The sequence below is a fragment of the Mesorhizobium abyssinicae genome (assembly GCF_049887195.1).
GTDB lineage: Bacteria > Pseudomonadota > Alphaproteobacteria > Rhizobiales > Rhizobiaceae > Mesorhizobium > Mesorhizobium abyssinicae.
In genome coordinates this window covers 1-50,084 of the sequence record NZ_JARAKC010000032.1, presented here as the reverse complement: position 1 = coordinate 50,084, position 50,084 = coordinate 1, and the positions used below count along the sequence as shown (strand labels likewise).

The 50,084-nt window shown below is 59.3% G+C and carries 31 protein-coding genes, 16 pseudogenes and 1 riboswitch; of the genes and pseudogenes, 22 read left to right on the top strand and 25 right to left on the bottom strand.

The window, feature by feature from the left end; translation table 11 throughout:
* Nucleotides 1-1,425: 1,425 nt before the first annotated feature.
* From PU724_RS31480 to PU724_RS31465, 4 genes and pseudogenes are all read right to left on the bottom strand, one after another.
* A complete protein-coding gene (locus tag PU724_RS31480) occupies nt 1,426-1,728 on the bottom strand; it encodes a DUF982 domain-containing protein (RefSeq protein WP_354425931.1) in 303 nt (100 codons plus the stop codon).
* Between the two features lie 178 nt (nt 1,729-1,906).
* Nucleotides 1,907-2,113 (bottom strand): hypothetical protein, encoded by a 207-nt coding sequence (locus tag PU724_RS31475; RefSeq protein WP_354425929.1) that lies wholly within the window; start codon nt 2,111-2,113, stop codon nt 1,907-1,909.
* Between the two features lie 467 nt (nt 2,114-2,580).
* A pseudogene (locus PU724_RS31470) lies at nt 2,581-2,948 on the bottom strand (Mu transposase domain-containing protein); the annotation flags it as partial.
* 314 nt (nt 2,949-3,262) lie between these two features.
* Nucleotides 3,263-3,496, bottom strand: a pseudogene (locus tag PU724_RS31465) (IS630 family transposase); the annotation flags it as partial.
* Nucleotides 3,497-3,799: 303 nt separating this feature from the next.
* Nucleotides 3,800-3,999: riboswitch (cobalamin riboswitch) on the top strand.
* A 97-nt stretch (nt 4,000-4,096) separates the two neighbouring features.
* Here PU724_RS31465 and metE point away from each other — a divergent pair.
* Entirely contained in the window at nt 4,097-6,442 is a 2,346-nt protein-coding gene (gene metE, locus PU724_RS31460; protein WP_354425927.1) for a 5-methyltetrahydropteroyltriglutamate--homocysteine S-methyltransferase, read from the top strand.
* Between the two features lie 237 nt (nt 6,443-6,679).
* Here the strand turns inward: metE and PU724_RS31455 are convergent, their stop codons facing one another.
* From PU724_RS31455 to PU724_RS31440, 4 genes and pseudogenes are all read right to left on the bottom strand, one after another.
* Nucleotides 6,680-7,735 carry a cytochrome-c peroxidase gene (locus PU724_RS31455; RefSeq protein ID WP_354425925.1) on the bottom strand — a complete coding sequence of 352 codons (1,056 nt, stop codon included), beginning with the start codon at nt 7,733-7,735 and terminating at the stop codon, nt 6,680-6,682.
* A 189-nt stretch (nt 7,736-7,924) separates the two neighbouring features.
* On the bottom strand, nt 7,925-8,359 hold the full coding sequence (locus PU724_RS31450; RefSeq protein ID WP_354425923.1) for a hypothetical protein: 435 nt from the start codon (nt 8,357-8,359) through the stop codon (nt 7,925-7,927).
* Nucleotides 8,360-8,440: 81 nt separating this feature from the next.
* Nucleotides 8,441-10,144, bottom strand: a complete 1,704-nt coding sequence (ggt, locus tag PU724_RS31445) for a gamma-glutamyltransferase (RefSeq protein WP_354425921.1) — start codon at nt 10,142-10,144, stop codon at nt 8,441-8,443.
* Between the two features lie 982 nt (nt 10,145-11,126).
* Nucleotides 11,127-11,413: pseudogene (locus tag PU724_RS31440) on the bottom strand (IS21 family transposase); the annotation flags it as partial.
* Nucleotides 11,414-11,552: 139 nt separating this feature from the next.
* Here PU724_RS31440 and PU724_RS31435 point away from each other — a divergent pair.
* Nucleotides 11,553-11,723, top strand: a complete 171-nt coding sequence (locus PU724_RS31435; RefSeq protein ID WP_354425919.1) for a DUF5372 family protein — start codon at nt 11,553-11,555, stop codon at nt 11,721-11,723.
* A 703-nt stretch (nt 11,724-12,426) separates the two neighbouring features.
* On the opposite strand, the gene PU724_RS31430 is transcribed toward PU724_RS31435, so the two are convergent.
* A complete protein-coding gene (locus tag PU724_RS31430) occupies nt 12,427-12,918 on the bottom strand; it encodes a Mov34/MPN/PAD-1 family protein (protein ID WP_354426097.1) in 492 nt (163 codons plus the stop codon).
* Nucleotides 12,906-14,306, bottom strand: a complete 1,401-nt coding sequence (locus PU724_RS31425; protein ID WP_426213757.1) for a ThiF family adenylyltransferase — start codon at nt 14,304-14,306, stop codon at nt 12,906-12,908. Before PU724_RS31425 ends, PU724_RS31430 begins: the two co-directional genes overlap by 13 nt.
* Nucleotides 14,307-14,503: 197 nt before the next feature.
* Here PU724_RS31425 and PU724_RS31420 point away from each other — a divergent pair.
* Nucleotides 14,504-15,842: pseudogene (locus PU724_RS31420) on the top strand (ISNCY family transposase).
* Between the two features lie 491 nt (nt 15,843-16,333).
* Here the strand turns inward: PU724_RS31420 and PU724_RS31415 are convergent.
* The 9 genes and pseudogenes from PU724_RS31415 to PU724_RS31375 form a co-directional block, all read right to left on the bottom strand.
* Nucleotides 16,334-16,512: pseudogene (locus PU724_RS31415) on the bottom strand (transposase); the annotation flags it as partial.
* A gap of 237 nt (nt 16,513-16,749) precedes the next feature.
* Nucleotides 16,750-16,985 (bottom strand): annotated as a pseudogene (locus tag PU724_RS31410) (ABC transporter permease); the annotation flags it as partial.
* A 47-nt stretch (nt 16,986-17,032) separates the two neighbouring features.
* Nucleotides 17,033-18,625, bottom strand: coding sequence for an ABC transporter substrate-binding protein (locus tag PU724_RS31405; protein WP_354425764.1), 1,593 nt, complete (start codon nt 18,623-18,625; stop codon nt 17,033-17,035).
* Nucleotides 18,626-18,769: 144 nt separating this feature from the next.
* Nucleotides 18,770-20,773: a S9 family peptidase gene (locus PU724_RS31400; protein ID WP_354425766.1), complete on the bottom strand. Its 2,004-nt coding sequence runs from the start codon at nt 20,771-20,773 to the stop codon at nt 18,770-18,772.
* 528 nt (nt 20,774-21,301) lie between these two features.
* Complete coding sequence (locus tag PU724_RS31395; RefSeq protein WP_354425775.1) at nt 21,302-21,838, bottom strand: transposase; 537 nt, start codon at nt 21,836-21,838, stop codon at nt 21,302-21,304.
* A gap of 120 nt (nt 21,839-21,958) precedes the next feature.
* On the bottom strand, nt 21,959-22,198 hold the full coding sequence (locus PU724_RS31390; protein WP_426213756.1) for a hypothetical protein: 240 nt from the start codon (nt 22,196-22,198) through the stop codon (nt 21,959-21,961).
* A 460-nt stretch (nt 22,199-22,658) separates the two neighbouring features.
* A complete protein-coding gene (locus PU724_RS31385; protein WP_354425770.1) occupies nt 22,659-23,666 on the bottom strand; it encodes a D-alanine--D-alanine ligase family protein in 1,008 nt (335 codons plus the stop codon).
* A 412-nt stretch (nt 23,667-24,078) separates the two neighbouring features.
* Nucleotides 24,079-24,272: pseudogene (locus PU724_RS31380) on the bottom strand (DUF2840 domain-containing protein); the annotation flags it as partial.
* A 449-nt stretch (nt 24,273-24,721) separates the two neighbouring features.
* Nucleotides 24,722-26,077: a reverse transcriptase domain-containing protein gene (locus tag PU724_RS31375; protein ID WP_354425771.1), complete on the bottom strand. Its 1,356-nt coding sequence runs from the start codon at nt 26,075-26,077 to the stop codon at nt 24,722-24,724.
* Nucleotides 26,078-26,529: 452 nt separating this feature from the next.
* Between PU724_RS31375 and PU724_RS31370 the strand changes: the two are divergent.
* From PU724_RS31370 to PU724_RS31345, 6 genes and pseudogenes are all read left to right on the top strand, one after another.
* Nucleotides 26,530-27,174: pseudogene (locus tag PU724_RS31370) on the top strand (IS256 family transposase); the annotation flags it as partial.
* A 53-nt stretch (nt 27,175-27,227) separates the two neighbouring features.
* Nucleotides 27,228-27,761 (top strand): transposase, encoded by a 534-nt coding sequence (locus PU724_RS34190; protein ID WP_483238254.1) that lies wholly within the window; start codon nt 27,228-27,230, stop codon nt 27,759-27,761.
* A 637-nt stretch (nt 27,762-28,398) separates the two neighbouring features.
* Nucleotides 28,399-29,616 carry an arginine deiminase gene (locus PU724_RS31360; protein ID WP_354425773.1) on the top strand — a complete coding sequence of 406 codons (1,218 nt, stop codon included), beginning with the start codon at nt 28,399-28,401 and terminating at the stop codon, nt 29,614-29,616.
* Nucleotides 29,617-29,774: 158 nt separating this feature from the next.
* Nucleotides 29,775-29,984 (top strand): annotated as a pseudogene (locus PU724_RS31355) (Lrp/AsnC family transcriptional regulator); the annotation flags it as partial.
* A 281-nt stretch (nt 29,985-30,265) separates the two neighbouring features.
* Nucleotides 30,266-31,396 carry an alanine racemase gene (gene alr / locus PU724_RS31350; protein ID WP_354425777.1) on the top strand — a complete coding sequence of 377 codons (1,131 nt, stop codon included), beginning with the start codon at nt 30,266-30,268 and terminating at the stop codon, nt 31,394-31,396.
* 665 nt (nt 31,397-32,061) lie between these two features.
* Nucleotides 32,062-33,048, top strand: a complete 987-nt coding sequence (locus PU724_RS31345; protein ID WP_426213755.1) for a M20/M25/M40 family metallo-hydrolase — start codon at nt 32,062-32,064, stop codon at nt 33,046-33,048.
* Nucleotides 33,049-33,638: 590 nt separating this feature from the next.
* Here PU724_RS31345 and PU724_RS31340 read toward each other — a convergent pair.
* The 3 genes and pseudogenes from PU724_RS31340 to PU724_RS31330 all read right to left on the bottom strand — a co-directional run.
* Nucleotides 33,639-34,130: a Mov34/MPN/PAD-1 family protein gene (locus tag PU724_RS31340; protein WP_354426097.1), complete on the bottom strand. Its 492-nt coding sequence runs from the start codon at nt 34,128-34,130 to the stop codon at nt 33,639-33,641.
* Nucleotides 34,118-35,866, bottom strand: a complete 1,749-nt coding sequence (locus tag PU724_RS31335; protein ID WP_426213754.1) for a ThiF family adenylyltransferase — start codon at nt 35,864-35,866, stop codon at nt 34,118-34,120. Before PU724_RS31335 ends, PU724_RS31340 begins: the two co-directional genes overlap by 13 nt.
* A 603-nt stretch (nt 35,867-36,469) precedes the next feature.
* Nucleotides 36,470-36,735, bottom strand: a pseudogene (locus PU724_RS31330) (transposase); the annotation flags it as partial.
* Between the two features lie 196 nt (nt 36,736-36,931).
* Here PU724_RS31330 and PU724_RS31325 point away from each other — a divergent pair.
* Nucleotides 36,932-37,855, top strand: a pseudogene (locus PU724_RS31325) (pyridoxal-phosphate dependent enzyme).
* A gap of 588 nt (nt 37,856-38,443) precedes the next feature.
* Here PU724_RS31325 and PU724_RS31320 read toward each other — a convergent pair.
* The 3 genes from PU724_RS31320 to PU724_RS31310 form a co-directional block, all read right to left on the bottom strand.
* Nucleotides 38,444-41,128 (bottom strand): lyase family protein, encoded by a 2,685-nt coding sequence (locus PU724_RS31320; protein ID WP_354425855.1) that lies wholly within the window; start codon nt 41,126-41,128, stop codon nt 38,444-38,446.
* A gap of 1 nt (nt 41,129) precedes the next feature.
* Entirely contained in the window at nt 41,130-42,074 is a 945-nt protein-coding gene (locus PU724_RS31315) for a cysteine synthase family protein (protein WP_354425857.1), read from the bottom strand.
* Nucleotides 42,075-42,199: 125 nt separating this feature from the next.
* On the bottom strand, nt 42,200-43,249 hold the full coding sequence (locus PU724_RS31310; protein ID WP_354425859.1) for a GHMP family kinase ATP-binding protein: 1,050 nt from the start codon (nt 43,247-43,249) through the stop codon (nt 42,200-42,202).
* Nucleotides 43,250-43,590: 341 nt separating this feature from the next.
* On the opposite strand from PU724_RS31310, the pseudogene PU724_RS31305 reads away from it, so the two are divergent.
* From PU724_RS31305 to PU724_RS31250, 12 genes and pseudogenes are all read left to right on the top strand, one after another.
* A pseudogene (locus PU724_RS31305) lies at nt 43,591-43,719 on the top strand (helix-turn-helix domain-containing protein); the annotation flags it as partial.
* A gap of 371 nt (nt 43,720-44,090) precedes the next feature.
* Nucleotides 44,091-44,507, top strand: a pseudogene (locus PU724_RS31300) (transposase); the annotation flags it as partial.
* Between the two features lie 521 nt (nt 44,508-45,028).
* Nucleotides 45,029-45,226 (top strand): annotated as a pseudogene (locus PU724_RS31295) (IS110 family transposase); the annotation flags it as partial.
* A gap of 297 nt (nt 45,227-45,523) precedes the next feature.
* The gene (locus PU724_RS31290) at nt 45,524-45,868 is read left to right on the top strand and encodes a GNAT family N-acetyltransferase (RefSeq protein WP_426213753.1); all 345 of its coding nucleotides are present in this window, start codon (nt 45,524-45,526) and stop codon (nt 45,866-45,868) included.
* Complete coding sequence (locus PU724_RS31285; RefSeq protein ID WP_354425863.1) at nt 45,793-45,999, top strand: GNAT family N-acetyltransferase; 207 nt, start codon at nt 45,793-45,795, stop codon at nt 45,997-45,999. The genes PU724_RS31290 and PU724_RS31285 overlap by 76 nt, the downstream gene beginning before the upstream one ends.
* Before the next feature lie 116 nt (nt 46,000-46,115).
* Nucleotides 46,116-46,595 (top strand): hypothetical protein, encoded by a 480-nt coding sequence (locus PU724_RS31280; protein ID WP_426213752.1) that lies wholly within the window; start codon nt 46,116-46,118, stop codon nt 46,593-46,595.
* A 103-nt stretch (nt 46,596-46,698) separates the two neighbouring features.
* Nucleotides 46,699-47,085, top strand: a complete 387-nt coding sequence (locus PU724_RS31275) for a hypothetical protein (protein ID WP_354425867.1) — start codon at nt 46,699-46,701, stop codon at nt 47,083-47,085.
* Nucleotides 47,082-47,378 carry a hypothetical protein gene (locus PU724_RS31270; RefSeq protein ID WP_354425869.1) on the top strand — a complete coding sequence of 99 codons (297 nt, stop codon included), beginning with the start codon at nt 47,082-47,084 and terminating at the stop codon, nt 47,376-47,378. The genes PU724_RS31275 and PU724_RS31270 overlap by 4 nt, the downstream gene beginning before the upstream one ends.
* A gap of 18 nt (nt 47,379-47,396) precedes the next feature.
* Nucleotides 47,397-47,564 (top strand): annotated as a pseudogene (locus PU724_RS31265) (tyrosine-type recombinase/integrase); the annotation flags it as partial.
* A 363-nt stretch (nt 47,565-47,927) separates the two neighbouring features.
* A complete protein-coding gene (locus tag PU724_RS31260) occupies nt 47,928-48,860 on the top strand; it encodes a tyrosine-type recombinase/integrase (RefSeq protein ID WP_354425871.1) in 933 nt (310 codons plus the stop codon).
* Nucleotides 48,857-49,090 (top strand): annotated as a pseudogene (locus PU724_RS31255) (tyrosine-type recombinase/integrase); the annotation flags it as partial. The gene PU724_RS31260 and the pseudogene PU724_RS31255, both read left to right, overlap by 4 nt.
* A 232-nt stretch (nt 49,091-49,322) precedes the next feature.
* Nucleotides 49,323-49,769, top strand: coding sequence for a tyrosine-type recombinase/integrase (locus tag PU724_RS31250; RefSeq protein ID WP_354425873.1), 447 nt, complete (start codon nt 49,323-49,325; stop codon nt 49,767-49,769).
* The last annotated feature ends 315 nt before the right edge of the window (nt 49,770-50,084 follow it).

Sequence of the window (50,084 nt, the reverse complement as noted above, 5' to 3'; positions counted from 1 at the left end):
AGTATCCCGGCGACTACCCGGACAAACTGCTTCGAACACTTCAGCGACGGCTGAAGGTCTGGCGCAGCGAACAGGCGGACGCGTTGCTGTTTGGCCCCTTGAACAAGGAGCCGCCGCTCCTGGAGATCGCAAGGCCACACTGAGGCGCCGTGGCGCTCGCGAAGGAGGCCGGGCGCTGCGAAACCCCGGCCATCTCCGCGCCCGGCCTCCTTCGCCCCAAGCCGGGAGCAAAATGGATGAGGCAACGCTTGAATCTCGGGGAGCATCGTTACGTGAGGCAATACGCTCTCTCACGTTGATCGCCGCGCCGCACACCGGTCAATCTTGGGATCCAGCGCACCCAAGGCAATCGAGCTGCCTGTGGCGAAACGCCTCGACACCTTGGCGTGGCTGAGGCCCTTGTTATGGCGCGTCGAAGTCAGCTGTTCCACGAGGCCGGCTTTGGCGGGCGATCGAAGGGACTTAGGTATTTAAATGAGCCGGGCCAGATACGAGACGGCTCTCCGCCAGCCAGTTTCGGATTATTCCGTAGTGGGATAATCCAGTATCATTATGATCTCCCCATCTTGATCGCCGAAACCCGCTCCCGATGGTCGGAAGAAGCATCAGCGATCACGCGCCGCCGGTTCGCGGAGCGCGTTCCAGGAGACCGGATGGGGAAAGGTTCAAACGGCACTTCTGGAGGCGGCATCGACCTCTGCCATCTGCAGCGGACCAACTCCCGCTCGGGCTCCGTCCTCCAATCGCCATCGCCACGAAGGCGAAGCCGAGCGGGCCGCAGCTGGGCCCGCGGACCCCATGGTGGAATATCCGGCGCCGGATCAGGATGCCATCGCGGAAGAGCCGGGTTGGCTTGCTCCCGGCGGATGCCGGCAGGGGTGTTCGGACCGCGCCAAGTAGCTATGCGCAGATGGCCGAGATTCAATGAGCGGCGTCCTAAATCTCAACGCTGCGTAGAATGCGCGCTTCGAGCGCGGCTGCGACGAAAGCTATCTAGCGGCTGGTGGATGGGTCTTACCGCATAACACCTGCAGGCAGGTACCCATCGTTATTCTGCGTTTATCGGTCTCATGATGCAGATCTCGGAGCAAAATAGCGGCTGCGTCATTGACGTCAACGCGATTCGCTCCAAGCTGCGGCGGCTAACCTGAACAACGCCTGGCCTCTCAGCCGATCAAGCCGGTCATCTCTCCCCTCCTCCACGGCAAACAAGCCCGGTCGCGTTTATTTACTACCCGAATGCGACCGCTGCATCTACGCCGCCGAACCTAGCCAGCAAGCGATCGCCATGAGGGTTGCGTGCGATCTGCGGTTTTGCAGTCGGTGGTGAGTACCTGCTTCTCGTTCGTGTGGTCTAGCTGTGAAATCTGGACACACTGCACTCTTTGACGCGCCTTGCGCCAGTCTCAACCCCGTCGTCGAAGTCTACACCGGCACTTTTCCACTGCCAGATCTGCAGGCGGCGATCCACTGCATCGCGGAGGTTGGATCTTCCAATATGGCGACCCGCTTCGCAAAGCCAAAAAAGGCATTTTGCGCCGTGCTTACCGGCTTGCGCCCGTCGTATGCATCGTAGCATGCTCTCAGGGCGGCTTCGTGGATCAGGTCTCTGCGATCTGCCGGCCATTCATTGAGAAAATCGATTGCATCCGCAAGGCCGGCAATCTCTTGGATGATGTGCGTAGCCCGCTTCACGAAAAGGGGGCTGCTGAAAACCTCAGCGTTCATTCGTTCCTCCAACCTTCCAAATAAGCCAATTTGCGTGAAGAGGCGCCGCATCGACGCGGCGACCATGGCACAATGTGTTGTCAGGGCGATGACGGTTCACGAGAAAGATCCGCGATTGCGGCCGGGTAGCGATCCGCAACATCATGCATGGCTTGCTTGCTATGAAACGCGGCCGTCATTATTGAGCTATAAAGTGATTCATCACCGCCGTTCTAAAGTGCGCAAGAGCGCGCGCCGGCACTGCCAAGCGTGCCCGCAACAAAGCCGCAGCCTGACCGGACTTTTCAGGCTCGACTAAGCGGATCCGGCACGATTTCGCACTTGCGATAAAAAATTTGTGCATTGCAATATCAGTTGCTATCGGTATGGTCATGTTGTCGGCCATCTACTCCTCTCGGCCATCTACTCCTCCCAGATGAGGTGCCGACGTTGAGTGGGGCGCACCTCCTCCCGCGTCTCATTCGAAATAGAGCCCGCTGCCACCTCCTCCCGGCAGCGGGCTTTTTCTTTGTCTGAGGCGCGATTTCGGTTGGGCCAACGCATTTGGCTAAGCGAGGCGAATATTCCGAACTTCCAGGCCTTTCTTGCCCTGCCCGCATTGGACAAACACCTTCTGCCCCTCCATGCGTCCGGCGAAGCCTTGATAAGCGTGCGCTGGAGCAGCGTGTCCTCTGCTTTGGGGTCCTTGACGCAGTCTGCGACCAGCTTGAACTTGGCGTTCAGCAGGTAATAGGGCCACACGCGCGCGCCGGATGCTCAGTCCTGAGCGGGTCTGCGCGGTGGCATGAACGAAGACGTCCTTCTCACCGTTTCAGGAGCAATGAAGCCGAAACCCTTTTCGCAATTGTACCACTGCCCCTGGCACAGGGCATGATCGCTACCATCTGGCCGCATGACGGATGATCACACAGCCAGCCAACACCACGACCTGGACGCTCTCGCCGATCAGGCGCCAGGGCACTGAGTAGCTGTTAGTATCCAGATCGATCGCACAGTCGGCCTGGACCTTGCGGATCAGGTCCTGCAGGTGCCCAACGGCGAGCTGCCGGAAAGCGCGCGGAGCGCTCGAGCTTCAGCGGCAAAACGTTCCACGGGTGCAACGCCGGTTGTTCTCCCTGGTCGGCAACCTCGCGCGTCCACCGATCCAGATGCGCCTCGAACGCCGCCCAGCTCTCGAACCGCCGGCCGGCGTTCGCGTTCTTCTTGACGTAGCCGACCCGCGTTCGTCTTTCCCCTCTGCTTCGTCTGGGGCAGCTTTGTTGCGCCCTTGAACGCGCCAATCCTGACTCCGCCTGGGATGGCGTGAAGCAGAACTGCAGGCCGAGCACCTCGCGTCTGGAGCGAGCCGCCCGGCGCGGCCATGAAGCGTTAAAAGTAAATCCTCACCGAGCTTGAACAGAGATGCCAGTTTGCGTGCTTCTACCCCTTTTATTGCGTTAGGTTGCCCGAAATGAACTGCATCTGGAATCGGATATAAGCCGAGTACGAGCGCGCGGCTGGCCCCACCTTGGCACTTCTTTTCGAGCAGTAGTCGCTATCCATAGTAGTGGATTGAATCCAACCCTTGGTGCCCAGGTTTGACGGCGGCGATGATTTTGTCCGGGTCGGCGGTCCAAGTGAAGCGTTTGGGTTGTCGGATTATGCTCGGCGAGGAAGCGGTTGATGGCCCCTACAGGAGGACGACAGGTTGAAAGCCGCCTCGCTTGAGGCGTCGCTTCGACAGCGCGGTGAAGAAGCCCTCGACGGCGTCGAGCCAGACACACTGCGTTCGCGCCCCAATCGGTCCGACCAAAGGCGCGGCTAACGACCCTTGCGCGGCCGGGCCGAACCGCCGTCTGTCACAGTTCTGCACAGCGCGCCCATTTGTCGATTTGGCTCGGTCCCTGCAGCAGCCAAGGTCTGCTTCATGTAGCCAATCTGCCTTCTCGCGTGCCGCATTAAACATATTCACGATCCGAACGCCCCTTGTTCGACCCTCACGCGACTTGGAAATCACTGCGATAATACAAATGCGTTCACATAATGACATAAAGATTTCTTTATGCGCGGTTGACAAGAGAGCGCACTGCTGTGATTGTGTCCAAGCCATGGTTCTCCGTACGGCGCAGCCGCAGCGGAGCTAAGAGGGAAGCCGGTGCGATGCCGGCGCTGCCCCCGCAACTGTTAGAGGCGAGCCGACCCCACTTATGTCACTGAGGCGAACAGCCTCGGCAAGACGGGTAGAGGCTATGACCCCCGAGCTAGGAGACCTGCCACGGCGAACTATTGTCCACGGGCGGGGTGTCTCGGTGGCCGCTGGCAGCCCGGCGTTCGTACCGGCCTAATGGCGCCTTCGTTGTCCCCCACGCCCCAACCATCGGGGTATCGCATGACTCTCTCTCAGCAAATTCCTGTAGCAACGCTTGGTGTGCCGCGTATCGGTCGCAGGCGGGAATTGAAATTCTCAGTTGAAAGCTATTGGTCCGGAAAATCTTGCGCTGCCGAGCTTCTCGCGACGGCAAAGGCGCTCCGTGCCGCGAGCTGGGAGGAGCAGCGCGATCGCGGTGTGTCGAAAATCCCGTCGAACGACTTTTCGCTCTACGACCATGTACTCGACACCGCCGCCATGGTCGGCGCTGTGCCGTCCCGCTACGCATGGAATAGCGGCGAGGTCCCACTCGACATCTATTTCGCCATGGCCCGTGGCAACCAAGGTCAGACGGGGAATTGCGACTCTGGTCGGGAGGATGCGGCTTGCCCTGCCCTAACCGCGATGGAAATGACCAAATGGTTCGACACCAACTATCATTACATTGTGCCGGAACTTGACGACGATCAGGCGTTCACACTCTCGTCGACCAAACCGGTTGATTACTTCCTCGAGGCTAAAGCCCTGGGCATTCATACACGCCCGGTCATCCTTGGACCGGTCACTTTTCTCAAGCTGGCGAAGTCACCTGCCCAAGGTTTCAATCCCCTCACGCTGCTGCCGCGGCTTCTGCCCGTCTACGAGCAACTCCTGCGGAGGTTGAAACTTTCGGGAGCCGACTGGGTGCAGATCGATGAGCCAGCGCTTGTGCTCGATCTAAACCCGAACGAACGAGCCGCACTTGAATTTGCCTATGGGCAGCTGTCGAAGGCCGCGCCCGAGCTGAAGATCATGCTGGCTACTTATTTCGGGCCGCTGGGGGACAATCTCGAGACGGCGATATCGCTGCCTTTGGCCGGCCTGCATCTTGATCTCTCGCGTGCTCCTGAACAGTTGGAGACGGCTGGTCGGCTCGCGCCTAAGGATCTGGTGTTATCGCTTGGCTTGATCAATGGCCGCAACGTCTGGCGCGCGAACCTCACTGCCATTCTCGACCGCATCAAGCCGATCGTCGCGGGCTGGCCGTTGGACCGAGTCGAGATCGCGCCTTCGTGCTCGATGCTGCATGTGCCGATCGACTTGCGTATGGAGACGGTACTGGATGCGAACATCAGGTCGTGGCTCGCCTTCGCGGCCCAGAAGACCGACGAGCTGGTCATCGTGGCTCGGGCTTTGTCCCAAGGTAGAGATGCCGTGGCTGGCGAGTTGAAAGCTTCTGACGAGGCTGCCTCGACTCGCGCAACATCCACGAAGGTCCATGACCCGCTCGTTGAAGGGCGGATCGCCGACATCAACGGCGCTATGAAGCAACGAAAGAGCGCATTTGCCGACCGTTCCAAGGTCCAGGCCAGCACGCTCGGCCTGCCGCCGTTCCCTACGACGACCATTGGATCCTTTCCGCAGACGCCTCAGGTGCGCAAGGCGCGGTCCGCTCACGGGAAGGGCCATCTCAGCTATGTCGATTACGAAACCTTTCTGAAGAAGGAGACCGAGGCTGCTATTCGCTGGCAGGAGGAGATCGGGCTGGACGTGCTGGTGCATGGCGAGTTCGAACGAAACGACATGGTACAGCATTTCGGCGAGCAACTTTCCGGCTTCGCCTTCACCGAACATGCCTGGGTGCAGAGCTATGGGTCGCGCTGCGTGCGTCCCCCCATCATCTTCGGCGACGTATCGCGCCCCAATCCGATGACGGTGCGCTGGTGGCAATTCGCCCAGTCGCTTACGCAAAAGCCTGTGAAGGGAATGCTTACAGGCCCGGTGACCATTCTCAATTGGTCTTTTGTTCGCGATGACGTACCCCGCTCCGAGGTCTGCCGCCAGATCGCGCTCGCTATTCGCGATGAAGTGACGGACCTCGAAAGATTCGGCGCAAGGATGATCCAGATCGACGAGGCCGCGTTTCGCGAAGGCTTGCCACTGCGCAAGTGCGACTGGAAGGTCTATCTCGACTGGTCGGTCGAATGCTTCCGGATCGCTTCAACAGGTGTAAAGGACTCGACTCAGATCCATACCCACATGTGCTATTCGGAGTTCAACGAGATCATCGACGCGATCGCTGAGCTGGACGCTGATGTAATTTCGATTGAGACATCGCGCTCGGCAATGGAACTGCTGGACGCCTTTACGAGCTCTAAATATCCGAACGAAATCGGTCCCGGAGTCTATGACATCCACTCACCGCGCGTTCCGGAAGTCGCCGAGATTTCGGCCCTCCTCATGCTTGCCCGCGAGCGCTTGTCTGATGGTCACCTTTGGGTAAACCCCGACTGTGGCCTCAAAACACGCAATTGGGAGGAGGTCCGCCCTGCCCTCCTGAACATGGTCGCTGCAGCACGCGCGCTCCGGGAGAGAGTGGAGGTCTGAGGCTTTGCCGAATTCTCGTCATGTGGCGAGTCAACGGCTAACGCTGCCTCGAATCCCGCGAAAACGCCTCGGCTCGCAGAACGTCCTGGCAACATGATGCCATCGCGACGAGCAGGCGACGGAAGCGCCGTCTGCGCGTTTAGATTAGATCAGGGGACTTGGTGGAAGCCGAGTGGCCTCCCTCTCAGTGATGGTTCGCTATTACCGTTTTTTGCGACTTTCCGAAGCTCAGGCCATTTATTTTCCTGAAATCCGCGACACAGGTCGAGGCGTTGTCGCGGTTTCGGCCGGTAAAATGGGATAGACGACGTTGGGCACCCTTCCGGTCAACGCGTTAAGGAAGGCAACGAGCCGGTCGACTTCTTCTGTCGTCAATTCTTCGCCGAGTTGAGTCTTTCCCATGATGGCCACGGCCTGTTTCAGATCCCATACCTTGCCCGAATGAAAATACGGCGCGGTGAGCGTTACATTGCGCAGCGGCGCCACGCGGAAGACATAAGAATCTTCGGCTTTATTGGTGACCGCCAATCGGCCCTTGTCATTTTCCGGCAGGATGTCAGCGCTGGGCCTTTCAACAAGGCCGAATGGGTAGTAGCCGTCCCCGCCAACGTTGACACCGGCATGGCAGGACGAGCAGCCTTTGTCCATGAAAAGTGCCAGACCCTGTTTTTGTTCGGTTGTCATGGCGGCGTCATCACCATTGAGGAAATCATCGAAAGGGGCTGGCGTGACCAGTGTCGCCTCGAAGGCTTCGATTGCCTTGGTGAAGTTTTCGAAGGTGACGCGATCGGCTTCATCCGGGAAAGCTGCGTTGAACCACTCGACATATTGCGGCATCGACTTGAGCGTGGCGACGAGTTGATCCGGTGTGTTGGCCATTTCGACAGCGGCTTGCACTGGTCCCTTGGCTTGGGCCTTGAGGTCTTCGGCGCGACCATCCCAGAACTGCGCGATGTTGAAGACAGCGTTCAAAACCGTGGGCGCGTTGCGCGGCCCTTTTTGCCAACCATGGCCGATCGAAGTCTCACGGTTGTCGTCGCCCCCAGTTGCCAAGTTGTGGCACGAATTGCATGAGAAGACGCCTGATGCCGAGACGCGTGGATCGAAGAAGATTGCCTTGCCGAGAGCGATCTTCGCTGGGGTAATCGGGTTGTTGGTGACTGCCGGTGTGATAGATGCTAAAGGCTTGAAAGTGGCCAGAGCGGTTTCTCTGAGGTGTTCGGGGATCGCTTGATCAGCAAAAGCGGCGGCTGCGGGCACGGCGATAGCCATCGTAGTCAACAGGACTTTCATAGACGATCTCTCTGCGTGGTGTACGCATCCACTTTGGGGTATGCGGTTCGTGAACGCCCTGCGCTAGATCAGCGGCGGGAGGAGAATCGGGTCGTCTGACACCGTTATTCCGCGACAGCGGCGCAAACGGCAGGGAAGGGAACCGCCTTTTTCGATTGGATCTCAAAGAGATGCTTGAGGCACCTATCGTCAGCTCTCGTTACGAAGCAGCATCTGCTCGACCTCAAGGGTGCTGCTGAATGCTCTAAAGTTCATTCGTTCCCCGGTCCATTGAACCTTCATTGTGGAACCTCCGCTTACAGACTTCGCCAAAATGGCAGTATCTATTCTTGCATACAACTCATGCGCGTCAAATTCAAAACAACTCATGGGAGAAAGACCTATGATCCGCACGCTCGCAATGGCAGCCTTCCTTCTTATAACCTGCGTCTCGTCTTTCACGGCCACTCCAAGCGAATTCCGAGATGAAGCAAGGATTTCGACTTCGCGCGACTGGAAAGCTTCTGCGGGGTCCGGGATAATCGTTAAAAGTAAATCCTCACCGAGCTTGACAGAGACGATCAGTTTGTGTGCTTCTACCCCTTTTATTGCTTTAGGTATCCCTAAATGAACTGCATCTGGCAATCCCTAAGGCAGATCGAGGAACCGTTCACCCACGTCGTCAAACGAGATGGTCTTCAACCGGCTGCCACCCCGCCAGTGTGGTCATGTACCGGGCGCTTCTGATCCGGGTTTGAAAAATGCGCCGGGCCGCGCCAATCCGCCGCCGAGCCCGATTGGCATACCGTCGGCGCGCCAGCATGCGGCACCAGTCATTGTGCCGTCCGCATCAAACTGAATCGCGCTCATCCCGCCGCCAACGCTGTTGATCGCCGCCACATTGTGACCGCGGTCGCGTAATGCCGCTAGAGCGCCTTCGGGGAACGAAGCCTCAACCTTTACCCTATAGCCTCGCGTCCAAACGCGCGGCGCCTCTACCGCCTGCTGCACGCCCATGCCATGATCGATCAGGTTCGACAGCGCCTGCACTATGGAGGGGAAGATTGCCGGTCCGCCAGGCAGCCCGATCGCGTAGCGTAGCCTGCCGCCGCGCAGCACCATCACCGGTGATATTGACGAGGTGACGCGTTTGCCGGGCGCGACCGAGTTGGCGCGGCCTGGACGCGGATCGAACGCTACCATGTAATTGTTGGGGATCATGCCGGTTCCAGGTACGATGTACCGGGCACCGAACGAATATTTGATCGTCTGCGTGCTGGAGACGACGTTGCCGAACCCATCCGCCACAGTCAGATGAGTGGTGTGCGCGTCCTCACTAGCCGCTCCCCCTGCGCCCCATGAATGAGCACGGTCCATCAAGATGCGCGCCCGGCGCTCTGCTGCATAGTCCTTGGATAGCAGCTTGCCGATTGACTCCTGGAAAATCGCCGCGTCGGCGAACGCCGCTGACCGGTCCGCGAACGCGATCTTCATCACTTCGGTAAGCAGGTGCAGCGTGTCTGGCGTTGCGAACCCAAGCGCGCCGATCTCGTAGCCCTCCAGGATATTCAACATCTGAATGATGTGCAAAAGCCCAAACGATGGCGGCGGCGGCCCGAGAATTTCATAGCCTCGATAGAGTCCCCGCAGCGGCTCGCGATCAACGGTGCAATAACCGGCCAGGTCCTCAATTCTCAGAAAGCCGTTTTCCTGAGCCATGTGCTCTGCACAATGACGTCCCAGTTCACCGCCATATAGAATGTCAGGCCCGTTGCGGCCGATTGCTCGCAGCGTCTCCGCATAATCGCCGTTCACCAGCCGAGTCCCGGCTTGGATAGGCATACCGCCGGGCAGATACAACTTTGCAATTTCGGCATCACGGGCGAGATCGGCGGCCGCCCCGGAGACACATTCTTGTAGAAAAGGCGTCACTCGAAAGCCGTGCGAGGCGTAGCGGATCGCGGGCTCAGTGACGTCGGCCAAAGATAAGGTACCGAACCGCCGCAGCGCCTCGCACCAGCTCAACAGCGCGCCGGGAACCGCAACGGACGTGGGGCCGACGGCGTTACGGCGGCCAATGGTCTCCGTCGATTCGGGTGCGGCGTCCGGATCGGGCGTATAGATGGTGGGGGTGCTCGCGAGTGGTGCGGTGCACATGCCATCAAGCACGTAATGCGTCCCGTTTCCGAGGCGGATGTGCGATATGCCTCCACCCAGCACCCCGACCATCATTGCCTTTACCACCGAAAGGGTGAATAAGGCTGCGATCGTAGCGTCAATCGCGTTGCCGCCGCTGGCCAGCATTTCCGCCCCCGCCGCAGAAGCGAGCGGATGATTGGTCACCACCATGCCTCGCGAACCGATCGCCGGTTGTTTTTCACAAGTGAAAATGGAATCGGCAATGGAGCGCCAGTTAACATTTTGCATCATTCAACCTCCAACTTAGGAATTGCAGCAACGACACGGTTACGTTGTCAGAGTTACGACAGTTCGCAAATGTGACAGCAGTGTTAGCGAAACGTCCAGCGGACCACCCGGCGAAAGAATAAGCGGCAGCGGTTGGTGTGCGCAGATTCAGCACGTCGGTACAGAAGATCCCGAACAGGGAGTCCTCGGCGATGCCTGAAGGCAACCAGAGTGTTGACGGTCAGTAGATCGACAATTCTCGACGCCTCTTCCGCTCGCTCAGCAGCATTCTTGCGCAATTCCCGTTTGCTCCGAGTTGTAACAACCGCATAGCTGGCAAGGCATAGCCAGTTAGCCCTGTCCCGGCCGGCTCTGGCGGCGCGCTTCGCTTCATATCGGCGCCTTCCTCACACTTTCAGTTGAGATAGCATATCCAGCAATTTTGAACTGTAAGGATTCTGTGAAGTTATTTGCAGGATCTGTTTGACTTTGATTTTGCGCCGGCGTGGAGCATCTCGGTCGAAATCCTACTGTGCGAGTTTAGGACGCCTCGCGCCGCCTCTCCCGCACCGCGCGCACCATCACGTACCCACGGCCGTTCGACCGGATTAAACTCGTCAGAGACATAGAGACCGGGGAGACCGAGCGACTCGAAATGGTAGTTGCGTAGGGCCCGCCGGGTGTCTTGACATGGCCAATCCGGTCGGTAACGGCGGCAACCGCGGGCCGGAGCTTTGGTACGCCATCAGGGCGCAGTTCCTTGTAGCGGTTTTTGCCCGTGAATCCGCACCATGTGGCCCATGAAATGGAGAAGAAGCGCCGGAGCAGCATCCTGGAGAAACGGAATCTTCAAAGTAATGGAAAAGGTGACGACCGGCCTACCCACCGTATCGATCATATGCGCTAAATTAAGATAGCTCTCGCATGGACTGAAATTTGCGTTTTCGTGTAGCTCGCGCCAAGGATGTCGCATGGAGATTTTGGCGCAGGGTTGCCAGGGGCGTAAAGGCACGCTGGAGAAATTGCCGCAGACGCTGACCATGCCCTCCCGGCTGATGCGTCGCTCGAGCTTCAGAACCGATTGGAAAGGAGCCAAAGGCAGCGGCCGCATCACTGCCCGCTCATCGGCGAAAGCTTCGTTGACGACACGCCTTGTGGTGGCGTGAACTCTCGGGTTTTCTACTGTGCCCAGCCGGTGGCGCAACTGGGCGTTCAGGTCTTCGAGACTCCGAAAGCACCGGGCCAGGAAGAAGTCTCGCGAATGTAGCGGAACGGTCGCTCGACCTTGCCTTTCTTTCAAGTCCAGGACTGCAGTTCGTGCTGACACTCGAGCGCGTATAGAGTTCGAGATCACGCTCCAGTTCCATCCGTGGACGAGCCAGCGCTTCGTGCTGTCGACCCGCAAGCAGAACTGGGGCGAGGACCGCGGGTCATGTTCTACGACGCGGAGGGGCGGCTTCGCTCGCTGCTTGCGTCATGGACGGACGTCGGTGAACCCGACGTTTTCATTCAGGTCGCGGCCGGTCGGTCGTTCGTGCGTCCAGATGATCTGGCAACCCTGGCGGCATTGATCGACCAAATCGAGCGCAGCCATGGCGGCTGAATGCGTGTCAGGCAATTTACTGCGCGTATGTCAACCTAATTATGCCGCTGCATGCCAGTGCCGCCGTCATTCCAGTCTCTGTATTGCGCGACTTTTCGGCAATGCATCAGTATGGCGGCTAGCTCGATTAGATTGACACGTCTTCATGCAAGGCGCAATTTAATTTACAAACGAGCAAGGGGATATAGCGTGCCCATCGAGACCAAACGCGATCGACTGCGCCAGCTCGGAGCGCTCGACACGCGCCCCGTTAGGTGAGCATCGTGGCGTTAGTCAGCATATTGGCGTCTCTGCAGATCAGTATCATATTGCTCGGAAGGAAAGAGTAATCTTAGGATAAGCGTCGGTTAAATCACCGTTCGGCACGTTAATCGGCTGACACAAAAGTTAATGGCGTTGTCGCAAGTTCTCCGCCCTGCAGACCGCAACAGACGGCCCTTGTAAACTGCAACATGCCGCGCAAGGCGCTCCGATGGGGTCGGCTAAATGAAGAAGACCTTGCCCGACCTCGTTAAGGACGGGCTAGCCGCGGCCAGCCTGACCGGATCGATCGATCCGGAGCATCGTGCGTTGAAAGGTGGCAAGAAGGGGCATTGCTAGGGCCTCATCGGCTCAGACATGGCAGCATCGGCCCCGGCAGCCCCAGCACCGGGGGAGATGACAATCTTGGAGCCCGCACTCTGTCCTCGCGCCAATTGTCGTTTCAGCCATATATCGCGACTTCGGCCTTCCGCTCGCATAGGCCTTCGATCAAGAAGAAGCGTGGCTCCATTCCGCAAACCCAGGCGTGCAGCATCCAACAGGCTGATTTGCCGCACATCAGCATCATAATAGGGGTAGAAGCCCGCGCAGATGGCGTTCCGATGACATTCCTGAGACAGACTCGATCTGTTCCGCTCAATCTGTTGGAAACCGTGTCCGGATGGGTATGCCAGTCGCCGAGGTAGGTGTCGAGCCTACCTGATCGGTGATAGTGCTTAGCGATTTCGGCCTGTTGCCAGTCCTGATCCGGGAGAAAGCTGCAGCGTGCGCGCTTCGCATTGGGGCCGGCCGGGATCATTCTCGTGACCACGGCCACACGGGTTTCGGCCCAGTAGCCCATGAAGGTTCCACCCGTTTCCCTGTCATACCATTGGTCGGCCTCAGACTTCATGACGTCGACCACGGAGCGGGGAAGCCAGACTACGTGAGGCATCCGCACCCCGGACTGGGCCGCAATTCGTCCACCTTCCAAGCTGGCGGTATCCGCTTCAAACCATTGTGCAAGGTGAGGGTATGGACCAGCGACACCTCGAAGTCCTGCGGGCCGGAAAGAACGCCGACAGCCATCCGAACGGCTTCGAGCGTCAGTTCCTGGAGATCGAACGATGCACCTGTGAAGGTGGCCTCGGAGCAGCCGGGCGGCTGGATCAGCCCCTGAGGGTCGCCGATGCCGGGAGGTCTATCAATTGTGCCGGCGGCGTAGGCAATCTCTTTGCAGACCGGGCAGCCGGATTCCGGGTGATGGTATGCGACAACCCCTCCCTTCAGCGTCGTCGAGGCATAAACGCAGATCATTGGAACATGGCGCGCTCGGCAGCAGTCGGCCAGGAAAAAGGAAACTCCGGTCGAGGCAGCAGCATCGATCACCAGATCGGCTTCGTCCATCAAGCCGGTAAGCAGCTGGTGGTCTCCTACTCCATCCGCCCAAGCGCTGCCGATCCTGTGAGATATCGGTTGCACGGTGGTCCAGGGGTATTCAAGCTCGATATGTTCCTTGATGAACTCTGTTTTTTGCCTGCCCCAAGCTGAAGCACCTGCAGCCCAGCGGATGGAGTTCCCCGGCTCGACACAATCACAATCCAACACGATCAATTTTCGACAGCCGTTCTTGGCCAACTCGGCAGCCAGCGGCGAGCCCAAAGCTCCGAGTCCCACGATGGCTACCGTCTTGTCGCGCAGGGCTCCGACAGAGGGGACTCGGCTGCCAATGTCTCCGATCCCGGCCCTGTAGGTAGGGACAACGAAACCAACTCCTTTGGTCTTCTGCGCACCGTTCCTGGTGATGCGAAGAATTTTCCTGCTGTAGTGCAAAACGAAAACCCATGCGTCACCGTATGTCTGGAATTGCAATTCCGATCTCTTGAGCGTGGCGGAGATCCGAATATCGCCACCAGAGGTTTTCGCATAGCGCGAGCCGTGACCGAGTCGCTTTAGCAGACTCGGCAGCTCCTGGTGCACCGGCATGGGAAGATGATCGTCCCGCTTCCACGGAAATACCGCCGTATCGCGTCTTCGCCCAAGGGTGATTGGGAGCGGAAAGCTGCGCTCGGCGAGCAGATCTCCGGTATCGCTCCACACCTTTGAGACGGCGGCCTGGATCGCTGGACGATCTTTCCCCCAGTCCACCACGAATTCGATCTCAACTTTACCCTGGTCGAACCCCGAAAGATCCCAGGAACTGTCGACCAGCACATAGTTGCCGCTGCTGCGATCGGCGGTTTCATTCCACCAGACCTCCGCCGGCTCACCCTGTGGGTCCTCATCCTTCGAAGCGTCGAGCGCCTTGGCCAGATTGGAATAAAGGATGTCTGCCAAAGTCATCCTGCTCTGCCACAAGCCGCTGTCCCGGCCGAGCAGACATAGACTGCCGTCTGGGGCGCAGTGACGCGATGGGTATCCCTCCGGTTCGCACCGGAGCATCACATGAGGGCGGAGCCGCGGGAACGAGTCGGTTTCAGATATACTTTGGTCTCACGCCACTGATTCCAAAGCACAATCTGCAACCGCCGGAGCCGACAATGCGCCAAGAACGCACCGTCCAAGCCAGCATATTCGATCTTTTCGCCACGCACGAGATCGGCCACGAACGAGGCGATGTCGCGGTGGCTGGACGAGCACCGCGATCTGCTCGGCTTGGTGGCGCGAGACTTGGTTCGGTGCGGCGTCAAGGCCACCGGACGGCAAGGCCTACCTGCCGAAGCGGTCTTACGTTGCGCGCTTCTCAAGCAATACCGGCAGTTGACCTACCAGGAGTTAGCCTTCCATCTTGAGGATTCAGCGTCATTTCGAGCCTTTGCGCGGCTGCCGTGGTCCTGGAGCCCGCAGAAGTCGGTGCTGCAAAAGACCATCAGCGCGATCCGGCCCGAGACCTGGGAGCAGATCAATCAGGTGCTGCTGTCGAATGCCCGGCAGGCAAAACTGGAAGATGGCGGTGTCGTGCGGCTGGACAGCACTGTAACCTCGGCACTCATGCACGAGCCGAGCGACAGCAGCCTGCTGTGGGATGCTGTGCGGGTCATGGTGCGCCTTCTGAAGCGGGCCGACACCTTGGCCGGCGGCGCCGGCTTGGAATGGCACGATCACTGCCGCGCGGCCAAGAAGCGCGCCCGCAAGATCCAATTCACGCGCGGTCGACCAAACCGGGTCCAACTCTACCGCGAGCTGATCGCAATCACCCGCGCGACCTTGGCCTATCTGAAGCAGGCGACCGAGCGATTGGCCGTGGCAAGCACTCCGCTCATCGCAGTGTGGCAGCTCCAGGTTCGTCACTATCGGCCGCTGATCGAACGCATCATCACACAGAGTGAGCGGCGGGTGTTGGCCGGCGAGTTGGTGCCGGCCAGCGACAAGCTGGTCAGCCTGTTCGAACCCCATGCCGATATTATCGTCAAAGGCAGCCGCGACACCGAGTACGGCCACAAGCTCAACCTGACCACCGGCAGGAGCGGCATGATCCTCGATCTGGTGATCGAGGCGGGCAATCCGCGCGACAGCGACCGCTTGCTGCCGATGCTGGAACGCCACATCGCCTTCTATGGTCACGCGCCGCGGCAGGCGGCGGCCGACGGCGGCTTTGCCAGTCGCGGCAATCTGGCTACAGCGAAAGCGTGGGGCGTTTCCGACATGGCCTTCCACAAGAAAGCCGGCCTGAGGATCGAGGACATGGTCAGAAGCAAGTGGGTCTATCGCAAGCTGCGCAACTTCCGCGCCGGCATCGAGGCCGGCATTTCATGCCTCAAGCGTGCTTACGGTTTGGCGCGTTGCACCTGGCGCGGCCTCGATCACTTCAAGACCTACGTCTGGTCCTCGGTCGCGGCTTACAATCTTGTCGTCTTCACGCGCCTCAAGCCGGCCTGATGCCGGCTGGTATTGGAATTGCGTCGCACCGGCCAGAGCCGGCCTCGTGGCGCGCGCGTGATCGCGACCACAACGCCTTTCTGCTCGATAGCCAACCCCTCGATCCTGTCCATGAGCCTCAAATGCGCTCAAGTTAAGGACAAGTGATTGTAAACAAAACAGAATACGTCCGTTTGTGGACGGAAACTAGCTAGATTGGCCAGCCGATCCCGATCAGATCCCATCAGGCAGCGGCCAAAAGTGCCGACTGCGGACAGAAGCAAGACCCCGGCGGCGGACTGAGTTACGAGGGATTGACAAGTCGAGGCCCGTTACAGAAGCCGCCTAATGCACGGCGATAGGCTTTTGACGGACTGAAGCGACGTTGTGGTTGCCATTGTGGTGCTTTTCCACGCGCCTCCTCAGGCGCGGGGATTGCTCTGTTGTGATGGCAGGCGGGGGTTTGCAGGTTGCGGTCGACGGGTTCGTTTCGGGGCGTCTGCGCTCCATCGTTATGTCGCGAGTTGGGGGATGTGATCGAGGACGATGCGCAGGATGCGCTGGTCGGGGCACGATGTCGGCAGGTGCAGGCGGATTTGCGATTTCATCTCGACCACCCGAGCAGCGATTTTGATGAGGCGCAACGCGGCGTGTCGAATTGGGCGACGGCAAAGCTCGGGCGCCTCGGCATGTGCTCGCTCCGCAGATACGCCTGACCGTCTCGTCCTTGAGCCGGCGCACAGGTCCGCGGCCGCTTGCGACGCAATTCGCTTGCTCGTTGTCCGAACCCTTACGAATTGCGTCGCAGCAAACATCGGGTCGGGTAGCGAGAATGCAACATCGGCTTTTGGGTTGGCATAGCTCGTGCTTTTAAACGTCGACGTTCACCCAAACACGGAGCGTTGAGTTTCGGCACATATCCCTGTGAGAGGCGGTCGACGAGCCCGCCATTTTGCCCCGCGGCAAGAATGCCGAAGGAAACTCCGTCAGTTCGAGAACGGTCGTCCGGCAAAGATCGAGGTGCCGAAATCACCGCTCAGCATGTCGCGCAACCCGGATGCCGGCGATCATCTCCGCCGTGGCCGACTTGCCGACGATGATCGCAGCCGGATCGCCCGGTGCCAGCCTCAGCAACAGGAAGACGAAGATTCCGACCATCGCCATTACGGCGATGGTCGAACCCAATCTGCGAAGGACGTAGGCGCCCGTCCTCAGCCCTTCTTCATGTTCCACATCGCTACGAGCGACGGCATCTCGATAAGGCCGGTGAGAGTCTTTCGGCGCGCACTCGGCGCGACATATTGACCTGCCAGAACCTGGGGCACGTAGTCCCACCATATTTGCTGCATCTCGCGGGCCAGAGCCTTACGCTCTTCGAGCGTTTCGACATCTGCCCATTTGGCCCGCAGCGCCTCATATTGGTCGTTTTGTGGCCAGCCGTACCAAGCTTGTTCGCCATTCATCGGCAAGGTGACCGCACTAACAACCTGGCCGGTGGTTGCTTCAGCGTCACTGGTGATGAATAGGCTCCAGCCACCGTCGACAATGGAGCGCTTGTTCTTGCGGCGCGCGACAAGCCCGCTCCAGTCGCTTGGCGCAAGCTCGGCATTGACTCCGATCTTCCGTAATGTGGCTGCCAGAAACTCCGAAGCATTGGAGAACAAAGAATTGTCCGTGGCCTGAAGAATGATGACCTTCTCGCCAGCATATCCTGCCTCCTTGAAAAGCTCCTTGGCCTTTTCGGGATCTCCGCCCTTTTTGAACCATCCCGTATTTTCGTCGTTGGACACCGGCGTTTCGTTCCCAAACATCGAAGTAACGGTATGGACGTATTTCGATTCGCCAAATGCGGCGTGCAACATAGCCTCCTGATCCACCAGGTGAAGCAGCGCCTGACGCGCCTTCACATTGTCGAACGGCTTCTGCAGGCAGTTTATGCGTACGAACATGTCCTCGCCCGTCTTGTCCAGAACTTGCAGCGCAAGGTTGGGATCGCTCTCGATCACTGCAAAAAGATCGGCCGGCGCCGTCCAGACGAAGTCAATCTCGCCCGCTTGCAAGGCAGCCAAGGCAGTCTGCTGATCCGCGATATTGTCCCAGATGACACGATCGACATTGACGATCTTCCCGCCGGCAAATCCGTCGGCCGGCTCGCTGCGTGGTACATATTTTTCGTTGCGGTCATAGGTGAAGCTCGCGCCCGGGTTGGCAAGATCCTGGTTAAACTTGAACGGCCCCGATCCGATGTTCGCCGTCACCTGCTCGGTTGCAGGCCTACTCGCGTCTTTCTCGCGCATGATGAATGGGCCTTGGAAAGCCAGGAGGTCGAGCAGACCACCGAGCGGCTCTTTGAGTGCGATTGCGAAGGTCTTGTCGTCCTTCTTCGAGATGTCGCTGGCGCGCGCCATGAGCAGCTGTCCGCCGGGGGCCACCTGTGCCCAGCGACGGATCGAGGCTACACAGTCCGCCGCCGTAACGGAGGTACCATCGTGCCAGCCAAGACCATCCCGCAGCTGGAACGTATAAGTCTTCTTGTCATCGGAAACGCCCCACTTCCCCACCATTTGCGGCTGCGGCACAAAGTTAGAATCGACAGCGAACAGCGTATCGTATATCGCCAAGGCATGGCTGCCGGTATCGGTGGACGTGGTAAGAACCGGATCGAAGATTTGGAAGCCACCCATATTCATGCGCACAGTCCGCGCGTCGGCTGGTGCCGTCTGCGCCCCCAGGACGGAAGGGATCGATAAAGCCGCTCCGGCGGCCATGCCCGCTTTAAACAGATTGCGTCGAGAAATCGTCATCTTTCAGTTCCCCTTTTTTAGACACTGGTGGTTGGTCCGCGCTTGCCTCTTGTTGATAGCAAGATTGACTGATTTGACAGGTCGGGTCTCAGCACACCCCCGCTCAAACTCGGCCGATCGGTGGATCGAGGCTAAGGCGACCGCCTACCGCGCCTCACCCAGGTGAGTGCGGAACCAGTTCGTCACCCGGGTCAGGTAGTCGACACGGTAGGCAGGCGGCGCCGTCCTCCGGAACCCGTGGGCGCATGCCGGATACCGCACGAACTCGGTTTCGCAACCAGCCCTGGTCAGAGCTACGAACATCTCCTCGCTCTGCCCGATCGGGCACCTCTCATCGGCCTCCCCGTGAATGATCAGCGTCGGAGTGGTTACCAGGTGCGCATACGTCGAGGGCGAATAATCCCGGTACGAGTCCGGGACCTCATGCGGGTCGCCGCCCCACTGCTGCGGGAAGTACACGTGGCCGATGTCGCTGGTCCCCCACATTGAGGTCACGTCGAAGTCCGGCGCGCCGCACACTGCCGCGGCGAACCGGTTGGTGTGCCCGATCGTCCACGCTGTCATGTAGCCACCGTAGGAATACCCAAGGATGCCGGTCCGGTCTGGGTCCGCGTACGGCCGTTCGAGCACCGCGTCAACCACAGCCATCAGCTCCGCGAAGGGCTTTCCGCCCCAATCCCCAACGACCCGCTGGGTAAACTCGCGCCCATACGAAGTGGAACCGCTCGGGTTACAGAAGACGACCAGAAAGCCGGCGGCGGCCAACGCCTGCTGTCCGACATCAAAGTCGTATCCGTAATAGTTCTGCGGCCCCCCGTGCACGTCCAGCACCAACGGGTAGCGCCGAGCTGGGTTGAAGCCAGGTGGGAACAGCAGCCAGGCCTCGATTGTCACCCCGCCGTGCTCGACGTCTATGCGCTCCCACTCGGCAGCAGGCCAGTTGACCAGAATGGAGGCGCTGTTCGCGGTTACCGTTCCCGACTCACCACTGACCAGATCAGTCACCATGATCTCGCCGAGAGAATTCAAGCTGCCTTGCACCTGCACCGCATAGCGCCGCCGGTCGTCCACGCTCAGCCCGGCGTTCGTCGCGGTCCACCGCGCCACTACGTCGTATGCGCCAGACGCCACGTTTACGATGTACAACCCACTGGCCCCTCTGTGTATCGCATGCGCTAGCACCCGGTCGTCGTCTAGCCAGACCGGCTGCGACGGCGGTCCCAGCCTTTGGAGGGCGGGCAGGATTGCCAAATCGTGGGTGAGCCGGGTCAGTTCGCCGCGGGCGACTTCCAGCAAGAAGAAGTCCGTCTGCGAGGTACACAGGTCGTCGCCGGCCAGGAATATCCGCTGGCCGTCTGGGGACCACGCCCACTGATTGATGTCACCCTCCCCCGGGCCAAATGGCTCGATGCTGCCGGTGGCCACGTCGACTAGCCCAAGGTGGCTACGCATCCCGTTCAGCGTGGCCACCCTGACCGCGACTGTACGCGCGTCGGGAGACCAAGCCGGGTCGTAGTGGTCGAACGGTTCGCGGGTTAGTATCCGCCGTACCCTCGTCTCGACATCGACGACGAACAGTTGCAGGCGCACGTCGCCGAGGTACCCGCGACCGTCCTGCTTATAGTCGACTCGCCGGGTCACTCGGACAGGGGGCAGTACACCTCTTGGAAGGCCGGCCTCGTCAGGGTCGTCAGGATCGAAGAGTGTTGTGTAAGCTAGCGACCTTCCCTCGGGAGACCAGGCGAGGCCGCTGATCGGCGCCTGGTGCCCGGCTAGTTCCTGGGCCTCGCCGCCTCCGGCCGGAAGCACGTAGAGGCCGTACCTGGCGGGGCCGCCCCGATCGGCGATCCTGTCGGACACGAACGCGATCCGTGTCCCGTCCGGCGACCAGATGCCGTCTTCGCTGACTCGCCCGCCCGTGGTGAGTTGGCGCGGATTGGTGCCGTCGACGTCGGCGGTCCACAACTGCGCCAGCCTGGCGCCAGTGCCTCGATCGGTTCGCGCCAACGTGTACATGATACGAGTCCCGTCCGGCGAGATCCGCGCATTTTCAGCCACCGTGAACCCGTAGACAAGGGTATCCGGGGTGAGTCCTTGGGTATCGGATAGCGGCGACGAAGTGTTCACCGGCTGGGCGATCTCTTCCATTCCACGCTTTCCCATTAGTGGTCCTGTCCTGACGTTCCGGCAGCGCGGTTCGAAGCGGCTGCGCAATATTAGGCAGTGTTACCCGAGCGCAGGACCTTCAAAATGAAGGTCATCGCGCAATGATTGCGTCAAAAGCAGGTTAGCGTTGTCGGAAAATCGGCAGGGGGCCGGCAGGCCGTCGCGCGGTATGCGCGGCTTGGCTGCCTTGACGGAGCGAGCACGTCGCTATCGTTCGCCGCTACGGGATGGAACGGCGAAGCTGATTTTGCTACTTGTCGCGGCTCGGGTGACCTCGTGGCGAAGAGCAGGGTCGAGGTTGCAATCCTGTCGCGCAGCCTATGATCGTCGCACCTCGTGTGTGGCGCCCGAGCGTCCCCTTCGGCGATTGGTTTTTCCATGTAGCGACGAAGCGACGGTAGATTTCCTCGGCGTTGCGGATCGTTTCGTGCTCGCTGTCACGCACTGACTTGTTGCTGTAGGCGGCGGTGCCTTTTGCCCTGCCGCCGCGTTGAGACGGCTAGCCGGCGGTCAATTCCAGCTTTTGGAGCTTCCAATCCAGGAGCGGCTCCAGATGTAGTCCTCGGCCTTGGTCAGCATTTGCCAGACGATGACCGCCAGCTTGCGCGCCGTCGCGACCGCGGCAACGTGCTTACCCCGCTTGTCACGGATGCGCATGAAGAAGGCCCGCAGCGGGCCAGGCACGCCGGAAATGACCCACGCCGCCTTGACCAGCATCGGTCGCGCGTGGGCTCGGCCATGTTTGGTGATGCGGCCATGATAAGCCGGCTTGTCGCCGGACTGCCTAACCCGCGGGTCGAGCCCAAAATAGCTGACAAGCTTTTCCGGCGATGAGAACCGTTCGACATCGTCAACGGCTACCACGATACTCAGTGCCATCGTGACATCCATGCCGGTGATCGTCATCAAACGCTTGATTCGTGGGTCCTGGAGGGCCGTCTTTGCGAGGCTTTTGTCAACCTGTGCAAGTTCTTCCGCCAAGGCGATCGAGTTCATCGGCATGGCGAAGGACGACACCGCGCTGATCCTCGGCGAGCGGCTGAGCATCAAAGCCACGCCCTACCCCGCTTTGAGAACAGGGTGCCCTTGTGGGGCGGGATTAGGTTGGCGTGCAGAACGGAATGAATTCAGTTTTTTGAGACGGGTCATCTGGGAGGCGAGCAGCGTTCATTCCGCTACCACGCGACGACGCGTCTCGGTTGCCTCGTCCGGCATCCACACTTCGGGTAGAAAGCCACTCGCATGAAGCTTCGCCAGCGCTGCCGCGTCGATCTTGTCGGTCTTGACCTTGACCCAGGCGATGGCTCGGACCAGGATCGGATTGACTACGACCCCCAGCCCACAAAATGATCGCACTTGTATTGCCTGTCGCTTGGATGACGATCTCGTCACTGGCTTGAGCTTCATGGCGAACTGCAAAAGGCGGCTGCGTTCGAAATCGCTCCCCCCCCCGCCCCGCGGATTTTGCCTTTCTCCAAGACCGCCATTTGGGCGAATGATCGGTGGACATCAAGGGCAATGGTTCTCATTCCCGGCTTCTTTCCAGGTTCAGCAAGCTTGGGAGCCGGCGGTTTACACGACAAGTACGGATCCGCGCTCGCGGCGCAACCGGGCAAGTCGAAGGGGGCGGCCAGATAACAGCTCGAACTCTCGGCTCAGTTCATCAGATACTTCGGCCTGCCCGCCATGCGTGCTCCCGACACCCCAATCCGGGTAGGCGGACGGTAGTCGATCCATCCGTGCAAGAAAATAAAATACGGATTGGCGCGTCGCGCCTTTCATGCCTGATAACAATCGGATCGAACAGGACCATCGGCGCATCAAGCCTCGTGTCCGGCCGTGCTCGGCAATTCGACGCGTGTTCGCCCTAGGGGATGCCGATTCCGAAATACCGGGTGTGGGCGACATTGATGATGCGATTGATCAAGCCTGGGAAGCTGTGTCCGGCAGTCATCGCGGCTATGGTATAAGGGGACTGCATACTGAGCCCCGGCATGCAGTCGAATTCCAGGACAAAGGGCTGGCCGGAGCGATCGATCCGGAGGTCGACGCGGGCAAAGTCGCGGCACTGGCAGGCACGGAAGCACGCAACCGAGATATCCCGCAGCACCGTCGCAAGTCCGCTCCCGATTTGCGCCGGGCAAATCTTCGGCACCGCAGCGGCCGCCGCAAATTTCGCCTCCCAAGTCATAAGACGCGTTTCGCGGTCGCCGAAGTCCTGCTCCACCAAGGGCAACACCTCAGGCTCTCCGTTTCCAAGCAGCGCAACGCAGATTTCTCGCCCGTCTATGTATTCTTCCACGAGCGCATCCTGCGCATACTGGGTGACGATCACTTCCACGGCCTGTCTCAAGTGAGCAGGTTCATGTACGAGCTGTAGTCCGAGACTGGAGTCTTCGCGACGTGGCTTCACCACCACTGGGAAGCGCAGGTCGCCGGTACTCTCGTTGCCGCGACGCATGACGCAAAAGTTCGGCGTCGGCACACCGACATCGCGGATGATCGTCTTAGTGATGACCTTGTCGTGCGACAGTCCATGCCCGAGCGGGCTCGATCCGGTGTATGGAACACCGGCCATCTCAAGCATGGCCGGAACGTGGGTGAAACGATACTCGCCCTGAATTCCATGTGCCCAGTTGAAGACGATTCCGGAGGGGCGGCCTTGCGGATCTGGGGGCATGAACCGCTCGAGCGTAGCGAGCAGTCCTTTATCGCCTTCGCACAGCAGCGTCTCGTGGCCGCCCTCGTGCAGTGCCGCCACCACCCTTTCGACGGTCCCTTCCTGCGGCCAAGGCTGCGGCGGCTGCGGATAAGGAAGACCGAACCGGTTAATTATACCGGTAAAATCACCGTTCGTCACCATGGCTACTCGCATGAGCTACTCCTTTGATATTTGCCCGCTGTCACGTTCATTACCCTGATTTGCCGACGAAAACGGTCTCGTCGGCGCGGTGCTCGACGGTACGCTTGTCGTCCGTATCGTCGGATCGGAGACCACCTGACCGCAATCGTCATAGCGGGTCCTCCACCGTGTCCCATGCAATCGGCGAGCCAACCAAGAGGTGGTGCGAGTGAAAGAGCAGCAGCACACCCTTGGGCAGATAGCCGCGATCGGCAAGGAAGGTTGCGAGTGGTTGGGGCGGCGCTACGGCGACGAGATCGCCGACTGAAAACGACCCCTGCGCCATTGATGCCGTAGAAGCCGATCAGCGAGCTGGCTGATGCGTTCACTTCGGCGGCGCGGCTTTGAGAATCGGGCAGAGCACTCCCATTGTAGCCAGTGCGGTTATGCCGAGTTGATCGATGGCGTCGATCGTCTGCAGCACGCGCTCGACTTTGGGGCCAGCCTTGGACCTTGGCCAGGATGGTCGCCGCCGGGCCGCACGAATGGCAGCGTCTGATAAGCCTCACCCCACGCGACTGCACGCACGATATCGACGCGGGAGATGATCGTGCCACTGAGGTCAGACCGCATCCATCGCTGGTTCGGAAACCTGTCACGGTTCATGCATCTACCGTTGAGAGCAACGATATGCTCCCGAACCCAGCAATCGCGGTCGCGCGCTAACGCCACCGCCGCAGACCCATATTCGTCGGAACCACTTGGTCTGCGACGGCTAGTTCACCTAGTTCCCTTTAAACGGTGGCGATCGACCGTGTCCGATGTCGGACAATGTCGGATACGCAACATAGCCTAGTCCGATCAATAGCTTGTCGAAATGGTTTTCTCATTTGGCACAGTTCGTGCGCGGTCATCGCAAACGCGTTACGGGCTAGGAGAAGCCATGATTACCTCACCAAAAACACTGCCGAAAGTTTCCCTAAGGCATCCAAGGGTCGTGGTCGAGTAGCTCAGCCATTCGGCTTTCGCCCTCACAGATCCGGGCGGGCGGATTTCCCGCACCCGGCTCTTCCCGAGAGTAACCCGCGTCATATCCGTGCTTGCGCCCAAGTTCGAGTGATGCGCGGAGTTGGCAGGGGGAAGCGCGCCGTCAGGGTCTCGAACTCCGACCAGCCCATGCGCCGGCTTTTCTGGCTGCGCCGTCTCAGGCAGCGTAGCCATATCCGGCGCATTTGCCGATGGAATCCGTTGAGCGCTGGGTAGTTGTGCGGCCTGCCGTAGTAGCCGTAGTGTCCACGCAGAACGGCGGCGAACCACCTGTGCTGCGCAGCCATTGGCGCGTGCATGAGCCGCCAGGCATCCTGGCGCAGCGCCGTCAGCTTGCGCGTCAGGCGTTTCCCTTCCGTCTTGTGCTTCACGATGAACCGGCCATCCCGGGTCCGCCCGAAGTAGTGGGTGAAGCCCAGAAAGGCGAAGGTTTCGGGTCGCCGCTCGCCACGCCGTTGCCGGGAGAGGGCCGCAAACCGCCCAAACTCGATCAGCCGCGTCTTGTCCTCGTGGAGTGTCAGGCCAAAGCCGGCCAGCCGCGCCTTGAGGACCAACAGCATCTCCTCTGCATCGGCCTTCTTCTCAAAGCCCATGACGAAGTCGTCGGCGTAGCGCACGATCACAACGCAACCGTGTGCATGGCGACGACGCCATTGGTGGGCCCACAGATCGAGAATGTAGTGCAGGAAGATATTGGCGAGCGGGGTACCCCTGTCCGTCTCTTGCTTCTCGCCGCTCTCAAGGACGCCAGCCCGCAACCACAGCCCAATGTATGCCACCATCCGCAGCAGCCACTCGTGGTCGACCGAGTCGAAGAAGCTGCGAATGTCGGCATCGAGCACCCAGTTCACACGCCGGCTCATGATCGCCGTATGCAGGGCATCTAGCGCCATGTGGGGGCTCCGCCCCGGCCGGAAGCCGTAGGAGAACCCCAGAATGTCGGCCTCGTAGACAGCACTCAGCACCTCGGCCACCGCGCCTTGGACGATCTTGTCTTCCAGCGCCGGCACCCCGAGAGGCCGTTTACCGCCATCGGCTTTGGGAATGTAGACCCGCCGCACCGGCTGTGGCCGGTAGCGACCGGTGTGGACCCGTTCGCAGAGATCGCGGAGGTTGTCCGTCAGCCGCTCTTCGTACTTCGCCACAGTTATCCCATCGACCCCAGCACTCGCCTGCCGCTTTTGTCGCCGGAACGCCCGATACAGGGCGGCCTCGTCGACATGATGCAGCAGGGCCGTAAACCGGGTTTGGGCAGCCTGCTTGGCCGCCGCGTTCACCCGCTCGAGGTTCGGCGGCAAGGCAACCCGGCTCTGTGTCCGGACCTTGGCTTCCTCGCGCAGGCTCCCCTCAGGCTGGTCCCTTCCCTCCACTCGCCTCGTTTCCTTCGACGGCTTCACCGGTACTATGAACCAGTCCGACTCCCGACCTCAGCTCGGACAGCAGCTCTGGCAGTACCTTGCTGCTGTCCCCCGCTGGAGACCAATCCAGCGGACCCGGTCGGGCCTCTCATGTTCCAATAATTACCTTCCATGCGTGATCCGGCCATCGACCCCGGCGGAGCGGCATCGTCTCGCGTAACGACGATGCTCATATTGCCTTCGTGTTTAGGGAACACACTCGGCCTCCGCGAACATCCACCTTTCGAGGCTCATTCCCGCACCCCGCATGGCTCCTGTCTACAGTTCAGACCCCGCGTTGCCGCGACGCCCGCAAGACTCGGTCCCGGCTTGCCCGCTACGGCTTTGGCCGGATGGGACTTGCACCCACAAGCAATCATCAGCTTGGCATGACGTACTCCCATCAGGTGGTGTAGCTCTGGGGTTACGAAGCCGCTCGCGAGCGCGCCAGCGCGGCCACCGGCGCCGCCTATGGCGGGAAGAACCCGCTGCGGCTCGCCCAGCGCTATGGCTACCGCGACCGGGACTGGGAGACGCGGGCCGGCACGGTCGAGTTGCGCATCCCGAAGCTCAGGAAGGGAACCTACTTCCCGGGTTTCCTCGAACCGCGCCGCATGGCCGAGAAGGCGCTGACCGCCGTCATCCAGGAAGCTTATGTGCAAGGCATCTCGACCCGGTCGGTTGACGACCTGGTCAAGGCCATGGGCATGAGCGGCATCTCCAAGAGCCAGGTCTCGCGCCTGTGCGAGGAGATCGACGGCAAGGTGAAGGCCTTCCTGGAGCGGCCGATCGAGGGCGATTGGCCATACCTGTGGATCGGCGCCACTTACCTGGAGGTCCGCCGCGGTGGGCGGATCGTCTCGGTCGCTGTCATCATCGCCGTCGGCGTCAGCGCAGACGGCCGGCGCGAGGTCCTGGGCATGGAGATCGGCACCTCGGAGGCCGAGCCGATCTGGACGGAGTTCCTGCGCAAGCTGACACGTCGCGGTCTGCGCGGCGTCAAGCTCGTCGTCTCCGATGCGCGCGAAGGCCTCAAGGCCGCCGTCACCAAGGTGCTTGGCGCGACATGGCAGCGCTGCCGCGTGGGCCTGTTGAAGAAGTGCCGTCACGCTGATTCAATCGAGCTGCCTTGATTCTCGGGGGGCTAGCGATGCTGAGACGAAAGGAGCGGGATCAGCTCGAGCTGTTCCTGACGGGGTCATTGCGGCAATTGGTTCCCGACGATCACATTCTGGCCCGCGTAGATCGCGTTCTCGATTTGGATTGGCTGCGCAAGGAGGTAGCTGACCTTTACTGTGCCGATAACGGTCGGCCTGGCATTGATCCTGAGGTGGCGGTGCGTCTTATGCTTGCCGGCTTTCTGCTCGGGATCGTGCACGACCGCCGGCTGATGCGGGAGGCGCAGGTGAATGTCGCGATCCGCTGGTTCACAATGATTGCGCGTCAGCATCAATCCTCTTCAGCGGCTTGGCGCTTGAATCCCGGAACAAGCGCTGCAACCAGCCAATTAGCCTTGCTCATTCCGATGACGGCGACCGATCGTGTTATCCTGTTCGAGAGCGGTAAGGGACCGGAATTGCGTCAAAAACTGCGGCATGGTTTCGCCTTTCTGAATAGTTGGTTCGAACAGCGCCGAAAGATGCCACACCCTCGCCCCGCTCGTCACACAGCATCTAATTCTTGAGACGCGATTCCGGACCAGGCGTGCGTGCATGTCCCGTCCATCAAATGCCGCGCAACTTCAAGCCATCTTTGAAAACCAGGGCATGACACTAAGGGAGCGATGTGTGAGAGCTGACATTGTCAGATGCCGGAGGCTGAACAGGGAAGCGGTCTCGTGGCGCTGCGTCTTTCGGGGGCGACGACCTTGCACCGTATTCGGCTGAACAATCGACGAAGTCGGGAAGCTTTTCTTCGGTTCGCTGGCACTTATGTTCGTCATCTGGAACGCGCAGCCGCTCGCACGGATCGACAATCGTCGCCACTGCTGATCGAAAACTTGGGACTTGCTGCGTCCTAAGCCGAAAATCCTCTGTGGTGGGCTGACAAGCCTTGAAGTGACTTTGTCCGATGCCACGCCTGGTATTCACATGTATGTCTTTCTTAATCGGCATATTTTTTGAGTCTCCAGAACCGTCATTCGCAAAACGGAGCCGTCTATGTCCGCACCAAAGACCTCTTATCGGAAAGCGACCGGCATCAACATTTCTTCAGAGGCGAGAGCTGCGGAAAGCAGGAGTAAGGTGCCGTTGCCTCTTAGTCCCGTGGCGATTCTCTGTGAGACGTGGCCTGACACCCTCGACTGCCAATGAGGAAGGCCAATGACGAACTTAGGTGTTTACTCAGAAGTTGGCCGGCTGCGCGAAGTGCTTGTTCACCGACCAGACCTTAGCCTCCGCCGACTTACGCCGGGGAATTGCAAGAGTTTCCTTTTCGATGATGTGCTTTGGGTCGAGCGTGCACAAGAGGAGCACGACGCCTTCGTGGAGGTACTGCGTGAGCGCGGCGTGGTAGTTCACTCTTTAGGCGAACTGCTATCGGAAACCATGGCGTTGCCTGATGCCCGCCGCTGGCTCCTAAGTCGACGCGTCTGTCCTTTAGTCGTCGGCCTGGACTTCGCCGAGGAGTTGCAGAGCTGGCTTGAGGAAATGCCGTCAAGCCAACTCGCGACTTTTCTAACTGGCGGAATAGCGCGTGCGGATCTTGAGTTTGAGCCGCGCGGACTGACAGGGCGGACAATGAAGCCCGAGGATTTTGTTTTACCTCCCTTACTGAACCAGATTTTCATGCGTGACAGTTCATGCTGGATCTATGGCAGCGCATCTGTAAATACCTTGTATTGGGCTGCGAGACGACCTGAGGCAGAAAACGTTGAGGCGGTCTACCGCTTCCATCCCCGATTTCGCGACGCTAGCTTTACATGCCTGTCGTCTGATCGCACGAACGGAACTCCCAGTCTTGAGGGCGGGGATGTGATGCCCATTGGTGAAGGCGTCGTTTTGATCGGCATGGGCGAGAGGACTACGCCGCAGGCGGTCGAAGCATTGGCGCGCAGCTTGTTCACGGTCAATGAAATCACCCGCGTCATCGCAGCTCTGATGCCGCGGGATCGCAGTTTCATGCATCTCGACACTATCTTTACCTTCTGCGACCAAGACCTCGTGACGGTTTACCCGCCTGTGGTGGAACGGCTGCGGACATTTACGCTTCGTCCGAGCGACCGCAATGGCACAGTCGATGTCACTGAAGAGGCTAAACCTTTCTTGTCTGTAGTGGCCAATGCCTTGGGAGTTAAGGCCCTCCGCACGGCTCCTACCGGGGGCGATCGATATGGGGCAGAGCGGGAGCAATGGGCTGACGCCAACAATGTCATTGCGGTCGAACCGGGCGTTGTGGTTGCCTACGACCGTAATGCCAACACTAATACGCTGCTGAAGCTCGCTGGCGTGGAAGTGATAACCGTCGAGGGTGCGGAGCTAAGCCGCGGACGGGGAGGCGGTCGTTGCATGACTTGCCCACTAGTACGGGACCCCAAGTGATTGGATGGATGCTCGCAATGGGGTCAACTTCGGCAGACGTAGTAGGAGAATGGAACGCAACTCGCGGCCCCTTGTCGAATACCGGCGAAAATCCGCTTCGATTGCATCGGTCAACTCGCGAGCAGCGTCTCTCCCCGAGATTATGGGCCAGATGCATCATGTTCCCGAGGCTGTTGAAGGTCGCCAAATATATGCCCGATGAACTGAACCGTCCTATCATTGCGCACCTGCTCACAGATGGACAAGCTTCGCTTTCTAAGCTCTCGAGAAGCTGTCGGCGTGGCGCAAGGAATGGTGCTGAACCGTTTGGATCGCCTGATAGAGACGGGAGCTTACTCGGCTTCACAGTACGAGTTCAGAAGACTCATTGGCAGAGAGTGCAACGTCTCGATTACATGTCACGCCGTATGGTAGCAGTAAAAATTACATGTAAAAACGTTTGGAAGTTTAAAATCCTGTTGCTACGAAAAATTGGGCGTGTCTTACGGGCTTGCACAAGATTTTTGAAGTCGGAATTTCGAATGGCCGGGAGACCGCTTCAGACGACATCTGAACGCGCAGGTAACTTTTATCTGAAAATCCCAGCTCTTTGGCTCACTGGCAGGGAGAGCCGGATGTTTAGCGAACTGTCGAAATGGGCCGGCGTGTGATGACAGTCTCCCCTGATGCCCACCCTCCTCAAGCCTGGATTGAGACGAGTATCGGCGCGTTCGAGAACAACTTGCGCAATGTGATGAACCGGCTGAGCGACGGGACAGAACTCTGCGCGGTCGTAAAAGCCGACGCCTATGGTGCCGGGGCTGCAGCGATGATGCCGAGTATTTTGCGGGCGAATGTCCCCTGTGTCGGAGTAGCTGACAATCAAGAGGCTCAAGTGGTTCGATCTGCAGGATTCCGCGGCCGCCTAATGCGCCTTCGAACCGCGACCGCCGCCGAAATTGTCGGAGCTATGGGCTATGATCTTGAAGAGATGGTCGGCAATATTGAAACCGCACGCCTGATCAATGCGATCTCTATCTCATGCGCGAGCGAGATTCCTGTCCATCTTAACTTGAATTCGGCCGGAATGAGCCGGGAGGGGATGGAAATCTCGACTGATTGCGGCAGGCGCGCTGTATTGGACATGGTTGCGCATCCTCACCTGAGGATCGTCGGTATCATGTCTCATTTCGCGGATGTGGAGCGTCAGCATATTCTGCACAGTCTGGAAATTTTCAGGCGCGACACGGACTGGATATTCCAGAACACGACGATCCGACGCGAGGCCGTCTTGCTTCACATTGCAAACTCGCTCGCGACGCTCCGTGTGCCGACGTGTCACTTCGACATGGTCCGCACTGGAGCGGCCCTCTACGGATGTGTCGGGGCGCGCCCGCCATTTCGGCACGTGCTCGCCTTCAAATCGCGCATCTCATCCGTCGGGGAATACCCTGCCGGTGGGACGATCGGTTACGGGCGCACAGCCTCACTGGCACGCTGGAGCCGCCTTGCCACCATTCCTGTTGGTTACGCCAACGGCTATCGCCAGAGTTTCGGCAACAACGCCGCCGTATTGGTGCAAGGGCAACGGGCTCCGGTCATCGGTCGCGTGTCCATGAATTCCATCGTGGCAGACGTCACCGATATTGTTGATGCTCGTAGCGGCGACGAGGTCGTTCTGTTCGGTCGGCAAGGCGACGCTGAAATCGGTCAAGCAGAGGTGGAAGCGTTGGCCGGCGTTGTGCTGAGCGACCTGTTTTCTGGATGGGGCAAGTCGAACGCCCGAGTGACCGCCCCATAACCTAACGGCACTGGCTGCATACAGGGCATCCAATAGTTTGTGGTGCACTGGGAGGAGGCTCCTGGCAAGCCGACGGTTCTCCGCTCTGGCCGCCATGATGTGCAGCCGCCCGAGCGTCACGACAAATGGCTCTCGCCGTTTGTGCCCACCTCTGTGACGGGCGCCTGTGTGCGCGAGGAAATCGGGGATCGTGCCCAGTAGGCCGTCGCCCGGCTCATCGACGTCGGAACGATAGCCGTTCTTCTCCAGCCCTGCCTGGTGCTTCTGAGAGAACTAGGCCGGTGTCGGCACACACCGCCGTCGAGGAAACGTATGCAGGACGGCCCATTTGGAACTCGGCCTGGTCGTCGGACAGGCTGTAGAGCGCCACTTCAATGTCAGCGTCCACCACAAGAACCTTAAGGGTCGGCCGATGCGCGGAGCGATGGCACGTGAGACCCCGCCTTCTCCCGAACGGGGATTTCGTGCGAACCGTCGGGTTCGCCTGCCAAGACGGGCATTGCCAATCTGGCCCGTCAACTCGACCTCGAAGGATAGTATATTCTTGATAGACAGCGGCCCCCACGCTTCGTCGTAAATAGTGCCATTTTTCTTTCCAAGTTTTCCTTTGTCATTAATTTTTTCACACATATGCCTCACTGTTGGGCGGACACACCAGCGAAAGCATGCGAAACAGCGCCCATTGGCTGCACCTGAAAACAGCAAAGCTTGACCTGAAACAGAACCCAAACACTACTGGACGCGTGAGATGGCAGCACTTGGCCACGACGTCAGGTTTGATGCCCCGGCCTACGTCAACCATTAGTCAAGCGCGACAAGACCGATGCTGCCGAGTCGGCGAAATCACGGCGGACGACCGTCGAGACTGGGTCTATGACCTCGTCGCGGATGATGGGCTCCGGTTCGAAGATGAGCTATCGCGGATAGGTTACAGGAGTGGTAAATCTTGCAAAGCACGCGAGGTCGACTCCTATTTTGAGTTGCATATAGAACAAGGTCCCATCCTGGACGCCGAGGGGCGGCAAGTGGGTATCGTGACCGGCGCTTACCCGACCTATGGCATGCGCGTACGGTTCGAAGGTGAAACCGCCCATACCGGTCCGACTCCGATGGATTTGCGCCATAACGCGTTGATCGCTGGTGCACGGTTCCTCACCGCAGTTGACGATATAGGCTGGGAATTCGCAATCAATGACGGCAAAGCTACAGGCGCGCGCTTAGCAGCTTGGCCCAACAAACCGGGCATCCTCTCGGAGACGGCTCTGTGCATTACAGACGTCCGGCACCCCAATCCGGTAACCGCGAAAGTAATGGCCGAAAAAATGCGCCGTACTGCGAAGGCGAGTGCCGCGATGGCAGGCTGCATCGCCGTCATCGAGGACGAATGGAGCTGGGGCGGAGACGTTTTCAGCTCCGAATTGATTGACATCATGCGTGATGAAGCAGTGCGCCAAGGTTGCAATTGGTGCGAAATTCAGTCGCAAGCTGGTCACGACGCCTACCATTTGGCGACCTATTGTCCGACCGCTATGATCTTTACCCCCTGTAAGGGCGGTATTACGCACAATAACAAGGAGTCCTGCGAGCCGGAAGACTTTATTGCAGGTCTCAATGTGCTTCTGCATGCTGTAGTAAGACGGACGGATCGTTGATAGAGAGACATCTATGTCTTAGAATTTACAACGATAGTAACGACCAAGGCGCACGATTGGCAGACGCGTATGGGCGCGGCGGCTCTATATAGCGTCGGTGAAAGTCAGGCGTCTGCTGATCGGCGGGGCTTGTCGGGTCCGCGCAGGCGCTGCCATTCCCAGGGTAGTACGTGCAGACGCGAGTCAGGAAGATCCGCAATGCGGGCCAGCACGTCGGCAAGCCCAGGTCGACGTCGTTGAGGGTACCGTGGTTGGGTGCAGAAACAGTTACCGGCTGACACGAAAGTTAACATCTCGTCAGCAAATTGCCGCCCTGCAGACCGCCAACCCTGTAAGCAATGTGCTGGCAAGGCGCTCCGATGGGGTCGGCTAAATGAAGAAGACCTTGCCCGACCTCGTTAAGGACGGGCTAGCCGCGGCCAGCCTGACCGGATCGATCGATCCGGAGCATCGTGCGTTGAAAGGTGGCAAGAAGGGGCATTGCTAGGGCCTCATCGGCTCAGACATGGCAGCATCGGCCCCGGCAGCCCCAGCACCGGGGGAGATGACAATCTTGGAGCCCGCACTCTGTCCTCGCGCCAATTGTCGTTTCAGCCATATATCGCGACTTCGGCCTTCCGCTCGCATAGGCCTTCGATCAAGAAGAAGCGTGGCTCCATTCCGCAAACCCAGGCGTGCAGCATCCAACAGGCTGATTTGCCGCACATCAGCATCATAATAGGGGTAGAAGCCCGCGCAGATGGCGTTCCGATGACATTCCTGAGACAGACTCGATCTGTTCCGCTCAATCTGTTGGAAACCGTGTCCGGATGGGTATGCCAGTCGCCGAGGTAGGTGTCGAGCCTACCTGATCGGTGATAGTGCTTAGCGATTTCGGCCTGTTGCCAGTCCTGATCCGGGAGAAAGCTGCAGCGTGCGCGCTTCGCATTGGGGCCGGCCGGGATCATTCTCGTGACCACGGCCACACGGGTTTCGGCCCAGTAGCCCATGAAGGTTCCACCCGTTTCCCTGTCATACCATTGGTCGGCCTCAGACTTCATGACGTCGACCACGGAGCGGGGAAGCCAGACTACGTGAGGCATCCGCACCCCGGACTGGGCCGCAATTCGTCCACCTTCCAAGCTGGCGGTATCCGCTTCAAACCATTGTGCAAGGTGAGGGTATGGACCAGCGACACCTCGAAGTCCTGCGGGCCGGAAAGAACGCCGACAGCCATCCGAACGGCTTCGAGCGTCAGTTCCTGGAGATCGAACGATGCACCTGTGAAGGTGGCCTCGGAGCAGCCGGGCGGCTGGATCAGCCCCTGAGGGTCGCCGATGCCGGGAGGTCTATCAATTGTGCCGGCGGCGTAGGCAATCTCTTTGCAGACCGGGCAGCCGGATTCCGGGTGATGGTATGCGACAACCCCTCCCTTCAGCGTCGTCGAGGCATAAACGCAGATCATTGGAACATGGCGCGCTCGGCAGCAGTCGGCCAGGAAAAAGGAAACTCCGGTCGAGGCAGCAGCATCGATCACCAGATCGGCTTCGTCCATCAAGCCGGTAAGCAGCTGGTGGTCTCCTACTCCATCCGCCCAAGCGCTGCCGATCCTGTGAGATATCGGTTGCACGGTGGTCCAGGGGTATTCAAGCTCGATATGTTCCTTGATGAACTCTGTTTTTTGCCTGCCCCAAGCTGAAGCACCTGCAGCCCAGCGGATGGAGTTCCCCGGCTCGACACAATCACAATCCAACACGATCAATTTTCGACAGCCGTTCTTGGCCAACTCGGCAGCCAGCGGCGAGCCCAAAGCTCCGAGTCCCACGATGGCTACCGTCTTGTCGCGCAGGGCTCCGACAGAGGGGACTCGGCTGCCAATGTCTCCGATCCCGGCCCTGTAGGTAGGGACAACGAAACCAACTCCTTTGGTCTTCTGCGCACCGTTCCTGGTGATGCGAAGAATTTTCCTGCTGTAGTGCAAAACGAAAACCCATGCGTCACCGTATGTCTGGAATTGCAATTCCGATCTCTTGAGCGTGGCGGAGATCCGAATATCGCCACCAGAGGTTTTCGCATAGCGCGAGCCGTGACCGAGTCGCTTTAGCAGACTCGGCAGCTCCTGGTGCACCGGCATGGGAAGATGATCGTCCCGCTTCCACGGAAATACCGCCGTATCGCGTCTTCGCCCAAGGGTGATTGGGAGCGGAAAGCTGCGCTCGGCGAGCAGATCTCCGGTATCGCTCCACACCTTTGAGACGGCGGCCTGGATCGCTGGACGATCTTTCCCCCAGTCCACCACGAATTCGATCTCAACTTTACCCTGGTCGAACCCCGAAAGATCCCAGGAACTGTCGACCAGCACATAGTTGCCGCTGCTGCGATCGGCGGTTTCATTCCACCAGACCTCCGCCGGCTCACCCTGTGGGTCCTCATCCTTCGAAGCGTCGAGCGCCTTGGCCAGATTGGAATAAAGGATGTCTGCCAAAGTCATCCTGCTCTGCCACAAGCCGCTGTCCCGGCCGAGCAGACATAGACTGCCGTCTGGGGCGCAGTGACGCGATGGGTATCCCTCCGGTTCGCACCGGAGCATCACATGAGGGCGGAGCCGCGGGAACGAGTCGGGATATATTGCCTCGAGATCGATCAGGCGCCCGTCCGGCAGAGGCCATCGAAACTCAACGTGGAGGACACCATCCGCCAACGCTATTTCATCGACGAGAAGTGTGCTCCCGGCGAAATGGAAAAGATGATCCAATTCGGCCTGCATACGATTGCGGTTGACTGGATCTTCTTCCCATTTCGGTACTTCCGTGGATTTCAGATCGACATAGGGAATCATGCAGCGCCAACCGGCCTCGGCGGAACGTGCGGAGGGTCTTTCGGCCCAGGGATGTGTCCGGGCCGCCCCGGCGCGTGATCCGGAGGATTTGGCACATGGTCTGGAGGACCGGACGGATGATCGGGCCGGCCAGGATTTTCAGGCTTTCCAGCCATGGGAGTCTTCCTTTCGCTGTTTGGTTTTCACTCATGCGAACGAACGTCGCATCCTCATCCGGCTGACCGAGGTTCGAAGAAGCCGTCGTCGCGCGAACATTAGAAGGATGGTAGATTCGTGAGTGAGATTTGCTCCATATTACGTCGGCTGCTGCAACGTGGGTTTCAGAAGGCCCTGCGGTTTGAAATCCTCGACCTCGGTCGCCGTCTGCAGACGAACATTAGCATGAATCGGCCTGTGGAGACGGCGAGCTACGCTATAAAGGGCGGCCGCAAAAAAGCGGGAGGCGCTCCTCGCCAAAGCCTGTCCGACAGGGTCAAGACTGCGTGCATGGCTTCCAGGAGGCGGCGTAACTAGGCAGCGCGCTGTCATCGGCGCTTGACGGTAGGGTCAAGTTCTGGGCACCACTCTTTCCGGCGGCAACACCGATGACGGACGCCATCAATGAGGCGCGTCCAGAAAAGCCTTTACCTTGCCGTCAATCTGCTCGCACAGCCGAGAGACTTGGCTCTCGAAGATGCCGCTCATGCCCATCGCCTAATCAGATCGTCGACCGAGCGGGTCGAGATGCATGACATAGCTTTCTGGATCACCGGCGTCAGGGCCTTCTCGGCCATGCTACGCTGCTCGAGCAAACAGGACGCCTTCCGCAACGTCGGGATGCGCAGTTGGATTTTGCCGGCTCGCATATGCCCCTGGTCCCGGTCCCGAAAGCGTCGGGCAGTCCTTATTGCCTCGTCTCGCACAGGCAGCGCCGGTCGCGGCGACATGATTAACCTGCGCGCACATGGAGAGAACATCTGATGCCGATCTCCTGTGCGAGATTATTGGCTTCGCCCGCCGAGCGGCTGATGGAGACGGAGTGGCAATTCGCTATAACTTTTCTGATATCGAACTGGAGCCATTTAGATGTCACTTCTTGAGAAGTTCGAACCATATCTGTTGGCCTTCGGCCCGACCCCGATCGAACATCTGCCGCGCCTGAGCGCCGCGTTGGGCGGGAAGGTGCAGATTTACGCAAAACGCGACGACTGCAATTCCGGTTTCGCCATGGGCGGGAACAAGCCGCGAAAGCTCGAATACATCCTGCCGGACGCTCTTCGCATCGGCGCCGATACGCTGGTGTCGATCGGCGGCGTCCAGTCGAAATGATACGCGCCTGGTCGCGGCGACGGCGGCCAAGATCGGCATGAAGTCCTGCTGACGCGCCTGATGGGCGCGGACAGCCGGCTTGTCGACGACGGCTTTGATATCGGCATCCGCAAAGCTGGGAGGACGCTATTCAGTCGGTGAAAGACGCCGGCGGCAAGCCCTATCCGATCCGGCGGGTTGGGCTATGTCGGCTTCGCCGAAGAGGTGACCAGGCAGGAAACCGAGCTTTGCTTTGCTTTCGACTACATCATCGTGTGTGTTGTGACCGGCTCGACGCAGGCCGGCATGATCGTTGGCTTCGCCGCGCAAGGCCGCGCCGACCGGGTGATCGGCATCGATGCCTCGGGAACGCCCGCTCAGACCCGTGCCCAAGTCGCCGCATCGTCGACGACACCGCCGCTCTCGTCGGGCTGGGCCGCCCCGTGCGCGAGGACGAAATCGTTATCAATTCCGACTACGCCCATCCCGCCTATGGCGTTCCCTCGGACGCCCACGAATGACGCGATCGGGCTGGCGGCCCGCACGGAAGCCTTGATTATCCATCCGGTTTACGAGGGAAAGTCGGGACTGATCGATCTGAATAGAAGAGGCTTCTTCCCCGAGGGCTCGAGGATTCTCTACGCGCATCTAGGTGGCGCGCCTGCCATCAATGGCTACAGCTACTACTACAAGGAAGGATGAGACTTTCCAGAACCTTCCCGCCGGCAATTCCCGCGCAGCATTGTTTGTGGACGCGCAAATAACCGAGTTTCAGCGCCAGCGTCTCAAGACCGTCGAACGGCGACCGCTCTGGCAGCCGCACTGGATGATCTCCGCGCGAATCACGTTTGTCCCAAGCTTCGCGTCATTCAGACTGGCGGTCCAGGCAGGCTCTGCCTCGATAGTCCGGTTATGACGGCGCTATGTCTTTCGGCTCTGAGGGCTGAGGATCGTTGTAGTGAAAGCCGCACGCGTCCCTGATGGTTCACGCGATCCCGTACCTGATGCGTAACCAGAGCGGGAAAGGATGGGGGAACTTCTGCGGCTATGGCAGTGTGCAAAGTTATGCGAGCCGACCAAGATATCGACGACGCGATCTGGAAGGCTCGGACCTCGGGTGAAAGGCTTCACCGGAGTGGAAAGGCCGTGTCGCTTGGGCCGCGGGTGCGCTTTCAAAGCTCACGACCTTTCCGCATGCACTCAATGATTGCAATCCGCTATCCAACTGGATGGCAAAGGATCCGATGGGTCGAACGTGCAGCTACATGATCAATTTTCCACTGCGGCGGCTTAGTGGCCGTTGATTAGGTCTGTCACCCTTCGTTTGCGGTGCATCTCGGCCCATGCCCACCCTTCGCGTATTTCCGCGAGCTTACGCTCGGTTTCTCGAAATTGCGTCTTTGCTATGGAAAACTGAGCATCAGTCGATGTCAGGCCGGGACCTCCGCCAAATCGTAGGGCGTCCCTGCCCTCCTCGGGGCTCGCGGGCAGTACGTCACCCAATTCGCTGACTAGCTCGTTTCGGCGCTTGGCAGCGCAGCTCTCCTGGGACACACGCGCTGCGATCGCGCCGATTTGTGTATGGACCTCCCGAAAAGGGGTGCCTCGCGAGGCCATTCGTTCCGCGGCGACGGTCGTCATGGCCAAGCCATCTTCCAGATTTCTCCGCATCGATGTCGCGTTGAAAGATATGAACCTCACGATAAGCGATGTAAGGGTTACGGCCCGCGTGAGAGCTTCTTCCGCAAGTTGCAGGGGTGAGCAGCCATAGTTGCTCGACTCAATCGAGTTGCTGAACGGCGATTTGCAGGTTGCCGTTGCCGCGGACACGTATGCGCCCATGACAGTGCTTGCCGATCCCTTGATGTGTTCGAGAAGATATGGGTTCTTTTTTTGAGGCAGCATGGAAGAACCCCCTGCAAGATTGCGAGGAACCTCTATGAGAGCGAACTCGCGCGTTGTCCAAACCTGCATATCTTGGGCCACACGACTGAGCAAAATCGAGACACTGGTAAAGATCGAAAGCCCATGAAGGTGGAGGTCCCGGCTTGCGACTGCATCGAGAGAGTTGAAGGACGGCATTTCAAATCCCAGGAGGCTCGCCGTCTGTGAGCAATCTATAGGAATGCTGGTTCCCCCACCGGCACCGGCTCCCATGGGACAAACCCTGATGTCTTTAAGCAGACGATGAAGTCGCTCGCGCTCGCGCCCGAGAGCGAAGAAGACCCCGAGCAGATAGTGTCCCGGCGACCCTGGAAGCGCAATTTGATATTGGCTGTAAAGCGGAGCCAAAAGGCTCGATGCCTCTTCCGCCCGCTGAAGCAGGGCATCTTGTGCAACTCCTATCTCGAGGGAGACTGAACAGACGGATTCCCGTAGAGACAGGAGAGAAATGGTGGCGTTCAAGTCGTTACGGGACCGGGCCAGGTGGAGCCAGCCGGCCCTCTCTGCGCCTGCTCTGGCGGCAAGCTCGGCCTCATAAGCCAAATAGAGTCCACGCGGAGCATCACGCCCATCTAGAGATTGGAACTCCTCGCCCTGGAAATCCAAGATATGCGTGAGCAGGTCTGCGGCTACAGCTCGGCTGACCAAGCCCTGGTCAGCGAGCATCACCAGATGTGCTTCATCCACGGTCGCCTGGAACTGCAGGAGACGACCGTCTCGCGAAATTTCGATGGGTGGAGCGAGCAGCTTCATCGCCTCAGGATGCAGGGTCCATCCGCCGTCCGCTGGCTCGCTGAATCGCGTGTTATCCCGCTCATCGGGCGTCGCCTCGATTTCAAAGGCAATTGCATCGATCATCCGCTCAGCCGCCGCGGCAGCGGTTTCGAGTTCATCAGCGACGGTAACCGCATAGGCCACGCGGTCTCTGAAGTCGCCCTTGATGCGTATTTCCTCTCCCTCAGTTTTCAGCAGACCCGCTTCGACCACAGCCGGCTCTTTACTACGCGAAAAGGCCAAACGCTTGAGCTTTCCGGACTTATCAGCAAGTCGAAAGCGTATGGCTCCTGCCCTCTTGCTCGGCCTTGGCGGAGCAAATCCGGCATCCGCATAGAGCCGTATCACCAGGTCAAGGACCGAGGTGCCCAAGGCCTTCGAGAGCATGACCGGAATCATTCCTCCTGCCAGCCTGGGATTGACCTCGATCACGACTGGGCCAGTCTCTGTAGTGACGAATTCCACATGGGCCGGCCCAAAGTCCAAGCCTAAGGCCAGTACTGTGCCCGCCGCGAAAAATCCCAGTTCCTCTAGTGACGGTTCCGGTAGGGAAGCCGGGAAGTCGTGGCCGATTTCAACGAAGCAGGGAGGCGGTCCCTTGTGCTTCGCGACAATTCCGAGGCAATACGGCATCCCGTCAGACACGACGATTTCCGCGGAGTATTCCTGACCTTCTATGTATTGCTGGATGAGTACCTCGGGGCTGCCCAAATCCACTTGATCGAGCAGCACGTCCTTCGCCTCCTCAAACGCCTGGACGGCCGCTGCGGTATTTTCGCAGAGACGCACTCCGCTACTGCCGCTCCCGGAGATCGGCTTGATGATGACGGGGAAGACAGATTCGGCAAGCGCTTTCTTCACTTCCTTTACGGACGTGACCAGACGAGTTTCAGGCACAGAGACTGATTTTCGCTCCAACTCGTTCACTTGCTTCCATTTGTTCCGGCACCTCGCTATGGCTTCCGGGTTTGCCGATGGGAGCCCTATCGCTCTGGCGACCTTGGACGCCGATTCCACGAAGTAGTCAGACGACGAAAATATCCCTGCCAATCCGGGCAGCTTGGTGGCGATCTCGATGACCTTATCTGGACTACGTGTTTCAGCTTCGATCACTTGCACATCGCTCTTCTCAAGGAAGGGGTAGCGCGCGCGATTGCGTGTCACGAGATAGGGGTCGAACCCCAGGACCTTGGCCCGCTTGATCAATAGCTCGCCAGTGCCGGTCGTGTTGCTCTCAACGAAAAGGAAGCTGCTCATCTTACTGCTCGGACGCGCTCAAGACAGCTTCCCGGCTTTTCCGCATCCAACGATACCGGTTCCATGGTGGGCGGGCTGTCAAGGGATGCTCTTCGGTGGCTGGAGCGTCCAGAAGGACACCTTCATAGACACATCCATTTTGCCGGAGCCATTCGTGATCGTAGACGGCTTCGACGTAGCGATGACCTTCATCAGGACATATGACGACCACGGTTTCGTCTGGATACTGGCGAGCGCGCCAGCGCCCCACAATATAGCTCGCTCCAGACGTCGGGCCGGCAAAAATGGCGTGCCGTTCGTGAAGCTCACGCGTTGCGGCAAATGCCAGCGATGCCGACGTGAAATGAACCTCGTCATACAATTCATGCTTCACATTTTTCGGGACGAGACTGTTCCCCAATCCGCGTAGTTTCCTGTCGCCGTCCGGCTGGCCAAAGATGACGCTATTGAAGGTGTCCACCCCAATCAGGCGAGCGCTGGGCGATTCTTCACGAAGGCGCTCTATTGTTCCGCAAGTCGACCCGCCTGATCCGACGGAACCCACCACGGTCACGTCGGCGCCAAGCATCCCTGTGATCTGGTCGGCGAAAGACTTGTAGGCCGCGGGATTGTCCTCAGTTTCGTATTGGCGAGGCCAGAAACAGGCGCGACCCAACTCTCCCATCCTGGCGTGCAGCGCATCGAGACGGCTTGCTTGATATCCGCCCTGTTTCGCCTTTTCGGTTACTATGACCACTTCCGCGCCGAGGGACCTTAACCTGTTCTCGAGAGCCCTATCCATCACCGGGTCGGTGAAAATTTCGAGTCGAAATCCGTGCTCCCGGCAAACTACAGCTAAACCCAGCGCGAAGGTGCCACTCGAGGTCTCCAAAACGGTCGTGTCCTGCTTCAACGTCCCCCGATTCAGTGCTTGTTCGATAACGTACTTAGCGGGAAGCAGCTTCATAAATGCAAACTGCGCAAGATAAAGATTCGTACTGCACCTGATTACGCGGGGTAGCGCATAGGCGGCAGAATAGCCGGAGAACGGAAGGTGTTCGTGTCGGGCACTCATATGGCTAGCTCATGTCATTAATACATTGTCAGGTATACTCTTGGCGAATTGTTGAACGGAGTTACCTGGTCGACCACAGACTGCATCTTCCGCGGGAAGTCGCGTGCCGTTCGATCAAGCAAGATTCCGATCACGGTACCGCTGTGCGCAATTATGACGCCTAGCGCACCGACCTCCTCGGACACTTTCCGCATCGAATTTAGATGCTCTTTGGGAACCCGCTCCTGGTGCAGCAGAGCGCTAGCAGTAGCTATTCTGCCTATCGACGCCGTGTCACCCTGCGGAATTGCTATTCGCGCCTGCTCGAGCAATTCCTGATATTGCGCTCTTTGACGATTTGAGGCCTCACCACGCCGTTGATCATAGTCGACGGTTTCGACCGTCCCTCCTTCATCGATACCAACAATTGCAAGCGGCGGCATCTGCCCCAGGAAGGAGAGAAGGCTACATGCTCGCTGCTGATATGCGACCACGCCAGGGTACATCACCCCGTCGGATGGCTCAATCTTCGCCATCAGCTTCTCGATCAACGATGTCCGAACCCTTCGCTTGAATGAGGAGGCAATCGACCGCGCGGTCGCAACGAGATCTGCAGAAGAACTCGCCAGACCTTTTCCTTCGGGGAGTTCAGATTCCAAAAGGAGGTTTCCTCCTGATACGCCAAGCGCAAGCACGAAGCTCTCGGCCAGTCGTTGTGCTTTGACCTTATATGCCGGATAAACGGTTACACATGACGTGCCTGCAATTGGTATGAAATGGGCCCGCGCAAAGAGCGCGATGGGCATCGTAACCAGGAAATGTGTGTCAGAAGACGCGGAGCCATCCGGCAACTGGCCTTGCAGTAGCTCGCCGAACGTGCCGCAACAACGACCGTCACCGTTGCTCGAATGATTAGGCGGCTGCCTATCCTCGGTACCGGCTTCGACCTCCTCTTGGCCATCGAACGTCTGTTGACATAGATCCGGCTTCCACACTTGATCGGCAGCTGCATGTGCAAGGTCTTTTGTTTTGAGGCTTGACCCGAGATCTGAAGAGCCAAGGGAGTAGTTTACTCGTTGGATGGGCATAATTGCTCACTTGAGGAATGAACTAATGTGGGCGGAGGCTTGTCTTCCGGTTTGACCGGGATCAAGTCCCAGCGTTTATGGCTGACCGTAGCATTTGGGGAGGACGGCACGCATAAAGTTTCTGTAAATTTACTTATGAGGTTTGTTGCGCAATTCTGACCGAGGACCTCGATTCCGGTGCCGCGTACTGTCATCGGGCGATGAATATTCCCCGATTGTGGGCATCGAAAATTCCCTAGTTGGCGCTGCTGCCGCCAGTTCCGGGACGCGTCCCGGAACTGGCGGCTTCCGCCCCGGCGTCGATAGTCGTTTCCGATTTGATCGAAATCGGAGGGGCGCTGGTGGTCCAACTTGGAGAACTTCTGATGATATTGGATCTACACCGTGAGGGCCTGTCCGTGACCGCGATCGCCCGGCGAACGGGCCGCGATCCCAAGACGGTCCGCAAATACATCGAGCGCGGGCTCGAACTGCATGGCGCATGAGTGGGTGAAGAAGGCATACAGTTCCGCGGGAGCAGGACGGAAATCATGCCGGTCGCCGGCTGAACAATTGATAAACATCGCCCCCGATAAACGGGGACGATACCAGTTCCACCCACCGGTGGAACAGCTGTCCTTCGCGGGACGAGGATGAGGTGAGTTCGTCGACTGGCTTGGCTCGATTGCCCATCATCGGCAATCAAGGCGCTCGACAGATTGTTCCACCCATTCTTCTGAATCCCCATAGAGGGCAGGGCCAGAGCGCCGATCCCGGAGAGAAGCAAGGCCCCGCGAAAGACGTCCAATGCCGGCAAAGCGAAAAGAGAAGGAGGCGCTTGGCTTCAACCGCCGAATAGAAAAGCCAGTCGGTCAAGGCTCCGCAAGCTGACACAAGGGGTTACGACGCTGGCAAGAATTTTGGGGGCCGCAAGCGACACATTGCCGTCGATACGGATGGGCGGCTGTTGATGGTCAACCTCACCACCAAGCTCTGGCCCTGGGTGAAGCATCTGTTCGCCGACGGCGCCTATGACCGGCTGAAACTCATGGACAAAGCCGCCTATCTCGACTTCGTGGTCGAGATCATCCGTCGATCCGACAACCAGAAGGGCTTCGAAGTCTTGCCCCGGCGCTGGGGTCGTCGAGCGGACCTTCGGCTGGATGACAAGATGGCCCCGCTTCGTACGCAACTACGAGGAGCGCATCGACGTCTCTCACGCGATGATATCCTTGTCGCAATGGACGGCGATCTCATCCGCCGAAACGCTCATTCGTGATTTTCAAAACGGACACCGACATCGCCGCACTTGCACAAGTGTTGCCGGGTAAGAGGTGACTGCCGGGGAATACTTGGTGCAAACAAGCGAGATGGATGTTGTAACACCGGCGGTGCTGGGAGGAAAGCGAGTTGGGGAGAGAACAGCGATGGCTTGAGTTTGATGACTCGGACTGAATGGTCTCTTGCCTACTTCCTGCCATTGCATGGAGTGTATTTCCTTTTGAGAATAGCGCCGGCTTACCCACAATGCTACGCTCGGTTCATCATCTTTCCAGATAACGAGCCAGAGATCTTGGGCTAAACGTCAATGCAATCGGAGCATACTGGTCTCCGTGAACATCGTAACTCGCGGAATCTGGCCCCGCGGCTCGACGCCCCCCTATCGCCAACAGTTTAGACGTTGCAACCGGCCCAATATCTCCGACCATTGTGGTGAGGATCGTCAGCAGGTGGCTCGACCAGCGGCATGACAACCGGATCTGTGCCGGACGCAAGATCGTCTGCATGTTGGCGCGGTAGGTCGTCCGCACCGGCGGGTACCGACAGGTGCATGTGAAGAGCCAGCGATGTCGGCTTTGGCGGTCCCTCCTTGTCGCCCGCCGCACGGTGCTGAACGAAATACGTCCCCATCGAGAACGTGGTCCCGGCAATCCTGCGGGAAGGCCGGCATCAAGCTGGGCACGCCGTCGCAGAACCGCCTTCGCCGGTCGTGTGCGGGCTGGCCAGCGAGAGCTGAACTGTGTCGCCGGTCAGCTCTCGGAAGAACTCAGCTTGCCTATGGACCAAAACCAAGGGTGTCATTCTCGACTTCTCGCTGCCGGCAGGCAAGCAACTCCTTGGGTGGCTTGAGCAACATCATAAGCATGTAATGGCCCTGCCTCTCAGCGAATTTAGAGAACCTTCAGCATCCCGGAAACACGATTTTCGTAGAGATTTCTTACAACTTTAACCCTACGAACGCCCATTCCAGGCGATCATAGTTCCACGTTTTCTCCACGTGCCGCTCAATTATAAGTGCCGGCTCAGAAAAGGACTCTTCTCGTGTACATCCTAGAAACGCCGCGTCTAATCCTAAGGCCTCCGTCGCATAGCGACGAGCTTCTTCTACATGAACTCCGTAGCGATCCGTTCGTGGTAAACACCTTATGGAATGGAGTCTATCCGACGATAGAGCAGTCGAAAGCGGTACTGCTTCAGTTCATCAATCATTGGCAGCAAAATCGTTTCGGCAAATGGATGGTGTTCGTCAAACATGAAGGCCACGCCAGAACATTCGCTGGCTATTGTGGATTGATGTACAGCGGCCCGTATCTTCCCGAAGATCCAAAGGGATCGCGGTCGAGGCCGGCAGGGCAGTAGTCCAATTTGCTTTCGAGCATTTAAAGCTTGAGAACGTGACCGGCTTCACTCTTCCAACGAACACGCGCTCGCTTCTAAAAAATCAGAAGATTGGTTTTTTTATGTATGTGATAGACTTTACGATGATGTGACCATGAGATATTTGGAAGTATCTCCCGTTACAGCTGTAAAAGCCGATAAGTTACTTGTTTTTGAGTGTAAAGAGCACGAATATATTCCTAACTATTAGTGCAGCAACCAAACCGCATTGTTCGGAGCGCTAATTGGCCCCGATGAACTTGGCGCAATCGGGGACACTGACGCGCGTCAAGGCAAGCCGTTTGGCGTGGCTCCTTCGCAGCTCTATGCTTGGCGCAAGCAGATGGCCGGCGGCGAGCTCGATGTCGACCAGGCGATGGCCACCTTCGCGCGCGTCGACGTGGACGATCTGCGCGAGGTCGAACGCCCAGTCTCCGATTGCCCGCACCCGGCCGACAGGATCGTGGTGGCCTTTGCGAACGGCGCGCGATTGCGGATCGACCGGGACCGTCGATCCGGCAGCGCTGCGTATCGTCCTGGCGGAGTTGAGCAGGTGATCACGGTGGTGCCGACCGACCGGATTTTCCTGTGCTGCGGCGCGACCTATATGCGCCGCGGGATCAACAGCCTGGCGCGAATGGTGCAGCAGGTGCTCGCGCTCGACCCGCACTTATGCGTCGGGCGAGATTATGTGGCGGAGCCGCCCTGACCCCCTTTCGGGCCGGCCAAACCCAGCTTGCCTCCGCCACATAATATTTCATGCCTCTCTCATGGCGCGGGATTCCCCTGTGCCACAACGCCGGAGGGGCAGAATGCTCGAGTTCTATTTTTCCTATTGTGGGGTGCTCAAGCGCCTGCGTAGCGGTGCACTCGGTGGCGAGATGGATCGCCTCGCGGAGCATTTTTTCACCCTTGGTTACAAGCGAGCGTCCGCCAAGATTTACCTGAGCCGGATTGCGCGCTTTAGCCAGTTTGCCGCAACGCGCTGTGGTCGGATGCCGATCCATCAAGATGTCGTCGACAGCTATTTATGCACGTTTACTACGGATTCTCCACGCATTGGGGCAGCATCGGCGCTGGGACATGCACGACGAGTGGCTCCGGAGCGCTTCATCGCTTCCCCTCCCAAGGTAGATGATGATCCGGATACTCCGCTTCTGACCTTTTTCCGACTATTTGCGCAAGGTGCGAGGACTTGAGCCGAGGACCCGCGAAGGCGTTCTTCTGGGAGGCCGCCGCTTTCTGGATTGGTTCCGCCATCACCATCCCGGTCAAGAATCTCGAGGCGTTGACGGCTGAGCACGTCCTTGCTGCTGTCGAGCATCGGCTGTCGCTATCGGCGACAACCGGCACCCGCACGGCAGCGACTTTTCACGTCCGAACATTTCTTCAGTTTTTATGTTGGGCTGGCCACCATGACCAGGATCTCGACCGCGTCATCCCAAGGACGCCTCATTGGCGTTTGGCGCATTTGCCGCCGCGCCTTGCATGAGATGACGTTCGGCGCGCAATCGATGCGATCGGCGCAACGACGCCGGTCGACATCCGCGATCGAGCCGTCCTGCTGCTACTCGCCACCACGGGCATTCGCAACGGTGAGCTACGCGCCATTCAGCTGCAGGATATCGACTGGCGTGCTGGCGAGGTTTCTGTCCGGCGCACCAAGGGCAAGCGGGATCGGGTGGCGCCGCTGCTCGAGGAGACTGGCGCCGCGCTCGCCGACTACGTCCTGCGCGCTCGACCGAAGGTGGATAATCCGATCTGTTCCTGTCCTTCACGCCGCCCGTGGCACCGTTCAAATGCGCGTCGCCTGTGTCAAGGATCGTGCGGAAGCGGTTGCGACATGGCGGGGTTGAACTCGGGCGGGTCGCAGGTGCGCATCTCCTGCGCCACAGTCTTGCCACCCAGCTCGTCAAGCAGCGAAGGCCGATCAACGAGGTCGCCGCCTGGGACACCGCAGCATCAACACAACGGCGCTGTACGTAAAGGTCGCGACCTCGCAACTTGCCGAGGTCGCACTCCCCTTTCCGGGAGGCGTGGCATGACCGCCTTTGCCCGATTCCTCGGCGAGAAGGCCGAGTGTTACATCGAGCTACGCCACTCCCTCGGCTATGCCTTCAGCAAGCAAGCCGGCACGTTGCGGGCTTTCGTGAGGTACGTTGAGCGCGCTCAGTTCGATGGGCCCGCCACTCGAACGTTGGCGCTGGATTTCGCCCTGTCGTTCAGCGGCGCCGCCAACAGCCGCGTCACTCGTCACGGCGTGCTCCGCCGGTTTTACGAGTATCTCGCCGTCTACGACGCGCGAACCGAAGTCTTGGAGCGCAGGGCTTTCCCCAGATCCAGAGCGATTCCGCCTCCGCGTATTCTCAGCGAGGCTGAGTTGACGTCACTCATCGACGCATGCGCCCGCATTTCGCCTAGCATCCCTCTGCGAGGGCGGACGATGGCGACGCTGATCGGATTGTTGGCGAGTTCGGGGCTGCGATCGGGCGAAGTAGTCGGGCTTGATCGTTCCGACGTTGATCTCACCAACGGGGTTCTCCTCGTTCGGAAGACAAAGTTCCGCAAGGATCGTCTCGTTCCAGTTCACACGACAACCCAGGCTGCCCTTGGTTGCTATGCCCGTGAGCGCGACGCCGCTTTCCCCACACCCAAGGATCAGGGCTTCTTCCTCAGTTCCCGGGGCAACCGCCTCTCGGCGACCGGCCTGCAAAACGGCTTTGCCGAGGTCCGTAAACTCGCCGACTTTGATGGCGGTAAGCCGTTAAGGCCGCACGATCTCAGGCACCGGTTTGCCGTGACCCGCCGAAGCCTCTGGCACCAACAGCGCGCAGACGTTCAGGCGCTATTGCCTTTGCTCGCCACATATCTCGGCCACGCCAGTTACAGCGACACGGCCTACTACCTCACGGGCTCGGCGGAGCTCCTCGCCATCGCGGCTGAGCGTGCCGCCCTCGATGGGGGCGCAGCATGAGCGAACACCTGCTCCTAGCGCCGCTCCTGGAGTCCTATTTCCGCCGGCGCCTGACCAAGCAGCGGAACGCGACTCCCGCGACCGTGGCCAGCTATCGGGACGCCTTGCGCATGCTGATCCTCTTTGCCGCCGCCCGATTGCGGAAGAAGCCGGCGGAGTTGGCGCTCGAAGAGCTTGATCGAGACCTCGTTCTCGCTTTTCTCGACGAACTCGAGGAGAAGCGGAACAATTCCGTCACCACGCGCAACGCCCGCTTGGCCGCGATCCGATCTTTCTTCCACCACGTCGCTGCCGCCGACCCGGCGTCCTTCGGCGTCGCCCAACGCGTGCTGACGATTCCCATTAAACGGACGCACATTGAGGTGACGTACCACCTCACCAAGGCCGAAGTGGACACCCTCATCGCGGCGCCCCGATCCAAAAACGTCCCGTGGTCGGCGCGACCGAGCCTTTCTGCTCTTCTTGGCACGGACCGGCGCCCGGGTCTCCGAAGCCACCGGCGTCAACGCAAACGACCTTCAGTTGGAGCGGCCGCACCCACAAGTGCTGCTGCGCGGCAAAGGGCGCAGAGACCGCGTCGTCGCCATTGCTAAGGACCTGGCGCGGGCGCTGACATCCTTGTTGAGCGAGCGCGGGATCGCCCATCACGAGCCGCGACCGATATTCGTCGGCGCCCGCAACGAGCGCCTGACTCGTTTCGGAGCGACCCATATCGTGCGGCGTGCGGCCACCGAGGCCGTGCCTACCAGGCCGGCCTTGGCCGACAAGCCCATATCGCCGCACATCTTCCGGCACTCCCTCGCCATGAAGCTTCTCCAGTCCGGCGTGGACCTTTTGACGATCCAAGCCTGGCTCGGGCACGCACAGGTCGCCACGACCCACCGCTATGCCGCAGGGATGTCGAGATGATGCGCAATGGACTCGAGAAGGCGGGCGTCACCGGCGATCACGGCTGCGTTTCCGACCAAATGACTCCGTTCTGCAACTGCTGAACTCCATCTGAATATTATGTGACGGAGGCAAGCTGGGTTTTGGCCGGCCCGAACGGGGGTCAGAGGCGGCTCCGCCACATAATCTCGCCCGACGCATAAGAACGGTTGGACTAACCCGCTCCGCGTCGCGGAGCGGCAAGGAAGCGATGCACCGACGGGCGCGGTCTTGCGTCGTCCGTAGCGTCGGTCATGCATGCAAAAGGAGCTCCAACTGCGCGAGCATGGGGTGGCT

Bases quoted from the DNA above. Each gene is read 5' to 3' on its own strand.
- PU724_RS31475 (WP_354425929.1), bottom strand. From the start codon at position 2,113: ATGGCCGACAACATGACCATACCGATAGCAACTGATATTGCAATGCAC.
- PU724_RS31260 (WP_354425871.1), top strand. From the start codon at position 47,928: ATGACCGCCTTTGCCCGATTCCTCGGCGAGAAGGCCGAGTGTTACATC.
- ggt (WP_354425921.1), bottom strand. From the start codon at position 10,144: ATGATGCAAAATGTTAACTGGCGCTCCATTGCCGATTCCATTTTCACT.
- PU724_RS31385 (WP_354425770.1), bottom strand. From the start codon at position 23,666: ATGCGAGTAGCCATGGTGACGAACGGTGATTTTACCGGTATAATTAAC.
- metE (WP_354425927.1), top strand. From the start codon at position 4,097: ATGACTCTCTCTCAGCAAATTCCTGTAGCAACGCTTGGTGTGCCGCGT.
- PU724_RS31340 (WP_354426097.1), bottom strand. From the start codon at position 34,130: ATGCCTCACGTAGTCTGGCTTCCCCGCTCCGTGGTCGACGTCATGAAG.
- PU724_RS31335 (WP_426213754.1), bottom strand. From the start codon at position 35,866: ATGATTCCCTATGTCGATCTGAAATCCACGGAAGTACCGAAATGGGAA.
- PU724_RS34190 (WP_483238254.1), top strand. From the start codon at position 27,228: ATGCTGAGACGAAAGGAGCGGGATCAGCTCGAGCTGTTCCTGACGGGG.
- PU724_RS31320 (WP_354425855.1), bottom strand. From the start codon at position 41,128: ATGAGCAGCTTCCTTTTCGTTGAGAGCAACACGACCGGCACTGGCGAG.
- PU724_RS31455 (WP_354425925.1), bottom strand. From the start codon at position 7,735: ATGAAAGTCCTGTTGACTACGATGGCTATCGCCGTGCCCGCAGCCGCC.
- PU724_RS31405 (WP_354425764.1), bottom strand. From the start codon at position 18,625: ATGACGATTTCTCGACGCAATCTGTTTAAAGCGGGCATGGCCGCCGGA.
- PU724_RS31430 (WP_354426097.1), bottom strand. From the start codon at position 12,918: ATGCCTCACGTAGTCTGGCTTCCCCGCTCCGTGGTCGACGTCATGAAG.
- PU724_RS31400 (WP_354425766.1), bottom strand. From the start codon at position 20,773: ATGGAAGAGATCGCCCAGCCGGTGAACACTTCGTCGCCGCTATCCGAT.
- PU724_RS31390 (WP_426213756.1), bottom strand. From the start codon at position 22,198: ATGAAGCTCAAGCCAGTGACGAGATCGTCATCCAAGCGACAGGCAATA.
- PU724_RS31345 (WP_426213755.1), top strand. From the start codon at position 32,062: ATGCGAAACAGCGCCCATTGGCTGCACCTGAAAACAGCAAAGCTTGAC.
- PU724_RS31360 (WP_354425773.1), top strand. From the start codon at position 28,399: ATGACGAACTTAGGTGTTTACTCAGAAGTTGGCCGGCTGCGCGAAGTG.
- PU724_RS31425 (WP_426213757.1), bottom strand. From the start codon at position 14,306: ATGACTTTGGCAGACATCCTTTATTCCAATCTGGCCAAGGCGCTCGAC.
- alr (WP_354425777.1), top strand. From the start codon at position 30,266: ATGACAGTCTCCCCTGATGCCCACCCTCCTCAAGCCTGGATTGAGACG.
- PU724_RS31275 (WP_354425867.1), top strand. From the start codon at position 46,699: ATGCTCGAGTTCTATTTTTCCTATTGTGGGGTGCTCAAGCGCCTGCGT.
- PU724_RS31310 (WP_354425859.1), bottom strand. From the start codon at position 43,249: ATGCCCATCCAACGAGTAAACTACTCCCTTGGCTCTTCAGATCTCGGG.
- PU724_RS31315 (WP_354425857.1), bottom strand. From the start codon at position 42,074: ATGAAGCTGCTTCCCGCTAAGTACGTTATCGAACAAGCACTGAATCGG.
- PU724_RS31435 (WP_354425919.1), top strand. From the start codon at position 11,553: ATGTTCTACGACGCGGAGGGGCGGCTTCGCTCGCTGCTTGCGTCATGG.
- PU724_RS31395 (WP_354425775.1), bottom strand. From the start codon at position 21,838: ATGCTCAGCCGCTCGCCGAGGATCAGCGCGGTGTCGTCCTTCGCCATG.
- PU724_RS31480 (WP_354425931.1), bottom strand. From the start codon at position 1,728: ATGAACGCTGAGGTTTTCAGCAGCCCCCTTTTCGTGAAGCGGGCTACG.